General features: G+C 49.1%; 38 protein-coding genes, 2 tRNA genes and 2 pseudogenes (1 of these 42 running past the window's edge). 18 read left to right on the forward strand and 24 right to left on the reverse strand.

What is annotated here, in order from left to right:
- Nucleotides 1-244: 244 nt before the first annotated feature.
- The 7 genes from hemG to HMPREF9999_RS00265 form a co-directional block, all read right to left on the reverse strand.
- Nucleotides 245-1,756: a protoporphyrinogen oxidase gene (hemG, locus tag HMPREF9999_RS00235; RefSeq protein WP_157049566.1), complete on the reverse strand. Its 1,512-nt coding sequence runs from the start codon at nt 1,754-1,756 to the stop codon at nt 245-247.
- A gap of 17 nt (nt 1,757-1,773) precedes the next feature.
- Entirely contained in the window at nt 1,774-3,942 is a 2,169-nt protein-coding gene (locus HMPREF9999_RS00240) for a TonB-dependent receptor (RefSeq protein WP_198144601.1), read from the reverse strand.
- 188 nt (nt 3,943-4,130) lie between these two features.
- Entirely contained in the window at nt 4,131-5,465 is a 1,335-nt protein-coding gene (locus tag HMPREF9999_RS00245) for an ABC transporter permease (RefSeq protein WP_009436215.1), read from the reverse strand.
- A gap of 173 nt (nt 5,466-5,638) precedes the next feature.
- Entirely contained in the window at nt 5,639-6,790 is a 1,152-nt protein-coding gene (locus HMPREF9999_RS00250; protein ID WP_009436216.1) for an ABC transporter permease, read from the reverse strand.
- Nucleotides 6,791-6,905: 115 nt separating this feature from the next.
- Nucleotides 6,906-7,286 (reverse strand): four helix bundle protein, encoded by a 381-nt coding sequence (locus tag HMPREF9999_RS00255; protein ID WP_009436218.1) that lies wholly within the window; start codon nt 7,284-7,286, stop codon nt 6,906-6,908.
- A gap of 107 nt (nt 7,287-7,393) precedes the next feature.
- Entirely contained in the window at nt 7,394-8,392 is a 999-nt protein-coding gene (locus tag HMPREF9999_RS00260; RefSeq protein WP_410488772.1) for an HlyD family secretion protein, read from the reverse strand.
- A 111-nt stretch (nt 8,393-8,503) separates the two neighbouring features.
- Nucleotides 8,504-10,042, reverse strand: a complete 1,539-nt coding sequence (locus HMPREF9999_RS00265) for a TolC family protein (protein ID WP_009436220.1) — start codon at nt 10,040-10,042, stop codon at nt 8,504-8,506.
- A gap of 913 nt (nt 10,043-10,955) precedes the next feature.
- Between HMPREF9999_RS00265 and HMPREF9999_RS00270 the strand changes: the two genes are divergently transcribed.
- The 9 genes from HMPREF9999_RS00270 to HMPREF9999_RS00310 all read left to right on the forward strand — a co-directional run bounded on the left by HMPREF9999_RS00270 (nt 10,956) and on the right by HMPREF9999_RS00310 (nt 26,324).
- On the forward strand, nt 10,956-14,072 hold the full coding sequence (locus HMPREF9999_RS00270) for a glycosyl hydrolase family 95 catalytic domain-containing protein (RefSeq protein WP_009436221.1): 3,117 nt from the start codon (nt 10,956-10,958) through the stop codon (nt 14,070-14,072).
- A gap of 233 nt (nt 14,073-14,305) precedes the next feature.
- On the forward strand, nt 14,306-17,443 hold the full coding sequence (locus tag HMPREF9999_RS00275; protein ID WP_009436222.1) for a glycosyl hydrolase family 95 catalytic domain-containing protein: 3,138 nt from the start codon (nt 14,306-14,308) through the stop codon (nt 17,441-17,443).
- Nucleotides 17,444-17,569: 126 nt separating this feature from the next.
- Entirely contained in the window at nt 17,570-19,429 is a 1,860-nt protein-coding gene (locus HMPREF9999_RS09770) for a glycoside hydrolase family 16 protein (protein ID WP_052316439.1), read from the forward strand.
- Nucleotides 19,430-19,739: 310 nt separating this feature from the next.
- A tRNA-Gln gene (locus HMPREF9999_RS00285) sits at nt 19,740-19,811 on the forward strand.
- A 190-nt stretch (nt 19,812-20,001) separates the two neighbouring features.
- Nucleotides 20,002-20,820 (forward strand): DnaJ domain-containing protein, encoded by an 819-nt coding sequence (locus HMPREF9999_RS10860; protein WP_009436225.1) that lies wholly within the window; start codon nt 20,002-20,004, stop codon nt 20,818-20,820.
- Nucleotides 20,821-21,197: 377 nt separating this feature from the next.
- On the forward strand, nt 21,198-21,758 hold the full coding sequence (locus tag HMPREF9999_RS00295; RefSeq protein ID WP_009436227.1) for a hypothetical protein: 561 nt from the start codon (nt 21,198-21,200) through the stop codon (nt 21,756-21,758).
- Between the two features lie 4 nt (nt 21,759-21,762).
- Nucleotides 21,763-22,584, forward strand: a complete 822-nt coding sequence (locus HMPREF9999_RS00300) for an HmuY family protein (protein WP_009436228.1) — start codon at nt 21,763-21,765, stop codon at nt 22,582-22,584.
- A 15-nt stretch (nt 22,585-22,599) separates the two neighbouring features.
- Nucleotides 22,600-24,552, forward strand: coding sequence for a TonB-dependent receptor plug domain-containing protein (locus tag HMPREF9999_RS00305; protein ID WP_009436229.1), 1,953 nt, complete (start codon nt 22,600-22,602; stop codon nt 24,550-24,552).
- Between the two features lie 608 nt (nt 24,553-25,160).
- A complete protein-coding gene (locus HMPREF9999_RS00310) occupies nt 25,161-26,324 on the forward strand; it encodes an MFS transporter (protein ID WP_009436231.1) in 1,164 nt (387 codons plus the stop codon).
- A gap of 115 nt (nt 26,325-26,439) precedes the next feature.
- Here HMPREF9999_RS00310 and rfbB read toward each other — a convergent pair whose 3' ends face one another.
- The 10 genes from rfbB to HMPREF9999_RS00370 form a co-directional block, all read right to left on the reverse strand.
- Nucleotides 26,440-27,531, reverse strand: a complete 1,092-nt coding sequence (rfbB, locus tag HMPREF9999_RS00315; RefSeq protein WP_009436232.1) for a dTDP-glucose 4,6-dehydratase — start codon at nt 27,529-27,531, stop codon at nt 26,440-26,442.
- A gap of 42 nt (nt 27,532-27,573) precedes the next feature.
- Entirely contained in the window at nt 27,574-28,506 is a 933-nt protein-coding gene (gene rfbD / locus HMPREF9999_RS00320) for a dTDP-4-dehydrorhamnose reductase (protein ID WP_009436233.1), read from the reverse strand.
- A 491-nt stretch (nt 28,507-28,997) separates the two neighbouring features.
- Nucleotides 28,998-29,537 (reverse strand): threonine/serine exporter family protein, encoded by a 540-nt coding sequence (locus tag HMPREF9999_RS00330; RefSeq protein ID WP_009436235.1) that lies wholly within the window; start codon nt 29,535-29,537, stop codon nt 28,998-29,000.
- Between the two features lie 95 nt (nt 29,538-29,632).
- Entirely contained in the window at nt 29,633-30,475 is an 843-nt protein-coding gene (locus HMPREF9999_RS00335; protein ID WP_009436236.1) for a threonine/serine exporter ThrE family protein, read from the reverse strand.
- A gap of 135 nt (nt 30,476-30,610) precedes the next feature.
- The gene (locus tag HMPREF9999_RS00340; RefSeq protein ID WP_009436237.1) at nt 30,611-30,832 is read right to left on the reverse strand and encodes a hypothetical protein; all 222 of its coding nucleotides are present in this window, start codon (nt 30,830-30,832) and stop codon (nt 30,611-30,613) included.
- Nucleotides 30,833-31,083: 251 nt separating this feature from the next.
- Nucleotides 31,084-31,159: transfer RNA gene (locus HMPREF9999_RS00350), tRNA-Lys, on the reverse strand.
- A gap of 294 nt (nt 31,160-31,453) precedes the next feature.
- The gene (locus HMPREF9999_RS00355; protein ID WP_044062762.1) at nt 31,454-32,539 is read right to left on the reverse strand and encodes a trypsin-like peptidase domain-containing protein; all 1,086 of its coding nucleotides are present in this window, start codon (nt 32,537-32,539) and stop codon (nt 31,454-31,456) included.
- A gap of 97 nt (nt 32,540-32,636) precedes the next feature.
- Entirely contained in the window at nt 32,637-33,857 is a 1,221-nt protein-coding gene (ribD, locus tag HMPREF9999_RS00360; protein WP_009436241.1) for a bifunctional diaminohydroxyphosphoribosylaminopyrimidine deaminase/5-amino-6-(5-phosphoribosylamino)uracil reductase RibD, read from the reverse strand.
- An 86-nt stretch (nt 33,858-33,943) separates the two neighbouring features.
- On the reverse strand, nt 33,944-35,440 hold the full coding sequence (cysS, locus tag HMPREF9999_RS00365) for a cysteine--tRNA ligase (RefSeq protein ID WP_044062763.1): 1,497 nt from the start codon (nt 35,438-35,440) through the stop codon (nt 33,944-33,946).
- A gap of 159 nt (nt 35,441-35,599) precedes the next feature.
- Nucleotides 35,600-36,976: a sialidase family protein gene (locus HMPREF9999_RS00370; protein WP_052316440.1), complete on the reverse strand. Its 1,377-nt coding sequence runs from the start codon at nt 36,974-36,976 to the stop codon at nt 35,600-35,602.
- 749 nt (nt 36,977-37,725) lie between these two features.
- Between HMPREF9999_RS00370 and HMPREF9999_RS00375 the strand changes: the two genes are divergently transcribed.
- The 4 genes and pseudogenes from HMPREF9999_RS00375 to HMPREF9999_RS00390 all read left to right on the forward strand — a co-directional run bounded on the left by HMPREF9999_RS00375 (nt 37,726) and on the right by HMPREF9999_RS00390 (nt 42,666).
- Nucleotides 37,726-38,667, forward strand: coding sequence for a hypothetical protein (locus HMPREF9999_RS00375; protein WP_009436247.1), 942 nt, complete (start codon nt 37,726-37,728; stop codon nt 38,665-38,667).
- Nucleotides 38,668-39,076: 409 nt separating this feature from the next.
- Nucleotides 39,077-40,333 carry a uracil-xanthine permease family protein gene (locus HMPREF9999_RS00380; RefSeq protein WP_009436248.1) on the forward strand — a complete coding sequence of 419 codons (1,257 nt, stop codon included), beginning with the start codon at nt 39,077-39,079 and terminating at the stop codon, nt 40,331-40,333.
- A gap of 63 nt (nt 40,334-40,396) precedes the next feature.
- Nucleotides 40,397-41,116 (forward strand): DUF5020 family protein, encoded by a 720-nt coding sequence (locus tag HMPREF9999_RS00385; protein WP_009436249.1) that lies wholly within the window; start codon nt 40,397-40,399, stop codon nt 41,114-41,116.
- Nucleotides 41,117-41,341: 225 nt separating this feature from the next.
- Nucleotides 41,342-42,666, forward strand: a pseudogene (locus tag HMPREF9999_RS00390) (NCS2 family permease).
- A gap of 499 nt (nt 42,667-43,165) precedes the next feature.
- On the opposite strand, the gene HMPREF9999_RS10115 reads toward HMPREF9999_RS00390, so the two are convergent.
- From HMPREF9999_RS10115 to HMPREF9999_RS00405, 3 genes are all read right to left on the reverse strand, one after another.
- Nucleotides 43,166-43,618: a hypothetical protein gene (locus HMPREF9999_RS10115; RefSeq protein WP_009436253.1), complete on the reverse strand. Its 453-nt coding sequence runs from the start codon at nt 43,616-43,618 to the stop codon at nt 43,166-43,168.
- A 115-nt stretch (nt 43,619-43,733) separates the two neighbouring features.
- Nucleotides 43,734-44,573 carry a S1 RNA-binding domain-containing protein gene (locus HMPREF9999_RS00400; protein ID WP_009436254.1) on the reverse strand — a complete coding sequence of 280 codons (840 nt, stop codon included), beginning with the start codon at nt 44,571-44,573 and terminating at the stop codon, nt 43,734-43,736.
- A gap of 12 nt (nt 44,574-44,585) precedes the next feature.
- A complete protein-coding gene (locus HMPREF9999_RS00405) occupies nt 44,586-45,380 on the reverse strand; it encodes an ABC transporter ATP-binding protein (RefSeq protein ID WP_009436255.1) in 795 nt (264 codons plus the stop codon).
- Nucleotides 45,381-45,617: 237 nt separating this feature from the next.
- On the opposite strand from HMPREF9999_RS00405, the gene HMPREF9999_RS00410 reads away from it, so the two are divergent.
- Nucleotides 45,618-46,109 carry a 3'-5' exonuclease gene (locus HMPREF9999_RS00410; RefSeq protein ID WP_009436256.1) on the forward strand — a complete coding sequence of 164 codons (492 nt, stop codon included), beginning with the start codon at nt 45,618-45,620 and terminating at the stop codon, nt 46,107-46,109.
- A 243-nt stretch (nt 46,110-46,352) separates the two neighbouring features.
- Here HMPREF9999_RS00410 and HMPREF9999_RS00415 read toward each other — a convergent pair whose 3' ends face one another.
- Both HMPREF9999_RS00415 and HMPREF9999_RS00420 read right to left on the reverse strand, forming a co-directional pair.
- Nucleotides 46,353-46,778, reverse strand: coding sequence for a Fur family transcriptional regulator (locus tag HMPREF9999_RS00415; RefSeq protein ID WP_009436258.1), 426 nt, complete (start codon nt 46,776-46,778; stop codon nt 46,353-46,355).
- Between the two features lie 201 nt (nt 46,779-46,979).
- On the reverse strand, nt 46,980-49,001 hold the full coding sequence (locus tag HMPREF9999_RS00420; RefSeq protein ID WP_009436259.1) for a cation:proton antiporter: 2,022 nt from the start codon (nt 48,999-49,001) through the stop codon (nt 46,980-46,982).
- Between the two features lie 274 nt (nt 49,002-49,275).
- Between HMPREF9999_RS00420 and HMPREF9999_RS00425 the strand changes: the two genes are divergently transcribed.
- The 3 genes from HMPREF9999_RS00425 to HMPREF9999_RS00445 all read left to right on the forward strand — a co-directional run bounded on the left by HMPREF9999_RS00425 (nt 49,276) and on the right by HMPREF9999_RS00445 (nt 55,105).
- The gene (locus HMPREF9999_RS00425) at nt 49,276-50,298 is read left to right on the forward strand and encodes an aspartate-semialdehyde dehydrogenase (protein ID WP_009436262.1); all 1,023 of its coding nucleotides are present in this window, start codon (nt 49,276-49,278) and stop codon (nt 50,296-50,298) included.
- Between the two features lie 468 nt (nt 50,299-50,766).
- Nucleotides 50,767-51,861 carry an OmpA family protein gene (locus tag HMPREF9999_RS00430; protein ID WP_009436263.1) on the forward strand — a complete coding sequence of 365 codons (1,095 nt, stop codon included), beginning with the start codon at nt 50,767-50,769 and terminating at the stop codon, nt 51,859-51,861.
- A gap of 2,761 nt (nt 51,862-54,622) precedes the next feature.
- Nucleotides 54,623-55,105: an arginine repressor gene (locus HMPREF9999_RS00445; protein ID WP_009436271.1), complete on the forward strand. Its 483-nt coding sequence runs from the start codon at nt 54,623-54,625 to the stop codon at nt 55,103-55,105.
- Between the two features lie 221 nt (nt 55,106-55,326).
- On the opposite strand, the pseudogene HMPREF9999_RS00450 reads toward HMPREF9999_RS00445, so the two are convergent.
- A pseudogene (locus tag HMPREF9999_RS00450) lies at nt 55,327-56,583 on the reverse strand (malic enzyme-like NAD(P)-binding protein); the annotation flags it as partial.
- Nucleotides 56,584-57,196: 613 nt separating this feature from the next.
- Here HMPREF9999_RS00450 and HMPREF9999_RS00460 point away from each other — a divergent pair.
- Nucleotides 57,197-57,367 carry a DUF362 domain-containing protein gene (locus HMPREF9999_RS00460; RefSeq protein ID WP_009436274.1) on the forward strand — a complete coding sequence of 57 codons (171 nt, stop codon included), beginning with the start codon at nt 57,197-57,199 and terminating at the stop codon, nt 57,365-57,367.
- Between the two features lie 149 nt (nt 57,368-57,516).
- Here the strand turns inward: HMPREF9999_RS00460 and HMPREF9999_RS00465 are convergent, their stop codons facing one another.
- A protein-coding gene (locus HMPREF9999_RS00465; RefSeq protein ID WP_009436275.1) for a putative transporter crosses the window boundary here: on the reverse strand, nt 57,517-57,671 show its 3' portion. It continues 1,606 nt past the right edge of the window; only the last 155 of its 1,761 coding nucleotides appear in the window; its start codon lies off the right edge, out of view; its stop codon occupies nt 57,517-57,519.

The raw sequence follows: 57,671 nt of genomic DNA on the forward strand, positions 1-57,671 counted from the left end.
TTCGAACTCACGGTAAACAATCTGCTCAACAATCCAATGAAATCTGTTCAGGATCTAATGACCGATTTGGGCTAAAAACACAAGCACTTGGAGGCAAGTCACAAGTGGGGAGATGAGCAACACGTTGTGCCGTGAGGCACTGTATTTCTCAAAGATAGGATATTCCTCAAGAGTGATGTTCCTCAAGGTTGGAATTCCTCAAAGAAAGCATTTCTCAATATTGGTATTCCTCAAGGCTGGCACACTAAAGTCCGCAAGCCTGTTTGATGCGGTCGCTCATACCGATGCCGTCACGCAGATTTCCTGCGAGGGTGAGCGTTGGATATTGCGATTGGATGGCAGCAATGGCTGCAAATCGCTCTACTGACGAAGCCTCATATTGAGGAATGGCGCGTGGATGGCGGAAGATGCGCACCAAGTCGGGCTGTAAATCGCGGGGCAATCCCAACATCGTTTGGAGTTCACTCAATACAGTTTCGGTGATGGCCTCATCGCTGGCTTCCACCCATTCGGGATGGCGCACACCACCCATGAAGACGGAGAACAATGCTCCACCCTCGGGAGCGCGATGCGAAAAGCACGAAGAGGGAAAGAGAATGCCCATCACCTTTCGCCCGGCAGTGGAAGGCACCAACCCACCGAAAGCTTGAAACGAACGACCTTGCACATCCTTAAATCCGACAGCCACTTGCACCACTGGTGCATAAGTGAGTGTAGACACGTCTTTCAGCAACGATGATTCCACAAAAGGAAGGAGTTGTGGCAGCGCATAGGCAGGACAAGTGGTGATGACGCGTTGCGCACGACAAACAAAATTGTTTTTTGCCGTTTGCTTTTCTTTTTCATCAGACAAATGTTCACCGCAAGCCGTAGAAAGTTCAGAAACATCCAACATCGCGTCTTCTGTTGTAGTCACCACACCGCGAAGTTCCCAACCGTCTTTGCCTTCTGGGCGCAACACGGCAGAGGTGACGCCAAGATAGATGCGTTCGCGTCCGATGCCGTCAGCCAACTGCTCGATGAGACGTTCCATTCCACCCTCGCACGACCACACTTCTTTGGTGGCAAGACGGTCTCGTTCGGTTTTGGGCGTGCGCATCTTCTGTATTGCTCCACGAATGAAACTGCCGTAGGTTTGTTCTAAGGCATACAATTTGGGCAACGCAAAACGAGTGACCAATTTGTCGGGATTGCCGGCATAAACTCCAGAAACAAAAGGATCAACAAAATTGCGGAAATAGGAATTTCCCAATCTGCGACGACTGATTTCGCCCACCGTTTCGTCAGGATTTACACCGCGCTGGCGAAAGGGTTCTGCCAAAAGTCGGAACTTGTCGTAGAGGGTCACCAAAGGTGTGGTGAGTCCGCTCCACAATCCGTGGGGCATCTCCACAAAATTCCGTTGGTACCAAATCCATCGTGCGTGCGCCTCTTTGCGCGCTTTGAGCAAAGTGGATTTATCGAGAAGTTCAAACAGTTCTGCCACCTCAGGATGATTCAACGCACTCGTAGAAGGACCACTCTCAAAGGTGAAATCTCCCTCGTGATAGGTGTGAATCTGTCCACCAATGCGATTTTCTCTTTCCACCACTGCCACATCCACTCCCTTTTGTCGGAGCATAAAGGCAGTGACAAGCCCCGTGAGCCCTCCACCCACCACCACAACTTCGTGGCAGTGAGAAGAGAGGGCAAGGCCTTGCGAGTTTTCGACACGAAGTTGCGTGTCGGGAGCCTGGTTTTGCGAAAATGGTGCCATAGCGCACAGACTATCCATTAAAACTGATAATTAAGTGTGCAACCGAAAGTGAGCGGACGCCCAGCCTGTGCATAATTGGCACCAAATTTGAAGCCATAGACCACATATTTTGTAGAAGTCAAGTTCTTTCCCCAAAGTTCAACTCCCAAGTTTTTCCATTCCATACGCACTTTAGCATCGAGCAGCGCATAGAAATGTTGCTGAGCTTCATTGTCTTCGTGCCAATAGATGCGACCGAGGGCAGTAGTTCCGACAGAGAAAGTGAGTCGGTCCATCAAATTCAACGGTTTTTCCACGGTGTAATCTCCCATGGCAGAAAGCGTATGTCGAGGAGTGAGAGGGACAATATGATGGGCATAATCCACCACCTTGACAGGTTTACCCGCTGCACCGACAGTTTCTTGTTTATATTCAATGAAGCGCGCATAGTTATAGCCATAAGCAGCACGCAACACTAAGCCTTTGATCGGAGAGGTGCGCACAGAAGCTTCCCAACCTTTGCTGTCAGAATGTCCAGCATTGTGCAAGATATTACCCACTCCAGGCACCGTGAGTGCAACTTGCTGATCGCGCCAATCGGTGTAGTAGAGGGAGATTTGTCCTTCCGTAGCCCAAAATGGCAGATGGAAATGTGTTCCCACTTCATAGCTCCAGTTGGTTTCGGGCAAGAAGGTGCGCTCTGTCTCATAGCGGAAGGTTTGGTTGAATCCGCCAGCCTTGTATCCGCGCGCTACTTGCGCATAGAAATCGGCAGCCGCCCAACGATATTGCACTGCAAATTTAGGCGTGAGTTGAGAGAAATGCAATTTACTTACCCAATTTTGGTTGCCATTGGGCAAAGGCTTGCGAGTGGAAAGAGACGATTTCTCATTCTTACAGTCATCGGTGGCTTGTTCAAAATCGTAGCGCAAAGCAGCTGTCAATGAAAGTCCGCGCCACACATTGTAACTAGACTGATGATAGAAGGCAAAGGTCTGTGTGGACAAGAGATAATCTGTCACAAATCTTAAATCTGCGCCTTGCTTTGTTTTGGGCGAAGGCATATTATTCGCCACATCAATATTGTTTTTCACCCATTGTGACATACCAAAGAGACCAAACATCCACTGATAGCGCGAGTTCGTATTAGATTTCAGTGAAAACTCCTGACTCACCAAATTTTGAAGAGTGCGATAATCCACCTCCGTATAGGGTTTTGGTGTGAAATCTTGGTCAATGGTTTGATGGTCTTTCAGATATTGATAAGACGTTTGGCTATTGAAGTCGAAACCTTTGCCCACATATTGCCAGCGCAGACCGTTGGTGTTGAGCAAACGCTCATAGCCTGAGGGATGATTGTAGTTTACCTCATTCACATGTTGGGTGTTTTTGTCCCACACACCGTAAGGGTAACCTCCTTGGTCAGTGTAGTCGACCATAGAGTTGAGGCGCATCGTCCAACGATCATTGGCACGCCACTCCACACCCACACGCGCATAGCGTTCTTTGAGCGCATCGGCATCTTGGTTTGTGTATTTGTTTTTGAAATATCCATCGCGATTGTGCGCACCAGCAGACAGAGAAACACCCCAACGGTTGTTGAAAGTGGTTTGGGTGGACAAGTTGGCTGAAAAATCTTTGAAATTGCCGTAGCCCAGGCGCAGGCGCGTGCCAGTGCGGTCGAAAGGCGAGAAAGTTTTCACATTCACAATGCCTCCAATGGCATTGCGACCATAGAGTGCGCCTTGTGCACCACGCAACACTTCTACGCTACGCACATCCTCGAGGAGAAAGTCGAAGGCTGCTCCCTCAAAGTGGGGCACACCATCTACATAAAAACCTGCTGTGGGTGCTTTGGCTTTTGCTCCTATGCCACGAATGTAGAGCGGAGAGTTCTGTTTGCTCCCGTAATCGGGCATATAGAAGTTGGGCACTACGGCAGTGAGGTCTTTGAGCGTGCGGAGTTGATGGTTATTCATCAGTGAAGATTCCACTTTCACACCAAGTTGAGGCGCAAGGTCTTTTTGATTGCGCTTCATTTCTTGAATTTGTGCTGTGGGAAGCACCACTTCGTGTAGAGCATCGGGGGCAACGTTGTGTGCAATGGCAGCACTGGGCATTGAGTCTGTGGGAAGTGTGGTTTTGTCTGTCCCTTGAGTTGTGGAAAGGCTGAGCAATGTGCTGCAGCAAAGGAGAGAAGTGAGCACTGTTGTTATCGTTTTTATTTTTGGCTGCAAAGGTACGTCATTCTCACCAACCATAAAACCCTAAATTATGAGGATATTTCACCCCAAAAAGAGAAAGGAGATGTTGCAAAATTCGTTTTTGCAGCATCTCCATTGGGTCGATTGCTATCGTGCAGTTCGTTATTGAGAAGACAACTTCCGGTCGTCTTTCATTTCCTTGTTCGGAAATTTTTCAAGCTCATTTTCCGCAGTTCGTTGCGCCATGTCACCCACCATGCTATGAGAGTGTAACCTCCAGCTATGCACCAAAGATGAAGCCATTCGCAAGCTACATCGGACAAACTCGCGCCCATCGAAGAAAGACGCACAAAACCATTGATAGCAGGTGTGGAAGGAATCACAGCCCCCATCGTTTTCCAATACCATGACATGGCACTTGCGGGCCAACTCACCCCACTCAAAAACAACATCGGCACGGAAGTAAAGACGATGATCAGGATGATACTCTCGCGCTGATGAGCAAGGGCACTGAGCGAAATGCCAAACATCACCGCAGCCAACAGATAAGGCAACACAAACAATGCCAAATCACTAAACTCTACCAACTGGGGAAAGTCGAACAATCTTGGCACTACTCCTAAAACGAAGGCAGAAACAGGAATATAAATAGACAGATAGGCGGTACTTCTACCAAGAAGGCTTTTCAAAGCACGCCGTGGGGCATGACGACGACGGGGATGACGAGGATGAAACCATCGACGTTTCACCTCAGTAGCTTCCCCTCTTGCCACAGCTGCCTCGGCTTCTATGCGTTGGCGGTTCACTTCTTCACGATGCTTAGCATCGGAGGCTTCGAGGATGGCTGCCGCTTCAAGTGTCAAATCGTTCGTGGCAGGAAATCCATGCGTGCGCTCCATGCGCTCACGGCGCGTACCAGCTTCCATGCCAATACCAAGAATGAGAGTTTGCTGCAAGATGAGCACCAACACAGCAGGGAGCAAGAAGGTGGCAAATCCACTTTGAGGATTGTACAACGCCACGTGTTCGTAAGTCAAGGGCGCAGTGGTGATTTCTTCCTGTCGCTGCGTAGCGCCAGGGGTCTGCGTCACCTTGATGCGCGCATTGGTCTGCAGTGCCACATCTGTGGTAGTGGCCAGCACCGCTTTATAGTAGAGCATACCGCTCATGTCGCAGTAGACTTGTACGCGCACAGGCGTTCCGCGCTGAAGATCGCGATTCATCTGACTGGGCAGGGAGACCACACCATAAGCTTTGCGTTGGCGCACGAGACTTTGGGCTTCTGCCAGCGAATTAGCTTGAGCCACCACCTCCACATCGGGAGCGGCATCGAGCCTTCTCACAAAGTCGCGCGAAAGACTACTATGGTCGCCATCGACTACCACCACTGGCACATCGCGCACCACTTCTTCATTATAAATAAAAGCGTAGAGTATAGGATAAATCGCTGGGACAACGAGCAGGAAGATAATCAATCCTCCATCGGTAAATATGTCGCGCAGAGTGTTGCGAAAGGATTTATGCATATAGATAGGGTTAGAGAGGGCATCCTCTCTGGTTCGGAACTATTCGTTTTCTCCATTTCAGTTTGCCTAAACAGAAATGAAGGGTTGCAGCAAGTCTGACGCCTCCCTTTTCCACCTCGAGAGTGCTACAACTCGCAAGCGTGATGCGGAGCAGGAATCAGCGACTGAGTGCACTAAGGCACGTATTGAATCTTCGTGACAATCGTCTTGAATCTCGCAGAGAAGAGCAAGGGCAAGAGCGCAAATCCGATGAGTGCTCCCCAAAATGGCCAAGCATTAGAGAGTGGCCACCCATCGAGGGCGCAATTCACATAGAGTAGATAGTAGTGTCTCAGAGGGAAGAGGTAGCTCACCCCATGAAGCATGGGATGCATCGCCATGGCGGGGAATGACATACCACAAATGCTAAATGAGAGGACACCCCATAGTGAGGCAAAACTCAGTCCGAAGCGTGGATTGGGCAATGCACAAATCATCAACACTCCCATGCCTTGCGAGGCAAAGACAAAAAGGCTTAACAAGCCGACCATGGTGAGCCAACCACACTGGCAGGGAAAATGAAGATAGCCATAGAGATAGGCTCCCAAAGCCCATGCCACGGGGAGGAACAACGCAGCTTGCGCCGCGAGTTTGCCCAATAGTGCTTTCCACGCCACGCCACGAGTGTGTACCAACATGGCTCGCCCATGTGCTTCTTTGATTTCTTGTCCGATAGAATACACCGTGACGAAGAAAATCATCAGTGAGAGCATCCCAGGAATAAGGATGTTCGACAGATATACGTTGTAGTTGAGCGAGGGATTCCCGATAGGGTGAGCATCCACCGCCACAGGTTGGAGAAAAGCCATCGCCTGATCGTTGGTAGCTCCTTTGGCGATGAGCACCGAACGCGTAGCAGCTCCTGAAGCCAGTTCGCTCATGGTGCGCATATCTTTATAGAGCAACGACCCTGCCATGAGGAAGGTGTTGTTGGTATAAAATGAAACCTTGGGTTGTTCCTGTCGGAGGAGCTTTTCGGTAGTGCCTTTGGGAAGATAGTAGAAGGCGTAGATTTCTCCTCTTTGCATGGCATGTCGCGCTTCCGTCACGTTGGCAAATCGATTGGCGATACGCGTGTTTTGGAAGGCATCAAGATTGCGTGCGATGTTGCGCGTAGTGGAGGTGTTGTCTTGATCCACGATTCCCACCGGCATTTCTGTGGGCAGTCCTTCTCCCATGAGCGAGGTAAGCATCACCGCACTCACCAAGGGCACGATAAAGATGCAAAAGAGATAAATGGGACGAGAGAGCAGTCGTCGCCATTCGCGGAGAATAACTTTGAACATATTAGACGTTAGACTTTAGACGTTAGACATTAGAGCCAACGAAAAGTAGAAATACTAGATGTTAGACTTTTAGACGTTAGAAATTATTGGAAGTTGACTATCGCGTGGCCACACTCTATGGTTGATGCTTTACATCTTGCTGTAGAGTAGATTTGATTAAACCACTAAGCATTCGACCTACTTCTTGAGTCTGTAGGAAGGTGGATTGCAACTCCTGCTGTGGAATGTAACCGATAAGCTGGCACAACTCAAGCTGTGTTTCGAGTTCTGCTCGAGAGCCTTGGGCAATATAGAAAAAATGAGCCATATCTTTAACTGAACACCGGGCATTCCCTTCAGCTATATTAGAAGGAATAGAAATAGCAGCGCGCCGCATTTGGTCTGAAAGTCCATAGTTCTCTTCTTTAGGAAGTTTACGCACTAAATCATAAACAGCAACAACTAACCGCATGGCCTTTTGCCAAACAAGCAGTTCTCTATGGTTTTTGCCAATCATTGTGCTATTTTCTAATTGCAAAAGAAGTTTCTTATCTTAATTATTTAAGACTTAATCTTAGAACTCTTACATCAAAAGGCTACTCCGCAACATCTAACGTCTAACTTCTAACGTCTAGTGTCTAAAACCACCGTCATTCCTGGACGGAAATCTTTGATTTGGCTCACGGGCACAGCCTTTACCGCAAAGGTTTTGAGGTCATAGCCACCCATAGCCTTCGTGGCACGCCACACAGCATACGAACCGACATCCTTGAGATTGGTGACACGTAAGCGCACCTCTTGGTTGTTCAAGGATGGCACAAAGGCCGTAACCACAGAGTCTTTCTTAAAACCTTGGAGTTGATCTTCGCGGACATTGAAATTTACCCACATCTTGTCCATCAAAGCCACAGACATGATGGGAGCTCCTGAACCTACTAGTTCGCCAACACTGGGGTAGATGTTGGTCACTTCACCATCGAGTTGGGCCACGAGCACCATTTCTTTTTGGTAGCTCTTCACCTCACTAATGGCACCACTCGCGCGATGCACTAGCGCAGCTGCCGCTTGTTTGTCTTCGATTTGTGCGCCATTCTTAGCCATATCATATTGCGATTTGGCAGCACGCTCCGTAGCGATAGCTGCATCTCGCTGAGCAGTCATCTCGTCGAGCTTTTGAGCTGTCGCCACCCCTTCGTCAAAAAGGCGTTTCACACGCGCATAACTCTTCTCCATCACCTCACGGCCTGCCACCGCTTTCTGCCACATCTCGTAGGCACCACGAATCTGCTCCTCGCGCGCACCCTTATCGGCCTTGCGACTCTGGGCAGCGGCGGCAGCTTCTGCCGATTTAGCTTGTACCAACTTGGCATCTACTTCGGGAGCTTCGAGCAGAGCGAGAGTGTCGCCAGCATGAACGAACTGCCCTTCTTCAACGAGAATGTGCGCCACACGGGCAGGAACTTTGCTCGACACACGATATTCTGTGACGTCGGCTTGACCTTGAATCACGTCTTTTTCGGGACGGAAAGCGAAATATCCGCATACTGCGGTAACTGCAATGACAGCCACGATGAGAATGATGGCTGGGATATAGTTAGGAGCTTGTTTTTTCATGAGAACAATGCTTATCTTTAGACGTTAGAGGATCACAGACCCTTTTTAGAATCTAGATATTATACGTTAGATGTTAGAGAATAGAAACCAACGGAAGTGGACTTTAGACCGTAGAAATTCTTAGTCTGCTATTGCCTTTCGGAGAGCAGACTGGGCCAGACGAAGGTCAATTTGCGCATCCACCACGTCTGTTTTAGCTGCCATCCACGCAGTTTGTGCAGCAAGGAGGTCAGAAGTTGTGATGACTCCCTCGTCAAATCCCACGCGTGCCATGCGGAGATTCTCTTCCGCCTTGGAGAGATTGCGCTGAGAGAGCGAGAGTTTCTTTTGCGATTCGTTCAGCACCAGATGACTTTGGGTCACTTGCAAAGCTATCTTCTCCTGAGCTTCCTGAGCTTTCAGAGCAGTCATAGCTACATCGGCCTTGGCAGCGCGCACCTTATGTTTGCCTTCACCCCATTCCCACAAAGGAACTTTGAGCATCACGCCTACACTCCACGTGCCCTTAAACTTCTTTTCAAATCCATTGAAGGCACTGGGATAGGTCATGCCATATCCCCCTGTCAAAGCTAGCGTAGGTAAGAAAGCTGCACGGTCTATTTTCACCTTCTCTTCGTATATTTTTTGTCCGAGTGCCAACTGTTTCAGTTCTGGACGCTGTGTCATGGCCGTTGCCACTGCCTCTTCGGTGGTAAGTTGCTCTTTCGTGGTGAAATCCACCATCGACATCGACTCCATGTCGCTCAACATTAACTGGCTATTCAGTGGCAAACCGCAAATTTGGGCTAGAAGCATACGCGAGAGGGTCTCCCCATCTTCCACGCGCAAGAGAGTGATGTCAGCCTTGTTCAGTTCCACCGCCACAGCAAGAGCATTGGCTTTCGTGGCTACTCCCTCCTGCACCATCTTCTCCACATCGGCATTAAGACGGCGCAAAAGGTCGCGATATTCCACCGCTAGTTGTCGCTTGTAGTGCAAACTCACCACTTGCCAGTAGGCTTTATCCACATCATAAATCAACTCCTGCTCAGCCTGACGCACCTTCTCTCCAGCAAGTTGGGAGGAATAGCCTGTCAAGCGGTCGTAAGCACGGATTTTTCCACCCATATATATAGGTTGAGTGAACATCACTGCTCCCACAGCCACATTGCGCGTGTCGGGAGTGAGTTTGTCGGCAAGATTACTACCCATCGCATTCAAGCCAGCCTCCGCTTTCTTCCCTGCCGCCATTCCCTTTTGCAACAAGGGGAAGAGGTCGGGATGTTTAGCAAGAAATCCTTGTGCAGCCTGCATAAACTCTGGCGTAATCCCTTGCATGAGCTGCGTGCCTAGGGTGGAAAGGCTCGCCTGCTGGTCGGTAGAAAGAAGCGAAAGGCTATTGCCCGTATGAAAATAGGCACCCACAGCCGACACCTTGGGCAAATAGTTGGTGCGAGCCACGCGGTGTTCTTCCTCGGCCTTGGTCACAGCCATCTGTGCCACCTGTAGGGTTTTGTTGTGCTTCAGAGCCAAGGCACGATAGTCTTCGAGCGTGCGTGGCGCAGCAGTCATGGTCTGAGTGGCGGTCTGGTGCATCGGAGTCCCTTCCTGTGCCCATCCGCTCACAGGCATCGCCAATATGGATAGCCACGCTGCAAAATATAGGGTTTGTTTCTTCATACTTTATCTGTTATACTATACGTGGTGGACATCCTTCTATCCCGCTTTCTGCCTCAGCACATCGGAAAAAAATTCTTTGAATTCCCGACATATTGCACAATCTCCGTTGCAAGCTAGAAAATCCTTACAATGTTGATATTCTAAGCTAGGCTAGAAAATAGAGAAAACAGCAATAAATCATGATTTTCAGCTTATTTACACAGCCTTATCGCGACTCATCATCGGGAAGAATCATCCCATATCGTAGACGAGATGTCCTCATTTTTCACACTGCAAAGTTACATATTCGTGACTATCCACCCAAATAAATACGACATATTGCACAACTACCAAGTATAATTGCCGTGATTTTGCACAACGATTAGAACTTTCCTGCGATTTTTGCCCTATTAGCCCTTTAAATTTTCTGGGAAGAAATCCCACAGAGGCTAACTCTCTAAAAGATAAATGCGCGAGAAAGGAAAACGGAATTGCAGGGCAGAGAATAAAACTCGGAGAGCTGTCCTAATAAAAGGAGAGCTGTCCTAATAAAACTCAGAGTCATTCAAAATAATCTCGGAGTTATTCAGAAAAATCTCCGAGAGATTCTTAAAAAAGTCGGAGAGTTTTTCTAAACTCTTGGAGTTTTCTTCCTCGACGCTCCTAGATTTTTTGAGGAAAACTACTTCAAAATTTGGTCATTCACCGAAAACATGATAAATTTGCTACGCAAAGTTAGCAGAATAGACTTTAGATTTCTCTCCCCTATGTAGGGAATTAGACGTTAAACGTCTAATTACTAAAGACTAAAGGAGGGTCTTGCTTCATAACTATTGTCGCAATTTTATACAGTTATGCGCTGTTATTAGAAGTTGTAAGGCTAAAGTCCAAATCATCATTACCTTGATACATCTATAACCCTCTCTTTAACCTCATGAAAAGATTCTACGCGCTGTTTGCATTGTGCTGTGTATGGGCAGTAAATGCCTTGGCACAACTCGCCCCTGAGTTTTCTACTGTGGAGAAACCTCACTATTTTCGCATTCAATTCACCCGAGGCAATGTCTATCTCTCGGACGAAGGCAACGGAAAACTGCTGAAATCTCAAGAAGCTTTGCCACTCGACGGACAGAAATTTCAGTTTATTGGCACCCAAGACAACTGCGTGCTGCGCTCTGCACTCGGACACTATGTGACCATGCAGCAAGGCACTGCCCCCGATGGTCGTTCTGGACAATTCTTTGCAGCTACCACCGATGCAACAAAAGCCGTGAACTTTGCTTTCAAGATGCAGGGCAAGGGCTACGAACTCGCCAATCTGGCAGTGGCCAACAATAATTTCATGAATCTTTTTGGAGGCGGCGGTGCTGGTCGCGTGCTGGGCATGTGGCAGTTTGGCGACGTGGGCAATGCTTTTATCCTCAAACCAGGCGACGGAAAGGTGACCATGCCCGACCGCTATACGGGCTATCACAATGTGGTGCGCGGCATGGGCGAATACCCCCTCGCAGGAGTGAGCACTTTTGCACCCAAAAATCCCCTCACCCTTTGGTATCCCTCGCCTGCCAACGCGGGTCCCAACCCTTGGATGGAGTATAGTTTGCCCATCGGCAACGGACAGTTGGGCGCGTGTATCTTTGGTGGCGTGAAAACTGACGAAATCCAATTCAATGAAAAAACGCTTTGGTGGGGCACTCCTAAGGACATGCAACGCCAAAATGGCGATGGTCCTGTATCTGGTTTCGGATGCTACCTCAACTTTGGCGGACTTTTCGTGCAAAATCTCAATGCGAATCTCTCGCAAGTCAAAGACTATGTGCGCTATCTCGACATCCAGACGGCTGTGGCTGGCGTGAAATTCACAGACGAAGCTGGCACACAATACACTCGCCGTTATCTTTCGTCACAACCCGATGGAGTGATTGCCGCACTCTACGAAGCGAACGGCAAAAACAAGCTCGACCTTCAGTTCACACTCATCTCGGGCGATACGCTCAAAACGAAGAAAACGGAGTACACAGCCGACGGTTCGGGCTGGTTTGCAGGCAAATTGCCTACCATCTTCCACAACGCCCGCTTCAAAGTGGTGCCTGTGGGCGGTACACTCACAGCCACAGCAGATGGTATCGTGGTGAAAGGTGCTGAAAAAGTGATGGTGATCCTCGCTGGAGGCACTTCGTTTGCCCCCACCCTCCCCGAGCGCACCAAAGGCACTGCCGATGATCTCAACGCACGCATCACAGCATTGGTGGACAACGCTGCGAAGAAGTCTTTTGAAGCTATCGAAGCTGCCAACATCGCCGACCACCAATCTTATATGAGTCGTGTGGCATTCCACCTCGAAGGTGCGGCTTCTCAGCGCAACACCAAGGACTTGGTGGACTATTATAGTGCTGCGCCTAACAATCGCAACACGGCAGATGGTTTGTTCCTCGAACAACTCTATTTCAACTTTGGTCGCTACCTGAGCATATCTTCTAGCCGCGGATCTATGCCTGTGCCTAACAACTTGCAAGGCATTTGGAACAACCGCCACGATGCTCCTTGGAACTCTGACGTGCACAACAATATCAATGTGCAAATGAACTATTGGCCCGCAGAGCCAACCAATCTCTCTGACTGCCACATGCCTTTCCTCAACTATATCATCAACAATTCTCAAAGCGAAGGATGGCAACGCGCAGCTCGTGAGTTCAACAAAATCAACGGAAAGTCCAACAAGGGTTGGACAGTCTTCACTGAGTCTAACATCTTTGGTGGCATGTCCACTTGGAGCAGCAACTACTGCGTGGCCAACGCTTGGTTGGTCTATCACCTCTGGCAGCACTATCGTTACACGCTTGACCAGGACTTCCTCCGTCGCGCTTGGCCTGCCATTTGGGGTAGCGCAGAGTTCTGGATTCATCGTCTGAAGAAAGCCAATGATGGCACGTATGAAGCTCCCAACGAATGGTCACCAGAATATGGTCCCAAACAAGATGGTGTGGCTCATGCTCAACAGTTGATTACCGAAAACCTGCAAATCGCTCACGATGTCGTGGAGATTTTGGGTGCGAAAAACGTGGGCATCTCTGATGAAGACCTCAAGCTCCTCAACGATCGTCTGACTCACCTCGACAAGGGTCTGCGCATCGAGAAATATCGCAACGACTGGGCACAACGTGAAGCCAGAGAACGCGGCATTTCCAAGGACACCCCCCTCTTGAAAGAATGGAAATATAGCGACTATCGCGCTGGTGGTGACGTAAACCACCGCCACCTTTCTCACCTCATGTGCCTCTATCCCTTCAGCCAAGTGCAAGAAGGCGACCAAGGTTTCTATGAAGCAGCGAAAAACTCTCTCGCACTCCGTGGTGATGATGCCACAGGATGGTCCATGGGATGGAAGACCAACCTCTGGGCTCGTGCAAAGGATGGCAACCACGCTCGTCGCATTCTCAGCAACGCACTGAAACACGCGCAAGCCACTCACGTGGTAATGTCGGGCGGTGGCGTATATTACAACCTTTGGGACGCACATCCTAGCTTCCAAATCGATGGTAACTTCGGTGTGACTGCAGGTGTTGCGGAGATGTTGCTCCAAAGTCAGAATGATGTATTGGAGATTCTCCCTGCTCTCCCCTCTGATTGGACCGCAGGTTCCATCACCGGTTTGAAAGCCGTGGGTAACTTCACCGTCGACATGACTTGGAATGCTGGTAAACCCACGATGGTGAACATCACTTCTCACAAGGGCACTGCGCTTCGCGTGAAGGGTGCAGAACTCGCTAAGGTGAGTGTGATGCTCAATGGCAAAGAGGTGCAACCTCAACTTGCTGCTGGCATCGATGCGAAACAGCAGGTTTACGAAATCCCTGGCGTGAAAGCAGGCGACAAAGTGGTGATTAACTACACCAAGCCTACCGCCATTGCTGGAATTCGTGCAAAGCAAGAAGCTAACCTAGGCTCAGCTGCCATGGCTACTGCCCGTGTTTATGACCTCTCTGGCCGATTGGCGGATGCTGCCTCACATGGCGTGCTCATCACACAAGGCAAGAAAACGATTAAATAAGCGTTTGTATTTAGACGTTAGACGTTAGTATTTAGACGTTAGATGGGAGAAATTAGCCCTTAGCAACTAAAGTACAGATGCTAGAAGGCTAGATTTCCCAAAAGATAAACGTACTCATTAGCGACCTAGATGTCATACGTGACAATAAATAGCGTGGGACGTTTGAAACTAGATAGTAGACATCGGAATACATCGCGTATTCCGATGCCTCTTTTCCAAGATACATCACAGCAATGAACAAGATACTTTCCCTCCTTGCACTAGCAGCCACTGGTTCTAGCGCGATGGCCCAAAGCCCAGTGCCCACTTTTACGGCACAAGATAAGCTCGATGCGGCTTCCTATTACCACATTCGCTTCAAAAATGGTAGCGTGGAACTTGTGGACAAAGGCGTTAATGCTAAAATTTCTACCGACTATGGCAATGATGCTTCGGCACAACTCTTTGCCCTCATCGGCACACGTCAGCACTTCGTGCTCCGTAGTAAGAATGGTAACTACATAGGATTCCAAGGAGATCGCTTGACCAGCGTGAAGGAAGCTACGCAAGCCCTGCAACTCACCTTGCTCAATAGCCCCGTGTTTGGTGAAGGGTATTATGTGATTTCACGCGTGGACGACCAAAAGAATTCCTTCAATCCTCATGGCGGAACAGGAGTGGGCAAACAAATTGGCTTCTGGGAAAATGCAGATGCCAACAATTCGCTCTACTTCCCCTTACCCGAAGATGTGCCTACTCCCACTTATTCGGCCTATCGCGACAAGTTTACGAAAAACGAATACGCATATAAAGGCAACAACTCCTTCCGCCCCGAACGTCCCCTCACACTTTGGTACACCAAACCTGCGATGGGGGTAAGCAATCCATGGATGGAGTATTCCCTCCCCTTGGGCAATGGTCATCTCGGTGCCAGCCTTTTCGGCGGAATTCAGGTGGATCAAATCCAACTGAATGAGAAGACCATCTGGACAGGTACGCCCACTGACATGGGACACTATGGAGGATATCGTAACCTCGGTGGTATCTTCGTCCACGACCTTAGCGGCAACTTCGACAAGACTACGAAGAAGGCCAACGGCTATTCTCGATTCCTCGACATCGAACGCGGCATTGGTGGTGTAGATTTCTCCGACAGCCAAGGCACTAAATACGAACGTCGCTACTTTTCTTCTGCCCCCGATGACGTGGTGGCTGCCCACTACAAGGCCACGGGTGACAACAAACTTCACCTTCGCTTTGCCTTGGTAGCAGGAGAAGAAATCAATGCTTCCGACCCCAGCTACGACAAAAACGGAGAAGCCTTCTTTGCAGGCAAGCTCCCCACGGTATATTATAACGCACGTATGAAGGTTGTGCCCACTGGAGGTACGATGACAGTGACAAAGGAAGGCATAGAAGTGAAAGATGCCACGGAAGTCAAGGTGATTTTCTCCGCTGCTTCTACTTTCGACAGCAATGTTCCTTCGCGCTCTTCAGGCGATGCCACCACAATGGCTACCAAAGTACAAGATATCGTGACCAAGGCGGCTGCCAAATCTTGGGCGGAACTAGAGAGTGCTCATGTAGCCGACTTTGAAAGCTACATGGGACGTGTGAAACTTAACCTTGACGATGCAGTTTCTCGCAAACATACGGAGTCACTCATCGGATTTTACAACACCAACACTCGCAACAGAGACTCTAAGGAAGGGCTCTTCCTCGAACAACTCTACTTCAACTATGGTCGCTACCTCATGATTTCTTCCAGCCGTGGTGCGATCAATGTTCCCTCCAATCTGCAGGGTATCTGGAACGATAAGGCCAATGCGCCTTGGAACTCCGACATCCACACGAACATCAACGTGCAGATGAACTACTGGCCCGCAGAAACGACAAACCTCTCCGACTGCCACCTCCCCTTCCTCAACTATATTCTCGACAACTACAAGGAGAAGGGTTGGCAAAATGCCGCTCGTTGGGGACAAGATGGGCAGAAAGTGGGCTGGACTGTCTTCACCGAGAGCAACATCTTCGGAGGTATGAGCCAATTCCGAACAAACTACAAGGAAGTAAATGCTTGGTATTGCACCCACCTTTGGGATCACTATCGCTTTACCCGCGATGAAGCCTTCCTCCGCAAGGCATTTCCTGCCATTTGGCAGAGTGCGCAGTTCTGGATGGAGCGTATGATTCAAGACAAAGTGAAAAAAGACGGTACTTTTGTTGCTCCCAACGAATACTCTCCTGAACAAGACAATCACCCCACAGAAGACGGCACGGCACACGCACAGCAGTTGATCACCGCCAATCTCCAAATCGCCCAAGAGGCCATCAACATTTTGGGTGCAGAAAGCCTAGGTCTCTCCGCTGCTGACGTAGCACAGCTCAAAAAATACGTAGAAAAGACCGACAAGGGCCTACATATCGAAGAGTATAAGGGAGATTGGGGCAACTGGGCCACGAATCTCGGTATCAACAAAGGCACTAAGCTCCTCAAAGAATGGAAGTACGCTTCATATAGCGTGTCAGGCGACAAGGGACACCGCCACATGAGCCACCTCATGTGCCTCTATCCCCTCAACCAAGTGGAGCGTGGCGACGATTACTTCCAACCTGCGGTCAATGCTCTCGCCCTTCGTGGTGATGAAGCTACCGGTTGGTCCATGGGCTGGAAGGTGAATCTCTGGGCGCGCGCCAAAGATGGTGACCACGCTCGCCGTATTCTCAACAATGCCCTCAAGCACTCCACGGCCTACAACACCGACCAATATCGCGGAGGTATCTATTATAATCTCTATGACTCCCACGCGCCTTTCCAGATCGACGGCAACTTTGGCGTATGTGCGGGAATAGCAGAGATGCTCCTCCAAAGTCAAAACGACGTCATCGAACTTCTCCCCGCGCTTCCTCGTGCTTGGAAGAATGGAAGTATCACTGGTCTGAAAGCCGTGGGCAACTTCACAGTCGATGTGGCGTGGAAAAACCTCCTTCCCTCCGAAGTGAAGATTGTGAGTCACAAAGGTCAGCCCATGCGAGTCAAGGTTTCTGGCAACACGCAAAAGCCAGGTCAGGAGATCGATCCCTATAAGTTCGACCTCACCTTGGTGAAAGTCCTCGTCAATGGCCTTGGAGCCAAGGTGATTCCCGTAGAAACCAAAGATAAGAAGCACCCCACCTTCGAGATCAAAGCCTTGGTAGGCGATCAAATCATGGACGTTCCAGCAGGAGCCACCGTGACCATCGATTTCTCAGCTCCAGCTGTGCCCACAGGCATCGGAGTCGTGGCCAAAAAGGATGCTAAAAAAAAACAAGTGTTCAGCCTCGACGGTCGTCACGCCTCAGCCAATAGCCACGGCATCTTCGTGGTAGATGGACAAAAGGTGATTCGATAACCTCTACATTTCGCCACCCACGTGGCAAGTTGTCCCCTTTCATGCTCCGAGTGTTCCAAGATGTCATCATCTCCGAGCCTCGGAGCATTTGTCTTTCTCTGTAAAATAAAGATAACAATCAAGCCTATGCTTTTCCACTACTCCCCACTCCTCCTCGCCTTGGCCGCAAGTTCGCTCACAGCCTCGGCGGAGACCACAGACCAATATGCGGTGAATTTCGACAAAACTCAGACCATCACTTACAATGGTCGCCAACTCCGCAACGTCAGTCTGCAATCCTCCGATGGCCACCAGTCACACGCAGTGGGTACTCGTCTTGTCTACAACGATTTGACGGCAAACTCTTTCACAGCTCTCCCTGGCGATGTCGTGAAAATCAGTCTTGACTATCAGACCGGTGCGACTCCCTGGATGCACTCCTACGTCTATGTCGATCTCAACAAAGACGGAAAGTTTGCAGCAGACGAACTTCTCAGCTATTCCTACAGCAAGGGGAAGAACTCCCTTGGGCAAAGCATTGCCAACGGAGCTGCAGGTGCAGGCAACTCTCTCCAACCTCCCACCTTCCAGTTGGCGAAGGATCTTGCCGAAGGGCAGTATCGTATGCGCGTAAAAGTGGACTGGGACAACGTCGATCCCGCAGGTGCGAAAGGCGAAGACGGCACAGTCACGGGCAAAAATGGCATCGTCACCAACGGAGGTGCGATAGCCGACTTCACCCTCCACGTACATGCCACCGCATTTCCCCCAATGGCACTCTATCTCGACACCAGACACGCCAACATCTATGCCGAACGCGGTGCCCTCCCCATCCAGCCTCAACGCGGAAAAACTCTCACGCTCCGCATCGTGCCTGTGGAGAACACCTACGAACCCTCGCAGTTGGCGGTGAGATATGGCAAGAACCCCTATGCCCAACAAACTATCAATGGTGAAATCCAATGGAAAGAACAGCCTCTTAAGCCCAACGAAAAAGGCCTCGTGACCCTGCCTGCGGAGATGATGAACGGCAAAGTGCGAGTTATCGCTCACTACCAAGCCACTAAAAACTCCAAATACCTCCCCATCTTCTCCGATGAGTTTGAGGGCGAAGACCACAGCGAGCCCAACACAAAGGTATGGTCGCGCACACCACGCCGGGGCGCTACGTGGAGCCGCTTTTGTTCTAATGACACCGCTGTAGTTTACCTCCGCGATGGTGAGTTGGTTTGCCGCGCCATGGCCACGCCTCAACGCCTCAAAGGCACAGAACCCAAGGAATTCATCTCAGGCGGAATCAAGAGCGAAGGCAAGTTTTCCTTCCTATATGGCCGTGCCGAAGCACGTCTCTTCACAAAACCTCACTCAGGTAACTTCCCCGCATTTTGGATGATGCCACAAGACGGCAGCGCAGGTTGGCCTAACGCTGGAGAAATCGACATTTGGGAGCAAATCAACATGGAGAGTATTTCCTACCACACCCTACACTCTCACTGGACCTTCACTCTCAAGCACAAGGGAGACCCCACCTCTGCAGTGCAAGGTCGCAACATCGACTACAGTCGCTACCACACTTTCGCTGTAGAGTGGACACCCACCCTCATTTCATGGTATGTGGATGGCGAATTCGTGGGAAGTGCACCCAAGAGTAAAGACAGCAATGCTTTGGCCAACGGACAATGGCCCTACACCAAGCCTTTCTATCTGATTCTTAATCAGAGTGTAGGCGATGGAAGTTGGGCTTCTGCTCCCGACCCTAACTTTGTCTACGAAACCCGCTTCGACTGGGTGCGTGTGTATCAAACCGTGGAACAGAATCCCTTGCTCACGGGCATCGAGCGCAATGAGCTTTCTCCCCTCGCCCCCTCGCAAAATGCCGAAGGATATGCCGACAACACAGCCTCTCGCTGGCACGATCTCAGCGGTCGACGTGTCCAGAACTCTTCTTCAGCTCACGGAGTAGTCGTTAGTGCAGAAGGCAAAAAGGCTATTCTCTCCACACGATAACCACTCCCTTCTCTGCCCGCTCACCACACATTGCGGCAGAGATGCCGACAAAGCTCTCCCTAGACTTTGAGCATCGCTTCCTATGGAAAAACAGGATTCTCTTAGCCGAGAGAGAAACACTCAGAGAGTTGTAAAAACATCTCCGAGACATTCTCAAAAAAGTCGGAGAGTTTCCCAAAAAACTCCGAGATATTTTGGACAAAGTCCGAGTTTTTTATAGAAAAATTCCGAGAAACCTTTGTCAGTCTCGGAGAAGTCAGTAAATTTGCAGGCGTAATCGAGAGGGCATCTCGGTTGCGCCTACAATGTTTGGGGTATGGTGTAATTGGCAACACTGCAGATTCTGGTCCTGCCTTTCCTGGTTCGAGTCCGGGTACCCCAACTACTTTCATAATTTTTCAGTTGAAATGCGGCAATGAGACTCGTCTTATTGCCGCATTTTTTGGAATATACAGCCAGTTCTCTCCTTGCAGGACAACGCACCGTCCCGCGATTAGCAGGCATTGTCCCACAATGGAGTTTGTCAATAGCTCAACACAAATACAACTAACGCAACAATTTACACTATAAGTATGAATTACGGTCTCATCATTGGCGGCCTTTTGGGCTTCATCATCTCAGGAGGCAACCTCTACTTCGCGGTTTTCGGAGCTGCCTTAGGCTATTTCTTCAGTCGCTCCTTGCGCATGTTTTCTGGAAGTAAACCACGCCCCTACATCATAGACCCAGGCAACGCCTACTCCCAGGTGTTTCGCGAACGCGACTATCTTGCTCCTCACGACTTTTTCTCCTCGCTCATGGTGCTTACTGCCTATGTGGTTGATGCAGATGGGCGCATTATGCACAGCGAAATGGAACACGTGCGCACCTTTCTTCGCAACAACTTTGGCGAACGTGGGTTGCGCGAGGGGGAAGCTTTGCTGCAACAACTCTTCCAGCACCAACGTGAACTCCGCGACCAACAAGGGCAGGAAGCCTACAACCAACTCGTCCAACAGAGTTGTGTGTTCATCCGCAACCAAATGACGCTAGAAGGTTGTCTGCAACTCGTAGATTTCCTCATCGACATCGCTCGTGCTGACGGCAAAGTGATTGAAATCGAAGTGGAAGCCGTGCGCTATGTGGCACAACTCTTGGGACTTACCGCCAATCAATTTGAAAGTTTGCTCCACATGGGCGAGGATTCTCTCGAATCGGCCTATGCCGTATTGGAGATTTCCCCTAATGCCACAGACGAAGAAGTGAAGCACGCCTACAAACGTCTGGCTCTTCAGCACCACCCTGACCGTGTGGCTTCGCTTGGAGAGGATGTTCGCAAGGCAGCAGAGCGTAAGTTTCAGGAAATTGGCGAAGCTAAAGACAGAATCTACAAAGCGCGTGGCCTGAAGTGATAGAAGTTGGACGTTAGATGTTTGACTTTAGACCTTAGAGATTAGACTTTAGACGTTAGCAGTTAGACGTCTGAAAGTAGACATTAGAGAGTAGGGCATGAAATCCTTGCTACCCATAGCGCAATCATAAAGTCTTATCTAAGATATTAAGCACGACGACATTCGCCCCTCAAACGTCTAAAGTCTAACTTCTAACGTCTAATTTCTAGAATCCTCATAAATAAGTATTGCATTGAAGCCAAGAAGTTTGTAACTTTGCCCCCATCTTTCGGACAAAGTGTAGACATCAGGCTCGGCTTTGGGCATCCCCTCTAGAAAACCTCCCAACAGCCAGCAATACACCTCCATGATTTTTCATCTCTATATATAGAAACACAATGAACATCAAGTCAATTTTTGCCATGGCATTCATGGCTACTGCCCTTGTAGGCACAGCTTTCTCTTTCGTTGCATGCGAAGATGACGAAAAACAAGAAGTAGTTCTCGGTGGAGAAGAGGACGGCACTTTCACCGCCAACCTTGACATTGCTGCAGGTGTAGGACCAAAGGCCATCAAACTGGCTACAGTGAAAGGACAAAAGGTCGTTGTCCTCACACTCAAGTCCTACCAACCTCTCCTCACCATCTCTGGTTACGAAACTGATCTCCCCGAAGGTGCACCCTACAAGCACATTGGCCAGCAACAATACCAACTTCGCAACGTGAAGTCTACGAAACTTGCTGATGGTACACTCCAACTCTCTGGCGAAGAAGAAGTAACGATGAAGCTCCGCATGGTAATGGGCAACCAAACTGCTGCGAATGTTCCTTTCACTGAATACAAGACCAAGGTGAAGACTCAAGGCACATTGAAGAACGGTAAGCTCAATCTCACCACCACCTTCCGTCCTGGCCACATGCCTATGGACATCGTCTACACCTACACTGGCCAACGCTAAACCCATGCTTGCCACATTTGCACAAGCATTGTCCCATCGTGGACTATGCGCGACTCGTGGCCATGGACGATTTCTCCTCAGTGTGCTTCTCCTCGTGGGAAGTGCACTGAGTTTTTCGTCCTGCAACGGGCTTTTTGATGGCATCTACGATCATCCCTCTGCCGATTCATCGGAGCATAATATGGGATTCGTAGCCTATGATGCTACCACGCATCGAGGACGTATCTTGGTGGATGTGGGGAGTTATCAACACTGGACGTATCTCGACCTGCCCAGCCGCACTACTGCAAAGATGGAGGTTCCCTCAAAGCTCACTGGAGAGTGGGATGAGAAATCGGCCATCAGCTATCAGCATGTCACGTGGCCGTCTACCTATCGCACCGATAATATCATCAAGACCGACCCAATGCCTAGTCCCAAAAACTGGTCGTTTGCCTTTCATCACTACGACGTAGCAACTAACCATGGGGCAGCAATGGCCACACAATATCGTTCTCTCGATGAACTTCCTCGCGAAGGGGCAGCGCGCGAATCGCTTTTGTCACAGACTTTCTCGCCCGATGTGTGGACCACTCATCAGAGTTACTATGACCTCACAGGGATTTATCAGTACTACATCGGGTATCAACATGCAGAGCTGAACCCTGTGCTCTCCACCTGGATGGACATGAACGTGATGAACCCTCCTCCTCGCTACACCCTCTCTGGCCTCGTCTATCTGCTCCGCTTGCAAGATGGGTCGGTGGCTGCCCTACATTTCCCCTCGCACATCAATGTTGCGGGACAAAAAGGCTTTGTCACGGTCGATTATATTTGGCCATTTTAGCTCAAAAACTTTAATATGTCAGTTGCTTCTCTCATAGCTCTTGCCCTCACTTCTGCTTCTGTGCCGCAGACCTCTCCCACCGACTCCACGCTCTCTACGGCCGTGGTGACAGGCACTCGCACCCCCAAGCTCTGGGCTGAGACCCCTGTGCCGACTTTCGTCATCGGGCGCAACGACATTCTCCGAAGTGATGCCACGAATCTCCGAGAGCTCCTCACGCACGAACTGCCCAACGTGGAGTTTTCTTACACGCCTTCAGGACACATCAACCTGAATTTTGGCGGATTTAGCGGACAAGGGTTGCTCTTCTTGGTCAACGGCGAGCGCATGGCTGGAGAGACCATGGACAATGTGGACTACTCGCGCATCAATCTCTCGGACGTGGAGCGCATCGAAATCGTACGCGGTGCCTCCTCGGCTCTGTATGGAAGTGCTGCCATTGGGGGAGTGGTAAACATCATCACACGACAACGTCTCAAATCCTCGCGCAACAGTGAGGCTAGTGTGCGATGGGGACGTCACGACAACCGACGTCTCGACTTGAACCTCGGGCACAATCTGGGACGATTCACCCATCTTTTCAACATGCAGCACCAAGCGCAGTCGGGCTATGCCCTACACAATCCCGACGATGTGGCTCTCTTCACCACCTACGCGCTCAATCGTGTGCCAGGACATCGCGTGTGGCAATGGAAAGATCGCTGGATTTGGTCGCCCACCTCGAACTTCCGACTCTCGGCTCGCGCAGGCTATTTCTTCCGAGAGCAAGAACAAGACGCCACTCTAGCCAACCGCTATCGAGACTTTGTGGGAGGCGTGAAAGCCGAATGGAGTGTGTCGCCACAAACTCGCGTGGAACTGGCCTACCACTTTGACCAGTACGACAAATCTGACCTCATTCAAGCCAGCCACCTCGACATCCGCGACTACAGCAACGTGCAACACACCACACGCGCCCTTGTTTCTCACGACTTCGCCCATCTCCTGCCCTCCGACCATGGCTTCACGCTCACAGCAGGCGGAGACTATCTGCGAGACTATCTGATGAGCTATCAGTTTGAAGGCCAATCACGGGTGCAACACTCGGCCGATGCTTTCGTGCAAGCCGACTGGACACTCTCTCCCCATTGGGAAATCTTGGGAGCAGTGCGCTATGATCACTTTTCCCAAGGCCAACACGAGCACCTCACCTCCAAAGTGTCGGCACGCTATCGCCAAGGGGCATTCACCTATCGCGCTGGATATGGGCAGGGATTTCGCGCTCCATCGCTCAAAGAGCTCTATATGCACTACCCCATCAACGGACTTTTTGTGCTGCGGGGCAATGAAAACCTCCGTCCTGAACGCAGTGACAACTTCCATGCCTCGGTCGATTGGCATCGACATCACTGCTTGCTCACGGCTGCTTTCGGCTACAACCTCGTGCGCCAACGCATCACCACCGCACCACCTAGCCAAGAACGCGAAGCTAGCTCGGGACTACCCTACATAGATTACATCAATCTACCTCGACTTCATGCCTTCTCGGCACAACTCTCGGCACAAAACAGTTGGACACTTCGGAAAGGCACAGTCGGACTGCGCCTCAACTATGCCTTCACTCACGAGGAAGCGCAACAAGGCAACTCACTCACGCCCTATCTTCCAGCACGCCCGCACGCCATCACAGCCAGAATCTCCTACGATCTTCCGTGGCGCATCGACAACGCTTGGGGCATCCAGCTTAGCGGTCGCTGGCTGTCGAGCATCCACTCGGAGGAGTACACCGCCAGCACTGGCGCGATGCACGATGTTCACTATCCTGCTTACGCCCTGCTCCGACTAGCCACCACGCTCTCTCTGAATCATGCCTGGCAATTGTCGCTTGCAGCCGACAACGTCTTGAACTATCGCCCACGCATCTACTTTTACAATGCGCCCACCACCGACGGCATTGATGTGCAAGTAGGAGCGACCTATCGATTCTAACATTCCTCCTTTAATCAATCTCTTTGCATCGTGCTAAGTTCAGCCTTGACTGCCGCCGCATGTTCAGAGTCCCTGCAAACATTATCCCAGAATCTGGAAAAGTTCAGACTTGACTGCCGTCGCATTATGCTAAATCCCTGCTAGGATAATTCAAAAATCCTACTGAAGAATCCCCCATATCTGGAGCAGTTATCCCACTTTTTGCCTTAGCCTTGGCTTCCTTGTTGTATCATTTTTGCAACAGAGAGCCAAGGCTAAGGCTGTTTTTAGGCCAGAAAATAGTAATTTTCGTTCAAAGAGTGCCACATTTATTACATGAACCATTTGTGTTATCCTTTGAAACGAATGTGTTATTCACCAATCTCTACCAACATGTACATTTGCAGTATCGAAATTACACAAACATCCCTCACAGAAACTTTCCTCGCGCCACCGACCTAGATTATTCTACGGTCGGAAGATGCGCCCCCCTGCAACGACAAACCTCCGTTGCCCTCATCACTTCCTTACGCTGCTCTAGCGATTTTCCACCATGACCCTCTTGTGTAGTTTCGGTGCCTACCTATCTTTTCCTCTTCTCCCTACCTTATCTGTAAACCATCAGCCTTATGCCCAAGCAATCTTCTCTCACGCTCATTCCCGTGATGCTGGCATTCTTTGCCATGGGATTCGTAGATTTGGTGGGTATTGCCTCCAATTATGTCAAGGCAAGCCTACACCTCACCAACACTGAGGCCAACGTCTTCCCCTCCCTTGTCTTTTTTTGGTTTCTCATCTTTGCCGTTCCCACTGGAATCTTGATGAATAAGATAGGGCGTAAGCGCACTGTGCTCCTCTCTCTCCTAGTCACGGCCGTATCTCTCGCCTTGCCCATCTTCGGCGAAAGCTATGGTCTCATGCTGCTTGCCTTCTCTCTGCTCGGCATAGGCAATGCGCTGATGCAAACCTCCCTCAATCCGCTCATCGCAGGCATGATTCAAGGCGACAAACTGGCTTCTACGCTCACCTTTGGCCAATTTGTCAAGGCCATTGCCTCATTTATGGCTCCCTACATCGCCATGTGGGGCGCACAAGCTGCGATGCCTACGTTTGGACTCGGCTGGCGTGTGCTCTTTCCAGTCTATATGGTTATCGCCATCGCCACCATTTTCTTGCTCGGCTCCACTCACATTGAGGAACAACCCGCAGCGCGTGCCAGCAGCTTAGGAGCTTGTCTGAGTCTGCTCAAACATCCCATTGTGCTACTCTCCTTCATCGGCATCATGTGTCACGTAGGTATTGATGTGGGCACCAACACAACTGCCCCTAAAATCCTTATGGAGCGTTTGAACATCGGACTGGAAGAAGCGGGCTTTGCCACAAGTCTCTATTTTATCTTCCGCACCATAGGTTGTCTCACGGGATCTTACTTCCTGCGTGTCCTATCGCACCGTCTGTTCTTCGGCATTTCGGTCGTGATGATGGCACTTTCCATGCTGGGACTTTGGTGGGGACAGTCCACACTCGTGTTGTATGTGGCCATAGCTTTGGTGGGATATGGCAACTCTAACATCTTCTCGCTCGTATTCTCCCAAGCTCTATTGTCTGAACCCGAGAGGCAGAATGAAGTGTCGGGTTTGATGATCATGGGCTTGTTTGGTGGCACGATATTTCCCCTTCTCATGGGCTTTGCTTCCGATGCTATCGGCCAGATTGGAGCCATTGCCGTGATGGCTGTTGGCGTGGGCTACCTCTTCTTCTACCTGCCTACGATAAAAGCCCAGCGCGCATAATCATTACATCTTCACACAAAACGCCCCTTGCTCTGTGCATGAGCAAGGGGCGTTTTGGCTATTTTTGTCGGCCCAATAGCCATGCGCCACAAGGACGATGGCTAAACAACCAAGACTATCGCTGAGTGTACATCTGTTCGTAGTATTTTTCATACTCGCCCGAAGTGATGTTGTCCATCCACTCCTCGTTATCGAGATACCAACGCACGGTCTTTTCGATGCCTTCTTCAAATTGGAGCGAGGGTTCCCAGCCGAGTTCTTCCTTCAACTTCGTAGAGTCGATGGCATATCTCAAATCGTGGCCAGCGCGGTCGGTGACATAGGTGATGAGATCCAGGTCTTCGCCTTCAGCACGTCCGAGCAGACGATCCACCGTACGCACCACGAGGCGCACGATGTCGATGTTTTTCCACTCATTGAAGCCACCGATGTTGTACGTTTCATTGACAGCACCTTTGTGGAAAATCAAGTCGATGGCGCGCGCATGGTCAATGACATAGAGCCAGTCGCGGACGTTCTCTCCCTTGCCATAGACAGGAAGGGGACGACGATGGCGAATATTATTGATCATCAAAGGAATCAGCTTCTCGGGAAACTGATTAGGGCCATAATTATTTGAACAGTTGGTCACCAACGTGGGCATGCCGTAGGTGTCGTGAAAGGCGCGCACGAAGTGATCACTCGAAGCCTTCGATGCCGAATAGGGAGAGTGCGGATTGTAGGGCGTAGTTTCCACGAAGAAATCATCGCCATAAGGTGCTTCTCCTTCGGGCTTAGTGATGTCGAGTGCGCCATACACCTCGTCGGTAGAGATGTGATAGAAGCGTTTGCCCTCGTAGCGTTCGGGCAGACTTTCCCAATAGTCGCGCGCAGCCTGCAAGAGAGAGAGCGTACCCATCACATTGGTGCGTGCAAAGCAGAGGGGATCTTTGATAGATCTGTCCACGTGACTCTCTGCAGCAAGGTGGATAATACCAGTGATTTGGTGACGTTCCAAGAGCGCACGCACGGTGGGGAAATCGCAAATATCGGCTTTCTCAAACACATAGTTGGGAGCTTGCTCCACATCCTTGAGATTGGCGAGGTTGCCAGCGTAGGTTAAGAGATCGAGACAGACGATTTTTGCCTCGGGATATTTGTTGACAAAGAGACGAACGACGTGGTTACCGATAAAACCAGCACCACCGGTGATGAGGATATTGGGCATTGTAGATTGTATGCTTTAATAGGTTTGTAGAAAGACGTAGCCCTATGCTCCAAATACTTCGTGGAGGCTATCGAGCCAGTGCGGAATCTCTAGTCCAAAAGTGGCTTTGATCTTAGACTTATCGAGCACACTATAGGCAGGACGCTTGACAGGCGAAGGGAATTCATCGGAATGGCAGGGCAACACCTTGCACGTGCTTTCAGGACACATGCGAAGGAGGGCCATGGCAAAATCATACCACGAGCAGGCACCTTCGTTGGAATAGTGATACACTCCCTTATGCTCAGATTTCAACCCCTCATGGTCGATGATGTGCATCAAAGCCGCCGCCAAATCGCGTGCAGAGGTGGGTGTGCCCACTTGGTCAAACACCACCTTTATTTCGGGACGACTGTCGAGCAGACTGAAGATTGTCTTGGGAAAATTCTTGCCAGGCGTGCTGTACAACCAAGCGGTGCGCACAATGATATGCTGGCATCCAGAGGCAATGATGGAGTCTTCGCCCAAAAGCTTCGTACGGCCATAGATGCCAGTGGGCGTTCCCTTCTGACTCTCGGAGCAAGGCGTGTTGTAAGGCTCAGCTCCAAACACATAGTCTGTGGAGATGTGCACCAACCACGCATTTCTTTTGGCCGCTGTCTGAGCCATGTGCGCCACTGCCTGATGGTTGAGCGCATCGGCTAGAGCTTCGTTGGTCTCTGCCGCATCGACGTTGGTGAAGGCTGCACAGTTGATGATGATTTCTCCTTGCACAGCTTCCATGGCTTGAGCAAACGCCTCAGCATCTGTGATGTCTAGGCGATAGATGGGGAGAGCTTCTGTGGAGACTTCGGGGTGCGTGTCGAGAGTGGTGGAAGTGATTTCCGCAGCTCCTTGCACATCGGTGAAGAAGAAACGATGTTGTGGATAGTGGGGAGCCAGAACTTGCAACTCATGACCGAGTTGTCCAGCTGCACCAGTGACGAGAATGTTCATGCGTGGAATGTTTGGGAGAAGACCTTGGGCTAGACGAGTGGTTGCTTTTGCAGTTGCTGTCCACTCTTGCCTAAGTCTTTCGTAGCAGATAGGGCAAAGTTAGCGATTTCCATGGAAACAGACAAGTCAGTCCATAGAGTTTCACATTGATGAAATAGGCTGTTTTTTTCGATAAGTCGGAGAGTTGTCCTAAAAAACTCGGAGAGTTTCAAAAAAGTCTCGGAGTTTTTTAGAAAAATCTCGGAGAACTTTTGGAAAAAGTCGGAGATTTTCTGAGAACTCTCGGAGATTTTGATCGCTTCCCTCGGAAAAGAAAGGGATTTGGCCTCAAAGGGCAAAGAAAAACAGCGCACTACGGCCATGTAAAACCGTGGTGCGCTGGGGATGTGTCAAGGACGAAAATACTACTATCAGCTAGCTTCAAAGTAGCAATCTAGCCGACAAGAGGAAAGATTAGCCCAACTAGAAGAGGAAGTTTGTACAACCTACAACTACTTTGCTGCTGAACGACGGAGGAGAAGCTGGTTGCGCATTTGGCGAAGCAGCACTCTACCGTGATTGCGGAAGGCAAAGAGAGGGATGGTCACACCTACGACCATGGCCATGATGGTGAGGGTACAAGTGATCCAGTTGAAGTTGAAGAGGGCGAAATAGTGATTGAACAAGTCGTCATCGGCCTTGTGTGCCAACAGTTCTACGAGCGACTGGATGCTGCCATAGGCGAACTTACCAGGCACCATGGGGAGGAGAGCTGGGAAAGACAAGGTTTCGGCAGGCGACTTGATTTTGGTGGAAAGGGGAATGGACACGCAGCCGATGACAAGTCCAGCTACGCCGGCAGCCATGGCGATGTGCCAATCGGCAAAGTCCATGAGGAGGAAACGAGTGATGTGGCCGAGTGCGGCAAGAAGGGCACAACCCCAGAAGGTGGAACGAGTGGGATTGCTGATGCTTGCAAATCCGATGCAAGCAATGGCGGCAAAAACACCGTCATTGACGATATCGTAGGTGAGATCTAAAAAGTTTACCATGGGAAGTATGGGATATTCGTGGAAGAATGACTGGGCTTTAGATGGCAGAAGTAGAAGTAGGTTTTTCTACTTGTGGCGGACGTCTAAGCTCTTCATCAAATCATGCGGATGTCAAAAAGGAGAAGGGCGATAACCAATCCCAAGGAGAGGCTCACGGTGATCATCATGGCGTGCACAAAACGGCTCCATGCTGAGAGGTAATGTCCATAGATGAGGTCATTGACAAAGTTGCAGAAGGGCACACCTGGCACAAGGAAGAGTACACTAGTGCCGAGCGCAGTCACAGGAGTGTCGGTGAGTGTGAAGTTTTCTAAGCCATAATGGGAGAAATCCACCAGTCCCACGCAGGAAACTACGGCGGCTACGACACCTGCTACGACGGTGACGGCGCGATAGTCGATTTTCCAGGCCTGGAGTCGCTGTTTGACGAAGAATCCACAGAGAGTTGCGAAAAACACAATGCCAATAGCGGGCCAGTCTCCCTTAAACAAACGGCAGAAAGCGGCATTGGCAGCGGCAGCAAGGAGGAGTACGATCCAGCCATTGAGACGGGGAATCTTTTTTATCTCTTGCAACTTCTCGTTGGCCTCAGAGAGTGTCACTTCTTCGGTGAAGACTTGGTCGGAAAGTCGGCTCAATCGGGTGATGGTGTCGAAGTTGATGCCGGCATGCGCCAAGGGGGAGATGCAGGTGTAGGAGTGTTCGCCCTCTTTGTCCCATAGGGTGAAGAGGACATTGGCAGGCATGATGGTGAAGATGGCTTCTACGTCCCATGCTTCGGCCATTTGCTTGACTTTGCGCTGGATGCGCATGGTGGTGGCTCCGCTAGAAAGGAGCGTACTTGCGTAGTCGCAGAAGAATTTGGCGATGTTTTTGAGCTGATTGTGCACTTCGTGGTCTGTGATCACGGTAGTGTCTACAGGAACATTCGAATTCATTGATGATGAAATTGGATTTGCAAAACAGAACCTCGCCCCGTCATCTCCCGATGTCGTGGTGCGTTGTGCCATGATAGTTTAGGTTGTGGCATGGCGAGGTGCGAGAAAAGCAGTGCTACTTAAGTAGGTTGGCACTTAGGCCTTAGGAGTATTATCCTCTAAAAATGCGCGGTCGTGGTCCACCATGTTTGACTCTTTGGGCTTGCCAGGCTTCATGGTGGTGTGATTCTTCTGACTCTTGAAGAAGCGATAGACCATGGGCATACAATAAAGCAGGAGAGTGAAGAGGATGACGCCCAAGATGACGTAGGGAGCTGCCTCGTGATTGTTGATTTTTAGTCCTTCGAGGATAGGCATAAAATAGAATTTATAAAGGATATATAAGGGGAAAATGCGCAGAAAGGCGCATTTATTCGTCGTTCATCAAGCCATACTTTTTAAGAGAAATGACCGAATTATGGTGCAAAGGTACGTATTTTTCACGAATTATGGGGGAGATGGTTGTGATTTTGTGAAGATAGAGCAAGAGGGCATTGGGAATATTGGGCAACAAAAAATGGAGAAGTTCTGAGGAACTTCTCCATTCATTTTGAATGCTTAGCATTGAGTGGTGATCCGCTTGGGACTCGAACCCAAGACCCATACATTAAAAGTGTATTGCTCTACCAACTGAGCTAGCGGATCCCGGCAAACTTTGCTCGAAAATCTTTAGGTTGTTTCGGCCTCTTTCGAGGTTTCTCAACACTTCCTTGCTGTTTGCGAGTGCAAAGATAGGCACTTTTTCTGATTTGACCAAAGTTTTTGTCGGAAATATGCAATTAAAGGCGGAAATGTCTCGCGGTTAGCATCTAAATATCTGGTAGTTGGGATCTAAAATACAAGACCAACGAGACAAGACGACAAAAGGATAGATCACTTGTCTCTTCACTAAGCATTAGAGGCTATGGGAAGATTTCCGCTTTTCATCTATTTCTCTATCTACCACATCAGTTGGCGGAGGTAGCGAACTGGGACACCATAGTTGAAACTCTGGGTGCCACTCACGCCCGCAAAGTTGATGGCCACGAGCTCTCCCTTAGCATTGAACACAGGAGAGCCACTTGAACCTGGCAACGTGGGAATGCTGTAGAGCAACTTCTCAGAAGACGATTGACTCACATAGCCTTTGTTGAACTGCGCTTGGATGCCTTCTTTCGTCACTGCGAGTTGTGGCCCGAGGTTGTAGCTGAGCATGAAGATCTGCTCGTTTTTGTCATTGCCAAACTTCTGAGCTATTTTCTCTCCAAAGGTATAGTGCGTGAGGGGATCTTTGGAGGGAATGGTGAATATATAGCTACCTTGTGGGGTGATCTGGCTTTTGAGCTGAATCACTGCTAGGTCATGCTCAGCATCCGTGCGGAGGACAGTGCAAGGCATGAAGGAGTTTTTGCCTGTGGGCATGGCATGATTCAACACCACACCTACTTCGTTGTGATAGACCAAGCGGAGACTCTTGAGATTGATGTCGAGCAGTCGGCTCACATTCTTCTCTAGGTTTGCCTTTTCTTTGCGAAGATAGTCCAAGCGTTCTCGAAGTTCCATCAGTTCTGTGTCGTCGCCATAGAAATACTCAATGGCGTTTTCAGCCTCTTCTTCAGACTGACTGACCTCTTGATAGCTTTCAACATAGCTCAACAATATGGCAGAAATGCGCTGACGTAAGGCTTCACTCACGGCTTCTTTCTTGTTTTCTCCATTCACCACGTGATTGTTGGTCACGATTTTCCCATCTCGGCTCACGAAAAAGCCAGTGCCGTAGCCTTCCGTTGGCTTGATTTCGCTCAAATCGTCGGTGAGATTGTCTAGATCATCGGCCTCATCGAAGGAGGTGAAGTAGAGTGACTCCATGCCTGGGATACGAATTTCGTAGTAAGCTCGGTTTTGCACCATCACCACGCCCGAAGCGCAGGTAGTTTGTAGCTCTTTCTCGCTCATGTTGCCGCAGGAAGAGAGTGCAAAAATGCCTAACAGACACGCAAAGAAGGGAATGACGAGGCGCGAAAGAGGAAAAGTGAGATGTGACATATTTGCTGTTTCTAGAAAAGAGATGAAAGATAGTGAGGGGATGTCTGAAGTGCGCTATGAAACTGATGATCGACAACGCCAAATGCTGGGTGCGAGATTAGAAATCAACATAGTTTTTTGCCAAAACGGGGCTAATCCAGTGGCGATAGGTGCGACCGAAATGTTCTTCCACTTGGGGAGTGAAAGCACGGGGCATGGAAGGTGCTGGCACCCCCTCGCCGATGCGCTGCGGACAAACCTCTTCCCAGGCCTCATCCCAGAGGTCGCGCTCTATGAAACTTTGGAGCGTGGCTTGTCCCCCTTCGACAAAGAGCGACTGCACTCCATCGCGGCGCAAGCCTTCAAGCAAGGAGTCGATGTCGGCATAGGCTTGAAATCCGGCAGAAAGCGCACGTTCGTCCACACCACCTAGGACACAGCAGAGCGGCGATGCGCCTGGCCAGCAACGCACATTGAGTTGTGGGGCATCGAGTTGGAAAGTCTTGCGCCCCACTAGGATAGCTTGGTGCGTGGCTCGGAAGTGATGCACGCGCAGTAGGGACGATGGGGAAGAAAGTCGGAGCGGTGCTGCGGACACTTCGCCATTTTCGTCCAGACTCCGCGAGCGGTCGATGAAACCATCGGAGGTGGCAGCCCATTTGAGGGTGATGAAGGGGCGGCGCAGCACGTTTTGGCAGAAGAATTTGCGATTAAGATAGATGCACTCTTCGCGAAGCACGCCCACCGTTACGTCAACTCCCGCTTCTTGTAGCATGGTGATGCCACGTCCACTGACTTTGCGGAAGGGATCTTCCGAACCGATGACACAACGTTTCACCCCGTTTTTAATGATCAAGGCAGAACATGGCGGCGTGCGACCATAGTGTGCGCAAGGTTCTAGAGTGACGTAGATGGTACTCTCGGAGAGGAGTGGACGATCTTCGGGACGAACGGAGCGAAAGGCGTGGACTTCGGCATGACCTTCGCCAGGTCGCACGTGGTATCCTTCGCCTAGGATGCGAGCTTCTTCACCTGTGCCGTGGACAATCACGGCTCCTACCATAGGATTGGGCGCAGTGGTGAGTTCACCTTGTCGGGCTAGTTGGAGACAACGTCGCATCCAGCGTTCATCTTCTGCCTGCGTGGCGCGAGAAACTCCGTTTGCAGAGCTAAAAGTTCCGTTTGCAGAGCAAGAAGTTCCCTTGGCTGGGCTTGAAGCTCCGTTTGCAGAGCTAGAAACTCCATTTACAGAGCTGGAAAGTTCAAGTGCCGCACAGGTTTCACCGACACCCGCACAAGAATCTCCGTAATCAGCGGAGGTATGTGGTAAATCTGACATGAGGTTCTGGGATTTATTCAAACTCAGAGGGCTGGAAAATTCAGAGCACTCCAAAGAATCGGAGTGCTCCAGAGCTAAAATATAGCTTATCGTTCGAGTTTCCAGGTGGCACCGTCCTTGGTGTCCTTCACAGCAAAGCCGAGGGCTGCGAGTTGGTCGCGAATCTGGTCGCTTGTAGCCCAATCTTTGTTGGCCTTTGCCTTAGCGCGCACTTCAAGAAGTAGGTCGATGGCGGAAGAGAATGCGGCTTCGCGGGCTGCATTTCCGCCTTCTTCTGCAGTGAGTCCAAGGATGTCGAAGCAGAATGTGTGGAACACCTCACGGAGTGCCGCAAGGGTTTCGGCAGCAATCGCCATTTTTCCATCCGCCAATGAGTTGATGGTGCGGCAAGCCTCAAAGAGATAGGAAATCACGATGGGGCTATTGAGGTCATCGTCCATGGCATCATAGCAACGCTGGCGCAAATCTGCCACCCACTCCGCAGTCACCACCTCGCCCTTAGGCGTTTCGCCTTCCGCCACGGGAGTGATACGATCGAAAGCACGGAGAGCATCCATCAAACGCTCGAGTCCCTTTTGCGAAGCTAGGAGAGCATCGTTGCTAAAGTCGAGTGTAGAGCGATAGTGTGCCTGCAGGATGAAGAAACGGATGGTCATCGGCGAGAAAGGCTGGGAGAGAAGCTCATGACTGCCCGTGAAAAACTCATCGAGCGTGATGAAATTGTTGTAGCTCTTACCCATTTTCTTGCCGGCAATGGTGATCATGTTGTTGTGCATCCAATAGTGCACCATGGCATGTCCTTGCGAGGCTTGAGATTGTGCGATTTCACACTCATGGTGTGGGAACATCAAGTCCATACCTCCACCGTGAATGTCAAATTCTTCGCCAAGATATTTGCGCCCCATGGCTGTGCACTCGCAGTGCCAGCCAGGAAATCCATCGCCCCATGGAGAGGGCCAACGCATGATATGAGCTGGGCTGGCTTTCTTCCAAAGTGCAAAATCCACTTGGTGGCGTTTTTCGCCCACACCATCGAGTTCGCGACTAGCATCACGCACTTCCTCGAGATTACGGCCGGAGAGAATGCCATATTTATAGTCTTCGTTGTACTTCACCACGTCGAAATAGACCGAACCATTGCTTTCGTAGGCATAGCCAGCGGCAAGGATCTGCTTCACCAGTTCGATTTGCTCGATGATGTGTCCCGTGGCATGAGGCTCGATAGAGGGAGGAAGCACATTGAGTTGTGCCATGGCAGCATTAAAACGATTGGTGTAATACTGGGCTACCTCCATGGGTTCGAGCTGATCTAATCGAGCTTTCTTGGCAATCTTGTCTTCACCCTCGTCGGCATCGTGCTCTAAATGCCCCACATCGGTGATGTTACGGACATAGCGCACGGCATATCCCATGTGTTTGAGGTAACGGAAGAGGAGGTCGAAGGTAATGGCAGGGCGCGCGTGTCCGAGGTGGGCATCGCCATAGACGGTGGGACCACACACATACATGCCTACTCGGCCTTCGTGAATGGGTTTGAAGACTTCTTTAGTGCGAGAGAGGGTGTTGTAGATTTGGAGAGCCATGAACTTGATGCTTATCTTATGGGTCAAAGCAAAGGTACAATCAGATTGCACCTTTGCTCAGTGTTCAGAGTGTTGTGGCACGACCAGACAAAAGACTACAAGTAGCCTGCTTGCAGTGCCAAGTATTTAAGGGAAGAAGTGGAAAACCGGTGTCAGGAATTAGCGATTTACCAGCCTTTTCTTATTCGCTTTTTTAGTGGAAATGGGAGCAAACTTGCCGCCCGTGATTTGTTCCAAGGTGAGAGGTCGGTACATATTGGTGTAGCTCAAGCCTCTGCCATAAGTTTCTTCCTCATAGAAAAAGGCTATGCGGCCATCTTGCTGCTGCACCATGGTGCTGTAGGCACTGAGATGGGTGGACACTTGGAAAGGTCCGCTCCAGTTTTGAGCAAAACCCTTGGCAGTGTTGTATTCACTCTCCGATGAGAGCGCTTTGTAATAGACACCTACGTTGGCGCGTCCAGGACCGAGGGGCACAGACTGCAGAGCGAGGGGCACTTTCTTGCCCGTGGCGCGCTCCACCGCTGGGACGATAAGGATTTCACCATTGGTGCTATTTTCCCGAGCCTTCACGCCTCCTGCCACTTCGGCCGAATGCACAGCAACATTTTCCCAAGTGCCTGTGGCGTTCTTGTGCGACATGTAGTGAAACACATTGAAGAATCGGCCACCATAAGCGCGGCTAGAGAGCACCACATCGCCATTGGGGAGTTCTTCCACCTTAGGTTCGTCACCTTTTGGCGCAGGCGAGGTGTGAATGCTTCCGAGCGCGTGCCATGTGCGTCCGAAGTCATCTGAATAAACCACACGGTTGCCACCAGGACGTGCGCAGAGTGCGGCATAGAGGCGATAGTATTTGCCCACCTTGATGCGACTGCTCTGACAGATGCGGCCACTTCCGAAGAAGAGAGAAGCCACAGGGCCGAGCTGACTTTGGTCGAACAACCCATAAACAGCCTCTGTGATTTCGGCAGGGTGCGACCAAGTGCGCCCGCCATCGGTGCTGTGGAGCACTGCCACGCGGTTGGGATTCTGGCGAGTCGTAGTGCCATGGCCGTACACGGTGTTGCCCGTGACACAAACCACCACAACTTCGTTGCTCTTGCGGTCGGCTACGATGGCAGCATCGCCATAGCCGCACTTGCGACTACCAGTGACTCCATCGCCTTGTGCCAAGACATACTGTGGCGACCACGTATGTCCGTTGTCGTTCGACAGACGATAGCGCAAGTCTACCCGACCAAAACCGATGTCACCTCCGCAGGGACGATAGTCACTCACGGCGATGAGCGTGCCTTTTGGCGTAACCGCGATGGCAGGAATGCGATAAGGCACCATGTCTGCCAAAGTTGGGAAGAGCGGTTGTTCGAAGGCCGTGTAGGCGTTTGCCACTTCTGGCGCATAACGTAAGGAGGTGTCGGCAGGATTGTTCAAGCCGAAGGCGGCAACGTGGCTTTTGTCGAAGGGAGCCAAGGTTTGCGCGCCAGCGGACAACGTAGCCAGCAGACAGAGTGTGGTCAGAGAGAGTGACTTCATATAGGAGATGTATGAAATGATGTTGCGAAATAGAACGTCGGACAGCAGAAGAAGTGGAGTGGTCTTTTTGAGGTCGAATCCCACCTCTTCAGAGCTTTTTGGGCGAATCTGGGAGGAGTGAACAAAAAAAGTCGGACTTTTTCAAAAAACTCTCGGAGATTTTTCAGAAAATGTCGGAGATTTTCCAAAAAAACTCGGAGTTTTTTAGTGCAACTCTCGGACTTTTTTGTTGCCAACTGCAGTAAAAAAGCTTGTATCCTTAGGAAGCAGCCGACGGATTGGCCATTCTTTCAGGCCTCAGACGGGCGTTGCCCGATGCCGACTCCCCGCATACCAACGCTTAACATTCACAGCAAAAATACTATTTTTTGACGAAGCAGGCAAATATCCCCCTATCATTTCACATTTCGGAGGAGAAAAGAGGGAATAATCCACATCTATAAAATCATCGTTTCAAAGAAAGCTAGCCGACTCACTGGACATCTCAACATAAGCAACGCAAAAGCTCCCGACCTCTTTGGAAAGTTCTGCCAACTTCTTGGAAAAAGATAACGATTCTAGACGTTATAGCTCCACAATCTAAAGATTTTGTTGTATTTTTGTGGCAGCAGTTTTCTAATACCAGACTGCCTCAGGCATAAAATGTTATGCCTGACTTCTCTTCCTTCCTTAAGCCTGCAGAAAAGGAGGGAGAGAAAAATTAACTCTGCGGAACACCTTATTTATATTAACGTATAATCTAACCTCAGATGAAAGGTATTCTTTCCTTCTTTCTCGTACTTTTTCTCATGCCGCTCGGCCACGGCATGATGATTCTCATGGAGCACTACTTGCCCCCTACCCCACTCCATTTCGCAGCCTTTGCCATGGGTTTTGTGGGTCTGCTAATGGCTGTGCGCGGTGTCTTTGCAGAAGGCGACACTCGCCAAACGATTTTCGGACTCATCGGAGCATTGCTCTTCTGGACTGGCTGGGTGGAGTTTCTCCTCTTGTATTATGCCCAACGATTTGGAGCACACCCAGAACTGGCGCACGGAGTGGTGAGCACCACTACCACCTATGTCGAAGGTGTGTCTTCGACGGTGATGCACATCAATGGAAAACTGGTGCATGACCTCCGTGAACCTTGGGTGAAAGATTTGGTGCTCACTCGCCCAGAATACTTGATTATGCCCAGTAGCTTCGGTTTTTGGGCGATGTTCATGTTGATTTATGTGTTTAGCATCCGAAGTGGCTGCGATTTCCTCAATTGGATTCAAAAACATCTCTTTAGTCGGAACAAAAACAAGATGGTGTTCCGCCCGATGACTCGCCATGTCTCCATCGTGACGTTCATGGAATTCAATCTCATCATGTGGAGTTGCTATCTCCTGCTCATGTTTTGCTACGATCCTGTCTTTTTGGGCGACCATCATCCCGTGAGTTTAGCCATCGGTCTCGGTTGCGCTGTGGGCGGTGTCTATATGTTGCGCCGTTTGGTGCGGATTCGCGAATGGGGTCGTGCGCTTCGTTTCGCCATTGCCACGGTGATTGTGATCTGGACGCCCGTAGAAATTCTGGGACGAATGAATGTTTTCAACGAAATTTGGGTGGATCCGCTTCATCACATCGTAGAGATGTCGCTCATCTTGTTGTCGTTTGTGGCCCTTTCTGCGGCTCTGGTCATCAACTGGTGGAGAAAACGCAACTGACCTCCTATTTTTTGATACTAATATTCCTCTTTTCATCAAGTGCAACACGGCTCGTTTTGGCGCGCGTGTTGCACTTTTCTACGCCTTATCCCTAAGCTTTCTCTTTTCATTTTCGCAATTGACCGCCAGGAAGCCCTTTTGACGTTTCTTCTTCTCCATTTAGATATATCTTGATTCCTGGGAGTCTTTTTTGGTCTTCATTGGCACAAATCCGAGAGAATCGGCATCTCAAGTTATCAAATTAAGGACTACCTTCTTTTCAAATGTGAATAATTCTAGTAAAACAAGCCTATCTACGAAGATTTTCACTGGGAGTGGCTTGTTTCATCTTTTATGGACAGACAAAAAGGTGTATTTTTGCAGCCGAAAACCAATAACGATTTATTCGTCATTAACAAAGACACGTTACATGTCCAACACAACTCCACTTCTCACCCCTACGCGCAAAGTGATTGCAGGTATGCAATTCCTCTTTGTCGCTTTCGGTGCCACCGTACTCGTGCCTCTGCTCGTGGGTCTTGATCCTTCGACGGCTCTATTCTCGGCAGGCGTTGGTACGCTCATTTTCCACCTCGTCACTAAAGGCAAAGTTCCTATTTTTCTCGGTAGTAGCTTTGCCTTTATTGCGCCCATCGTAAGTGCTACGAAGATCTACGGATTGCAAGGCGCACTCTTCGGACTTCTTGGCGTGGGATTCGTCTATTTTGCCATGTCGGCACTCATTCGTGCCTTCGGCACTAAGTTTATTTCTCGCCTTTTTCCTCCAGTAGTCATCGGCCCTATCATCATGCTCATCGGCCTTTCTCTCGCTCCTGCAGCGGTGAACATGGCGAAGACCAACTGGCTTTTGGCACTTATCGCCTTGGCCACGGCTATCGTGGTGACACTCTATGCGAAAGGCATGGTGAAACTCATTCCCATTTTCCTCGGCATCCTCGTGGGCTATGTGGCAGACCTCCTGCTCGCTGGCGTAGGCCTCAGCGATGGTGTGGACTTCAAGCCCATTGCTGATGCAGCTTGGTTTGCTTTGCCTCAAATCCACTGGCCTGAAAGCTTCTCTTGGGAGCCTATTCTCTTCATGATTCCCGTAGCCATCGCGCCTGTGATTGAACATATCGGCGACGTTTACGTGGTAAACAATGTGGTGGGTAAGAACTTCGTGAAAGACCCTGGCCTTCATCGCACCATGCTCGGCGATGGTTTGGCCTGTGTGTTTGCCGCTCTCGTGGGTGGCCCTCCTGTGACCACTTATTCAGAAGTGACTGGTGCTATGTCACTCACCAAGATTACCGCTCCTGTGGTGTTCCGCATTGCTGCTGTCACGGGTATCGTGTTCTCGCTCATCGGTAAGGTGAGTGCCTTGCTTCGCAGCATCGACCAAGCCATCCTCGGTGGTATCATGCTCTTGCTCTTTGGCACCATCGCTGGTGCGGGTATCTCTAGCATGCTCCACAGCAAAGTGAACCTAGCTTCTTCACGCAACGTGGTAATTATCTCTGTCACTCTCACCACTGGCATTGGAGGTGCAGCCCTCTCTTGGGGTAGTTTTTCTCTCGCGGGTATCGGTCTCTCAGCTGTCATTGCGGTGATTCTCAACCTCGTTCTCCCCGAACGCGAAGAAGACCGTATAGAGACTCCCGAACCTGAACACAACAAGGTGGACTAAACACTCCGACACCACCAGCCTTCCCTGATAAATATCCACGATAATTTTATACCTATTATTGATATGATCCGTAAATTTTTCCTTCTCGCGGCTTTCCTCCTCACTGCAGGTATCGCTGCTCAGGCTCAAAACGTCCAACTCCACTACGACTTTGGCCGTCGCATGTATGATGAGCAAAACGTTCCTGGTGCAGAACGTCCTAATCTGACCACGACTGTTGAGATGTTCCGCCCTGACAAATGGGGTAACACTTTCTTCTTTGTGGATATGAACTATCGCACTGAGGGCGTTACTTTGGCCTACTGGGAAATCTCTCGCGAATTCAAGCTCGGCAACTCTCCCTTCCTCGCTCACGTAGAGTACAATGGTGGCTTGAGCAATAAGTTCACGTTCAACAATGCATACCTAGCTGGTATCACCTATGCTTGGAACCGCAAGGACTATCAAGGTGGCTTCACTGTTACTCCTATGTTCAAGTACTTAGACAAGAAGACCAACCCTGCTTCTTGGCAGCTCACTGGAACTTGGTACTACAACTTTGCAGGCGGCCTCCTAACCACTAGCGGTTTTGCTGACCTCTGGAGCGATCGCAGCTTCGTAGATGGCAAGAACAACCTCGTGTTCATCACCGAACCTCAGCTTTGGCTCAACCTTAACAAGGTGAAAGGTGTAGACCCCAACTTCAACCTCAGCGTAGGTACTGAGTGGGAAATCAGTCACAATTTCGCTATTAGCGACAAACTCACGGTGAACCCCACGCTTGCTGTGAAGTGGACTTTCTAATCTCTGAAAGATAAGTCTAGCTTCCCTTTCTCACTTCCTTATTTTTTATACTCTTCATCATCAGCATTCCTGCTCTGCTCCCATGAGTCAATCAGGAATGCTGCTGATTTTCTCTCCTTCTCATTGGCTAGATTGATTCGGATAGGGTTCATCCCTTTTCAAGCACTACCTTGCTAGCCAATGGCACTTTTGATTATTCATTCACTCATCAACCATACATCTCGTATGCAATTCCTTTATCGTCTCGTGGGCTTCGATCCCACCAAGTACAATCTCCGCACGGAGTTGATGGCAGGTCTCACCACCTTCCTCACCATGGGCTACATTCTTGCCGTTAACCCCGACATTCTCTCTGCTACTGGCATGGACAAGGGCGCAGTATTCACCGCAACTGCACTGGCTTCTGCCATCGGCACACTGCTCATCGCCTTTATGGCAAAGTTGCCCTTCGCACAAGCTCCTGGCATGGGTATCAATGCCTTCTTCGCATTCACTCTTTGCCTCACCATGGGCTACACATGGCAACAATCACTTGCCGCTGTTTTCATTGAAGGTATCATATTTATTGTCCTCACCGCTTTTAATGTGCGCGAGCGTATTGTGAATTGCATCCCCAAGAGTCTGCGTTTCGCCATCTCCGCTGGTATTGGCTTCTTCATTGCCTTCGTAGGTTTGAAGAACTCTGGCGTTATCGTGGCTAACGAAGCCACTTTCGTGTCACTCGGTCACTTCAATGCTACTTCTTCTGTGGCTTGTTTGGGCATCATCCTCAGTGCTGTGCTCATGAAACTCCGTGTGCGTGGTGCACTTTTCTATAGCATCATCATCTCACGCTGATTGGCATTCCCTTGGGCGTGACAAGTCTTGGCGAAAGTTTCACTCCCGTGTCTATGCCTCAGTCCATCGCTCCCACGTTCTTGCAAATGGACTTCTCTAAAGTGCTAAGTGGTGACATGATTCTTACCATCCTCGTGCTCGTATTCATCGACATCTTCAACACCATCGGCACACTCATCGGTGCTGCAGCTAACACTGAAATGATGGACGAAGCTGGCAACGTGAAGAACATCAAGGGCGCAATGATGGCAGATGCCGTAGCTACTAGCGTAGGTGCTATGTGCGGCACTTCTACCGTAACGACTTTCGTAGAAAGTTCTGCGGGTATCGCTGAAGGCGGTCGCACAGGTATGACTGCTCTCTCCACTGCTTTCTTCTTCTTCCTCGCACTCTTCCTCTCTCCGCTCTTCTTGCTCATCCCCTCTGCTGCCACTACTGGCGCACTCGTATTGGTAGGTGTGTTGATGTTGAGCTCGATTAAGGACGTGGATCTTATGGATATCTCCGAGGCTCTTCCTAGCTTCATCACGGTGCTTACCATGGTGCTCACCTACAACATCGCAGAAGGTATGGCACTCGGCCTCATCAGCTACACCCTCGTTAAGGTGTTTACAGGTCGTTTCAACCAAGTGTCTATCACCCTCTACATCGTATCTGGTTTGCTTATCGCACGCTATGTGCTTCAAGCGCTCAACGTATCGGCTGGTATCTAAGCACAGTGCTTCAACATCTCCACTGTGACCTTCGATAGCTCGGTTTAGTCGAAAAACACAAGTAGAAGACTAAATAGAAGAATTTAGAGAATAAAGCTCCTTTTCTCAAGCAAGAGTGGAGATGCTCTCACGACTATTTCCTCATCTATACTAAGCTGGGATTGCCCTTGATGGACAATCCCAGCTTTTTGTTACCCTTGCGGAATAGAATATGCCTACACTTAGACGAAGCATAAAGCATCTTTCTGCATACCTTGTCAAACTATTGGAGCACGATTCCTTCTCCCGCTAAAACTTTTTTCAATCATTTTTTCCTGCACGCCCATGACTCACCTTATGAACATCCCTTAGTGAGAAGTAAATATGCCCAAAAAGGCAATGATAGATTTGGGTGTTTCTCCCTTTACTGGCAATAGCTTAGCACAACAATGCTCGTTTCTTAGACTAAGATAGCCATGAGAAACGAGCATACAAGAAAAAACGATTCGTGATGAAGGGCCTAAGCTCCCAACAAAGCAGCACCAGCTCCGATCATCAAAAAGATAAGCAGCAGTATCACTCCTAACAAAGAAAGCACAAAGCCTGCAATCGCCAGACCTCGTGGGCTTTTCAACATCCCTATAATAGAGAGGATCAAACCTAAAGGCCAAAGGATAATACACAGGAAATTGACGAAAGGAATGAAGCCCAAGACCATATTGACCAGAGTAACCACAAATCCAGCCGTACCTATGCCATTGCTTCGGCGTGGTTGAGGATAGGGAACACCATAAGGTGGAGGGGCAGGCGCACCATAAGGAGTTTGAGCGGCAAACTGCGGTTGTTGGGGAGTCCCAAAATAAGGCTGTCCGCCATTAGGCTGCGATGATTGAGAATGAGCATCGCTATTCTGCACAGAAGCTGTAGAAGAATTTGCAGTCTCCTGCGCAATCTCTTTGTCGAGTTCAGACATAATAAAGACTAAGTTTACAAAATTACAGACACAAACATAGCGATTTCTCACTACACTTGGCCTTTTTCGTTCATTTCTCTCTGCAAATAAGAGCCTATCTTATAGGATAAGCCTTTTAACTCTTACGAATACCGCCCTCTTCGAGTACGATTTTCTTTTCGCGATAGAGTGTACCCACTGCGCGCTTGAAGGTCTTTTTGGACACCCCAAAACGAGCGGAGATGTCGTCGGACGAAGATTCGTCAGTGAAAGGCAGGAAACCCTCTGGGGCAGCTTGGAGTTCTTCGTAGAGCACTTCAGCAAAGTCACGAAAACGACTCTTGCCCAAGCGCTGCAACGACACATCAATGCGACCATCGGGACGGACATTTACCACAGTTCCACGCAGGCGATCGCCCGTCTTAGGCTCTGGGGCGAAGAGTTGGTCGTTGTAGACAAGCCCCGCATGGCAATTGTCTACGATGACCTTAAGACCTAATTCCGTGCGCTGCCAAACGAGAAGGTCTACTTCCTCACCACGGTGATAATAATGTTCGCGAGCAGGACGAAGATGCTTGTCAATTTTGGCCGTAGCCATGAGGCGACCAGTCTCTTCGTCGATGTCAACAAAGACAATGTAGCTTTCTCCCACCTCCATGGTGCGCTTTTGCTGACGGAATGGCACAAAGAGGTCTTTCATCACTCCCCAATTCAGGAACGCACCATGCTCATTCACCCACGCAACTTCCAAGTAGGCAAAATCTCCCACCATAGCTAGTGGCTGCTCTGTGGTGGCAACGAGCCGCTCCGACTGGTCGAGATAGACAAAAAGTTCGAGCGTGTCGCCCGGTCGCATGGACTTCGTCACATAAGCTTTGGGGACTAGGATCTCACCTACTTCACCACCATCCACATAAGCACCATGGTCGGTGAATCGGGTGATGGTAAGGGGGTTAAATTGTCCGATATTGATCATAAAAAGATGGGATTATTCAGCAAGGTTTTGGGGATAGTCTGACATAGGGACAGTAAGATGCAGCACAGCGGTTGCTTCCGCATCTGTTGTAGCATGGTTATCTTCGTCCGCCTCTAAGGATGCTGCACCAGTCTGCTGCACTTCTGTGGTGGCATCATCAGAGATTCTGCCATCGACCATGTGAATGCAGCGGTCGCACTGCTGTGCAAAAGCCTCATCGTGAGTGACAATGACAAAGGTCTGTCCGAGGTCACGCCGTAGTTGGAAGAAGAGTTCCTGCAATTCTGCACGATTTTTGGAGTCGAGTGATCCCGTGGGCTCGTCGGCAAAAATGATGTCAGGCTCATTCATCAAGGCACGCGCTGCAGCTACACGCTGTTTTTCACCTCCAGAGAGTGCCGCAGGTTTATGCTCTGCTCGATCTTCCAATCCCATATAAGCCAAGAGTTCGGCGGCACGTTGGCGAGCATCACGCTTAGAAGTCCCTGCTATGAGGGCAGGCATCATGACATTTTCAAGCGCGGTAAACTCTGGGAGGAGCTGATGAAACTGAAATATAAAACCTATGTGGGCATTTCGGAAATGTGACAAGGCAGATGACGACAGACGAGTCACATCGGTGTTGGCAATAGTCAGTGTGCCTTCATTGGGACGATCGAGCGTGCCCATGATTTGTAGGAGCGTAGTCTTACCCGCTCCCGAAGGACCAACGATACTCACCATCTCGCCTTGTTGTATGTCGAGATCTATACCTTTGAGCACTTCGAGAGTGCCAAAGGATTTATGGATATTTCTAAGAGAAATCATGTGCAGTGTCAGCTTTCAAAACCTTTTTAGTCTATTGATATTACTGCGAATTTACTCATTTCTCGGGAGGTGGTCGCATTTTAGTTCATTTTTCTTGAGCATGCTAGAGTTTTTCGAGGGCTAGACTCAGAAATATGGGGCATGCTTAATGTAATTACCTCTGAACTTTCTACCTTTGCGGTAACATTTAAGTTAGCAGTGACATAAACATATCCATCCTAATCCAGAGATCATCCTATGCAAGATTTTGTGGCCATCGACTTTGAAACAGCAAATAGTGAGCGAAGCAGTGTTTGCTCTGTGGGTATCGTGGTGGTGCGCGAGGGAGAAATTGTCCAAAAGCAATATGCTTTGATTCAGCCCGAACCGAATTATTACAACTTTCATAATACACGCGTACATGGGTTGTCGGCTAAAGACACAGAAAACGCAGCAGTGTTCAGCAGAGTATGGGAAGATATTGCGCCACTCATAGGCGATCTCCCCTTGGTAGCGCACAATAGTGCCTTTGACGAGAGTTGTTTGAAAGCCGTTTTTCGGGTATATCAGATGGATTATCCAGATTATCCCTTCTTCGATACCTTGAAAATGGCGCGCAAAGCTCTTCCCAAGCTAGAAAACCACCAGCTCCACACAGTTGCTGCGGAGTGTGGCTATGATTTGACGCAACATCACCACGCTTTGGCCGATGCCGAGGCTTGCGCTTGGATAGCTCTGCAATTAGGATAACGGACTATATCTAAAGTATATCACCAACATCGAGGATGGAATCCGATAAGAAATCCTCAATACGACAAAAGATGGAGCCAAATGGTTCCATCTTTTGTCGCTTCCTTGTCACAAGGATTAAGGAGAAAAAACTATTATTGGATTCTATCTCAGAACAATATGAGTTCGCGCGCTCGCATTGTCAGCTGTAGCACAGACACATCTTGTTGAAAGATTCCTCTACTGCTCTCTATATCCATGCTTTTAAGTATCTTGTTTTGCCAAGCAGTCGGGACAAACTCCCCGATAGTACAAATCAGCAGTTTCGATAGCGAACCCCTGTGGTGCGGTGGGAGGAGCAGCCAAAAGTTCAGAGGGAGACTCAATATTGAAGATACGTCCACACTGATGGCAAAGGAAGTGAGCATGCGGCTCAGTGACCCCATCGAAATTAGCATTTTTGCCATCAATGGTGAGCATGCGCACCACCCCATGCTCCATGAGCAGGCGGAGGGTGTTGTAAACAGTAGTTTTAGAAAGCGTAGGGATGTGATCCACCAAGGCTTGATAAATCTCGTCTACGGTGGGATGTCCCATTTGTTGCAGTAGATATTGCATCACAGCCACGCGTTGCACGGAGGCTTTCACGCCGTGTGCCGTGAGATAGTCGTAGACCTCTTTTTCTTGCATGGGGAGGGTATGTTATGTCTTAGGCAAAATTACTAATTCCTTTTGGGCGGAGCAAGCATCGCAAACGATTTTTTTGAATGGCAGCCAGAGGCCTTCAAAAGATATTACCTATGTGATGACCACTCAGTTGGCGTCACAAAACCGCAAGACTCAGTCTTTTTGATTCCTTATTATCTTTGGGTAAGTCCTGTTGTCAATGCCCTACTGGCGAACATCAATTCGTGGAAGTACAATCATCCAGCTGCGCATAGAGAAATAGCGTTCCAGCTGCATGGGAAGTTGGTCGAGATAGCGATGATGAGAGGGCATGCCTCGGCGTGCTGAGATAAACACAGCAAGATGATCGGAGCGCAATCGAGAAGCCAAGGGGAGGAGGTCGTCCCACGAAGTAAAGTCGTGATATTCCACCTCTGGCTTTTGTTTCGACGACTCCCAAATCTGTCGCAAAGCCTGCATAGTTTCGGGTGCACCATAAGCCGAGATGCGACAAGACAACTGCACGGACAGTGTGGCTAATCGGGCTGCCCAATGACGAAAACCAGGGTCGTATTCACCACGACGAGGCACTACGATGTGCATACGTCGCAGAGAGTGGATGGGCACCAACGGACGATAGACCATGATTTGCTGAGAGGCGGCATCGAAAAGGTCAGTAGCAAACTTGCCGAAGAAGGTGGCAGAAATAGATTTCTTTTGGTGAAGCCCTATGAGAATGTCCGTAGCCTCGTGCTCTCCAGCCGTGTGTACGATGCCCGTCACGGCATTTACTGACCGGCGGCAATGAGTTTGCATGCGCACCCCCACCGTAGCTGCCATCTTTGCAGCGTAGTCTAAGCCTTGTTGTGCTGTAGCTCGCTCTTCTGTATCGTCGGAAAGCACTACACTCACAGCTGTAAGTTGAGAAGTAGCCGAGGCACTACGTAACATCAATGCCATATTGGTCATCGGAATCACCATACGCGGATTAGCCAAAGCCACGACGAGGGAATCTTTCTCTTCTCGCTCTGCTGAAGCGGACAGCGTAGCTCCCGAAAGCATCAGGCGACGTGCAGCACGCTCGGTGAGGGCGGAAGCGATAATGCACGACCCAAGAATGAGCATCATGGCAGCTCCCACCACATCTTCGTTGAGGAGGTGTGATCCATCGGGCAATATGATTTCATACCCCACCATAGCAATGGCTAGCGCCGAAGCTGCACGCGCAGTACTCAAGCCTCCTACCATACTTCGTTCTATGGCTGAAAATTGCAAGGCACGCCCCACGAGTTGCGCTGCGAGCAGTTTACCAGCAGTTCCGATGAGAATCATGGCTAAAGCCATTGCTGCAATGTTCCATCCAGAAAGGAGGGTGTGGAGATTGATAATCATGCCCACACCTATCAGGAAGTAGGGGATAAAGAGTGCATTTCCAACAAATACTATTCGCTGCATCAAAGGGCCTACCGCAGGAATCTCCCTGTTTAACACAAGTCCTACGAGAAAGGCTCCAAGAATTCCTTCCATGCCCGCCCATTCCATAAGACCTGCTCCTAAGAAGACCAAGACCAGCACAAAGACATATTGCACCACCCCTTCATCGAAACGGCGGAAAAACCAGCGTGCTACCCACGGCATGGCTAAGAACAACCCTACAGTGACCAAGACCACACGCCCAAGAAGATACCAGATATTAAACTCTCCTCCATCGGGCTTATACATTCCCACAGCCACAGCTAGCACCACCAAGGTAAGCACGTTAGTAAGGATGGTTCCTCCCACAGCCATTCCCACTGAGCGATGACGCGCCAAGCCCCACCTCATCACTAAGGGATAGGTGAGTAAGGTATGCCCCGAATACATCGCAGCTACCAATATGGCAGCTGGAAGAGATAGGCCTAGTCCCCAGCGATTGACCAAGAAACCTAAGCCCATGGGGAGGGCAAAAGATATGGTTCCAAAAGCTAGAGCCCCCCAACGATAACGCTGCACATCGGTAAGGTTCATGCCCAGTGAAGCCAGAAACATGATGTAGTAAATCCCCACTTTACCGAAGATTTCAAAAGAGGCATCCCGAGAAAGCAGATACACGCCGTGTGGCCCTACCAGCATACCCGCCACAATAAGGCCAACGATAGACGGAATTTTGAGACGTTCCAGCACCATCGGGGTGAAAAGAATCAAGCCCAAGACGATGAGCACAATCCAAGTAGGGTTGGTTACGAGAGGTTCTGTGGGAAGGAACATAGAAGGATGGTGTAGAGATTTGGCATATTCACTGTAAAGAATGCAAGATTATACGTTGCAAACTATACATTTTCCAGCAAAGGAACAAAAAAAATGGCAAACTAAGCAGGTATTTCAAAGATAAATTGATACTTTTGCAGCATAAATAATGAATCTTCATGGGGGAAGGTATATCTATTGTATGAGGTTACTCATTATATATATAGGAAGGTACTCATATTATATATAGGTGTCTTCTGACCAACCTCCCTCCTTTTCATCCATATCTCTGACAATGAAAGTAGCCATCGTGGGCGCCAGTGGTGCCGTAGGCCAAGAATTTTTGCGCACATTGGCCGAGCGCAATTTTCCTATCGACGAACTTCGCCTCTTCGGTTCGAAGCGCAGTGCAGGAACTTCCTACAATTTTTGTGGGAAAGAAATTGTGGTGCGCGAACTCCGCCACGATACGGATGATTTCAAAGGCATTGACATCGCATTTACCAGTGCTGGCGCAGGCACTTCTAAGGAATTTGCTGCCGATATCACCAAATATGGTGCTATAATGATTGACAACTCTAGTGCTTTCCGCATGGACAATGACGTGCCGCTCGTGGTGCCTGAATGCAATGCGACCGATGCACTCGAACGTCCTCGCGGCATCATTGCCAATCCTAACTGCACCACCATCATGATGGTCGTGGCACTACAAGCCATTGAACGCCTGAGTCACATCCGTCGCGTACACGTTTCGAGCTACCAGTCGGCTTCTGGTGCTGGACAAGCTGCCATGGATGAACTCATGGAGCAACAGAAGGCACTAGCCAATGGGGAAAAGCCTCATGTAGAAAAGTTTGCTTACCAACTGGCCTACAACGTGATTCCGCAAATCGACCAATTCTGCGACAACGGCTATACGAAGGAGGAGATGAAGATGTACAATGAGACCCGCAAGATCATGCACAGCGACATCGAAGTAAGTGCCACCTGTGTACGCGTCCCCACGATGCGCAACCACGCAGAGTCCATTTGGTTAGAAACAGAAAGCCCCATCACTTTGGAAGCTGCTCGTGAAGCTATCGCAAATGGCGAAGGTCTGGTGCTCCTCGACAATCCTGCAGAGCGACAATATCCCATGCCCCTGCTTCTGGAAAGCTGCGACGAGGTCTATGTAGGCCGCATTCGCAAAGACTTGGCCCATCCCAATGGCTTGACACTTTGGTTGGTGAGCGATCAAATCAAGAAGGGAGCAGCCCTCAATGCCGTGCAAATCGCTGAGTGGTTGGTCAAAAATGACCCTTCTCTCGCAGGTAAATAGCCATTTACAACACTTTATGCAAGAATAAATAGGAAAAATCGTGGTACTTTACTACGATTTTTTCGGCTTTAACGTACAAAATCACCCTATTATTGCCCTCAAACGCGTTTTTTTCTGTAAAAACATTGGGCTATATAGCAAAAACTACTACCTTTGCAAGCACAAGACAAGGATATAACAGGTGAAAATCTCTTGATATTCTCTGAATTGAACGTTTTCTCAAGCCCAACAAGTAGTGTCAAAGATGGAGTCCCGATTTGACCTGACACAGCTGAGGATAGTTTTCTTCTGAAGAATTCAAGTCACCATCGGTTGCATGCACTTGGAAGTCCTTGTTCAACGACACGTCAATCTCCTTTTAGGCATCTCCCATAGCCACATTCATAGTTTTAGCAGGGCATAGCGGTTGCCTGTCTTCAGTGTCTCTCCATTAGCATTATCAGAACAACAAACTCAAAAATAGATATTATGCAATTCAAGTCTATCCTCGTAGCTGCCCTTGCTGCTTTTTCGCTCAGCGCAGCCGCTCAAGACGCTCCTAAAGAGAAGTTCCATCCTCACTGGACCCTTGGTCTTCAAGGTGGTGTAGGCTACTCTCATGGCGCGCACAAGAAGTTGGGTGACGTTATCACTCCCGCTGCTGGTTTCCACTTCGGCTACCAGTTCACCCCTGTCTTCAATCTCCGTGCACACGCAAGTGGCTGGGAAGGTAAGAATGGTTGGGACTATGACCACACTCCTCAAACTTACAAGTGGAACTACGTGACTGCTGGTCTCGATGGTATGTTCAACCTCTCTAACCTCTTCGCAGGTTACAACCCCAACCGTTGCGTTTCTCTTAACGCTTTCGTTGGTGTAGGTTACATCCACGGCTTCGACAACAAGGAAGCTCTCGATGCTAAGCGTCTTTCTCCCGATGAACTCCTCCTCGTTTGGAACAGCAACACACTCAACCTTCCTACTGGTCGCTTCGGTGCTAACGTAGACTTCCGTCTTAGCAAGCGCGTAAGCTTCAACGTTGAAGGTCTCGTGTCTGTGACTGACGACAAGTTCAACTCTAAGGATGGTAAAAACGTAGACTGGCAAATGAACCTCTTCGGTGGTTTCACCTTCCGTCTTGGCAAGCTCTCTACTGTAGTTCCTGTACCTGTAGTTCCTGCTCCTGTACAACCTGTTGAAGAACCTGTTGAAGTGCCAGCTCCTGCACCTGCTCCCGCACCTGCTCCTGCTCCTGTTAAGGCAGAACCTCTCACTCGCAACGTATTCTTCCTCATCAACTCAGCTAAGGTTCGCCAATCTGAAATGGTGAAGGTACAAGAAGTTGTAGACTTCCTCAACGCTAATCCTAGCGCTAAGGTAGCTATCACTGGTTACGCTGACAAGGACACTGGTAACAAGACCATCAACACTCGCCTTTCTAAGCAACGTGCTAACGCTGTGTTCAACGAACTCGTGAAGAAGAACATCCCTGCAAACCGCATCATCAAGGATGCTAAGGGTGACACTGTTCAACCTTTCAGCGTCAACGAAGAAAACCGTGTGGTTATCTGCATCGCTGAATAATCTTTTCTGAAACTGATTTTTCAGAGTTTCTCATAATGAGTCGCTCTCAATCGCAAGATTGAGAGCGACTTTTTTATTTTCTCCACCATGAAGGAGTGCATACCTTAAGAGAACAGCTTTGGGAAACTCGGGATTAGCTTCTGACACCTACTTATTGATGCTACTAATGACACTAATTTTCTCATCGCCTTCTCTACAATTTATACCTTGGTTCTCTAAAGAGATGCTCTCAAAACTAGCATAAAATCACTATTTCTGCATAAGACACAGCTCACTCATAGGCTTAGCCTCCACAGTCATTCTCTAACTCATGCACCCCCCACGCAAGCCCCCCTCGTCACTATCCGTTCGCGTGAGATCGGTCGCCCCCTCTGTTTGCCATTTTCTCCCAACAGCCTGTGCCATACGCTACTATGATGTCAGCAACGTAGCTGCGCCACGCGAAATTCTCGCACGCATCGAGATCTGAGATAGGTCGGGGGCCCTCTTTCCCTGCGCCATGGGTCATCCCATCCCCCTTGCTATAGCCTATAACGCCGTTTCTCCATAGCACGCCTCACATCTTCCCATAAAGTTGTTCAACCTCTCCTGCGTCGTGTATGGAGTTATCTCTTTCCCTCATGGGAAAACCTCCCAGGTCTCCACCAGAATATTTATCATCAATTCTCACACTTAGCCCTTTCTTTCGCTGGATTCCCTCAACACTCTCGACCTCCTGCCCCAAGAGCCCCTTGAGAGGTGGATAGAGCTGCGACATTGCTCCTGTTAGCACCTGTGTTTGGCTGGCGAGGGCACAAACATGTGTCTTGGCCTTTTGCAGGCAGCGGTCAGTGCTTCGTCGCGTGCCATCTGCTTTGAGCAGAAAGATGTGAGAACAGCACCATGGTAGCGGAACCGCGTGGGACGATTATATCCGCAAATACAGAGCTAAAGACCAGCCACAAGCGGCAAGAATAATATAAAAAAAGGAGAGTGTAGAGAAAATGTCGGAGATATTCTAAAAAATCTCCGAGTTTTTTCGGAAAATCTCCGAGAAAATTTGAAAGTTCTCCGAGAGTTCCTTTCTAACTAAAGCATTTTTCCTTTCCAAATGAGGAAGATGGCAATAAAAGAGTCAAAATACACAGCACTACGCCCTGTGGGGAGATGTAGACTGCGCGTGACTAGCGCACGAATCTTTGGGCTGCACTTGGGCATCATAAGGGGGAGACTCACTCTTGCCGATCTTTCACGCGCAAGTTGTCGATTTGCGTGCAATCAAAGACAACAATTCGTGGTGGAAATGAAACTAACGGCTCAGAAACTCAGTCTTTCGGTCACGATACACTAAGAGAGGAGAAAAGGTAAAGCACTACTGTTATGCTTTTGCTCCATCCGCAACGCGAACACGTGGCAGAGATTGCCTAGAAAAAGCAGTGGCAATGCTGCCCCCTTGCGATGTGGGCGTAGAGTTCTCGATGTGTCGGAATAAAGCGAACTCTAAGTTAGAGAACAGCTAAAGCACTAGCATAGAGGATTCTAGTATACTCATTCTGCAAGGCTTGCACATCCCATATTCTTTATTCGAATTTATTTAAATAAGTTCGCAAGATATACATCCTTTATACAAAAAAGTGGAGAAAATATCTATCAAGGAACAACAAACAAAGTACATTTTTTCACAAAAAACTAATTTAGACTACTTTTAAAGTCTCAAACAGACAACTGATAACTTCGGTATAGCTTCATAGTTTTCCTGCAAATAGCATAAGATTGTCGCATTTTACTGAAAAAGTCTCGAACAAGCCTGCTTATATCGCAAAAGACGTGTTCTTTCTAACTTAAAACAACACTACTCGTTTCCATGAACTCCGTTTGAAATTGCGCATAAAAAAAGAACTAAGTCCAATAAAGATAGCCTATTTTCGGTAATATTATTACGCTAAAAAGAGGTGAATAATCCCTAAATTCAGAGAGAAAGAAGAAAAATACAATCATGCATAAAATAATTGCTGATATATTTGGTCGTTTCACTAATAGTGCGTATATTTGCAATGTCAATAAGACAAAAGGGGATTTAGCTTACAAGCGATCCTCTCCTAAATTCGAGATAGTTTTTTCATCTCTATATAAGTTCTGTGAGGGAATGTTTCGTCGAGAGACGGGTCATTCCCATTTTTTTCGCTATAACTAGACGATTTATAGGCTATAAAAGAAAGTAGACTCGCAATAATGTGAGGAGACACAAAGTGCATCTTCGCTAATATCCACCTCTTTTCAAGAATAATCGCAGCAATCTTCCACATAGGTCTCCCATACATCTCTAAAAGCGCGAACAAATATTATCCACTTCTTAGCTCTGAATTCAAGAATTAGAGCGACATTTTCTTCTTACGAAGAATTTAACTACCCACCTCCACCATTGTCATTAGGACAAAAGACACATCACTCCATGGCTTTCGGTTTGGAATTTCATCCTCAACATCTCCTCTTCTTAATATTGAAGGAATAAGACCACCAATGTATATCCCATTTCTCTCTGATAAGTTGAATCATCTATCCCCAAAATGATGAAAGATAGAAGAAACTTGCGAAAACAGAGAAGAAACAAGAAGAAGACTTGTTCACCAAAACAGAAGGTTTAGGGTATTTTTTTCACATATGAGTCTCAAAACAGGGGGGGTGAACAATGACCAAGACATTTTTTTAATAGAAAAATGCGTACATAAACGGATTATTTACTATCTTTGTCGCAGCAAGCTGAAGTTATAAGAAAAAACGCATGAAACCAAGACACGAAAGAATAGAGGTGCTGCGCCTAATTTTGGCCAATACTGAGATAGGAAGCCAAGAAGCATTGCTCAAAGAACTAGAAGCAGAAGGATATAAGGTGACACAGGCCACACTCTCCCGTGATTTGCAGAAGTTAAAAGCCGCAAAAGTGGCTAGCATTGGCGGTTATCGCTATATTCTGCCCGATAATCCTCTGTATAGACGCAAGATTTCTGTGGAAGCTCCAGATTTCTTGAGAAACACGGGCTTTCTAGGCCTCGAATTCTCAGGCAATATTGTCGTGATGCACACTAGGCCCGGCTACGCGGCAGGCATCACTACAGAAATTGATGCGCAAAAACTCAATAGTATTTGCGGCACCTTGGCAGGTGACGACACAATTTTAGCCATCGTTCGTGAAGGAGCTTCACGACAACAGGTTATAGATGATTTATCTTTGGTACTCCCCGCTGTGAAAAACATCATACTATAGGTTTTCTAGAATCAGCAACTTATATGATGAAGTACTAATTTTCTCTTTTCAACATACAACAATCCCCTTCCACTAGGCTTTAGACCTTATGGAAGGGGATTGTTGTTGGAGGCTCTCTTCATGTACTTCTGCGAAAAAGAAGAAGAGACCTTGATTACTACAGGGATATCCTCTACTTAGTAGAGAGCATTATTCCTCTACTATTAGTGGATTCGAGCGGCAAGCTGAGCACGATATGCTTCCCAATCTGTGATAGGTTTGCGAGCGACACCACTTTCAACGGCGGCTTTAGCCACCGCGCAAGAAACTTCAACCACAAGACGTGAATCTACGGGCTTGGGAATGAAATAGTCTGCCCCAAACTCGAGATGATCTACACCATAAGCCTCCTTAACTGAGGCAGGAACTTCTTGGCGAGCAAGTTCTGCAATGGCACGCACTGCAGCTTGCTTCATGGGTTCGTTGATGGCTGAAGAGGCTGTGTCAAGAGCTCCACGGAAAATGTAGGGGAAGCCTAAGACATTGTTGATTTGGTTAGGATAGTCAGTACGGCCAGTGGACATGATGACATCAGGACGTGCTTCACGAGCATCATCATATGAAATCTCAGGAACTGGGTTGGCAAGTGCGAAAATGATGGGACGTTCTGCCATGGTGCGCACCATATCTTGAGAGAGAACATTGCCCTTAGACAAACCTACGAAGACATCTGCACCTTGAACAGCTTCTGCAAGGGTGCGCACATCAGTGCGCTGTGTGGCAAACTCACGCTTTTGCGCATTGATGTCAGTGCGATCAGCGGAGATAACTCCTTTAGAATCAAGCATAATAAGGTTGCTAGGCTTAAGTCCAAAGGCGATATAGAGGCGTGCACAGCTAATAGCGGCTGCACCTGCTCCATTCATCACTAGCTTCACATCCTCGATGCGCTTACCCGCTACTTCACAGGCATTGAGAAGGCCTGCACAAGAGATGATGGCTGTGCCGTGTTGGTCGTCATGCATCACGGGAATGTCGAGTTCTTCTTTCAGACGAGTCTCGATTTCAAAACACTCAGGGGCTTTGATATCTTCAAGGTTGATACCCCCGAATGTGGGAGCAATGGCTTTTACCACTTGGATGAAACGCTCAGGATCTTTCTCGTCAACCTCAATATCAAAAGCATCTACGCCAGCATAAATTTTGAAGAGGAGGCTCTTGCCTTCCATCACTGGTTTGCCTGCTACAGCACCTATATCGCCTAAGCCCAAGACGGCTGTACCATTAGAGATAACGGCTACTAGATTTCCTTTATTAGTATAGCGATAGGCATCGTCATTGTTCTTTTGAATCTCTAAACAGGGTTCTGCTACGCCCGGTGAATAGGCAAGAGAAAGGTCTGTTTGAGTGGCATGGGGTTTTGTAGGAACAACTTCAATTTTACCGGGACGCCCTTGTTCGTGGTAAGCCAGGGCTGCTTCTTTCGTGATTTTTGCCATAATCGTATGGTATATGTTATGATTTTAATAGGATAAATTCCGTGGATGCTGTCTGATAGTTTGGAGGTTTACTATAAATCTGATACTAAAAATAGTTGATGCAAGGCCCTTATAGGGAGCTATTTCCCATTACGATGGATTGCATGCGGATTCCTAACAAGAATATGCACACGGATATTAGGGCAAAGATACAATTTTCTCTGCAAACTACGTGCCTTTTGCTCTTTTTCTTGCCTGATGACTTGATGATTGCCATGATAGGTGGGAATTTACAAGGTGGTAGCTCCGTTTACGTTAAAGAAGCTCTGAATGCAGCTATGAAATTTAGGCTAGAAAAGTAATTACAGTAGAAGAATTATCTCTAAAAATGGCTTATTATCGGAAGGTGATGCGTAGAAAAAGCGTAAACGACAGGTCTGTTTGGTCAAAAAGATGGCTAGATGCTTGGGAAGCACAACGGAAATAGGTATCTTTGCCGTAGATTCATGTATTATCCTTAGTGATTCCTGTCGAGATGACAGCAAATAGTAAGGGCTGGCTTTGGCTGGGCATGGGTCTATGACAGACATACATAACATAACAAACATTTATTCATTCATTAAATTCTTACACAATGGCTTACATTATTAATGATGATTGCATTGCATGTGGCACTTGCATCGACGAATGCCCAACTGCATCTATCACTGAAGGTGAAATCTACGTTATCTCTCCCGAAACTTGCATTGACTGTGGTGCTTGCGCTGACGTTTGCCCCACTGGTGTAATTGCTCCTGCGGAGTAGTCATTTTAGAAAACTGAACTTTCTCGGACGAGAATACTGAGTGCTGACTCTCAGTGACTCATTCTTCTTGCGAAATCAGTTTTACTTTTCAAAAAAATCCCCACCATCGTTAGCACGATAGTGGGGATTTTCTTTGGCGGGGACCGTCCTTAGCTGAGGAAGAACAACAGAATGAGTTGTGCAACAAGGATACGTAAGAACATTGCGGGGAGATATACGGTGCTGTAACCTACTGCGGGTGCATTGTTACCGGCAGTCGTATTGGCAAAAGCCAAGGCAGGTGGATCGGTGTTGGCACCTGCTA

Source organism: Alloprevotella sp. oral taxon 473 str. F0040 (assembly GCF_000318095.2).
Taxonomy (GTDB): domain Bacteria; phylum Bacteroidota; class Bacteroidia; order Bacteroidales; family Bacteroidaceae; genus Alloprevotella.

Bases quoted from the DNA above. Each gene is read 5' to 3' on its own strand.
- hemG (WP_157049566.1), bottom strand. From the start codon at position 1,756: ATGGCACCATTTTCGCAAAACCAGGCTCCCGACACGCAACTTCGTGTC.
- HMPREF9999_RS00245 (WP_009436215.1), bottom strand. From the start codon at position 5,465: ATGCATAAATCCTTTCGCAACACTCTGCGCGACATATTTACCGATGGA.
- HMPREF9999_RS00250 (WP_009436216.1), bottom strand. From the start codon at position 6,790: ATGTTCAAAGTTATTCTCCGCGAATGGCGACGACTGCTCTCTCGTCCC.
- HMPREF9999_RS00255 (WP_009436218.1), bottom strand. From the start codon at position 7,286: ATGATTGGCAAAAACCATAGAGAACTGCTTGTTTGGCAAAAGGCCATG.
- HMPREF9999_RS00265 (WP_009436220.1), bottom strand. From the start codon at position 10,042: ATGAAGAAACAAACCCTATATTTTGCAGCGTGGCTATCCATATTGGCG.
- HMPREF9999_RS00270 (WP_009436221.1), top strand. From the start codon at position 10,956: ATGAAAAGATTCTACGCGCTGTTTGCATTGTGCTGTGTATGGGCAGTA.
- HMPREF9999_RS00275 (WP_009436222.1), top strand. From the start codon at position 14,306: ATGAACAAGATACTTTCCCTCCTTGCACTAGCAGCCACTGGTTCTAGC.
- HMPREF9999_RS09770 (WP_052316439.1), top strand. From the start codon at position 17,570: ATGCTTTTCCACTACTCCCCACTCCTCCTCGCCTTGGCCGCAAGTTCG.
- HMPREF9999_RS10860 (WP_009436225.1), top strand. From the start codon at position 20,002: ATGAATTACGGTCTCATCATTGGCGGCCTTTTGGGCTTCATCATCTCA.
- HMPREF9999_RS00295 (WP_009436227.1), top strand. From the start codon at position 21,198: ATGAACATCAAGTCAATTTTTGCCATGGCATTCATGGCTACTGCCCTT.
- HMPREF9999_RS00300 (WP_009436228.1), top strand. From the start codon at position 21,763: ATGCTTGCCACATTTGCACAAGCATTGTCCCATCGTGGACTATGCGCG.
- HMPREF9999_RS00305 (WP_009436229.1), top strand. From the start codon at position 22,600: ATGTCAGTTGCTTCTCTCATAGCTCTTGCCCTCACTTCTGCTTCTGTG.
- HMPREF9999_RS00310 (WP_009436231.1), top strand. From the start codon at position 25,161: ATGCCCAAGCAATCTTCTCTCACGCTCATTCCCGTGATGCTGGCATTC.
- rfbB (WP_009436232.1), bottom strand. From the start codon at position 27,531: ATGCCCAATATCCTCATCACCGGTGGTGCTGGTTTTATCGGTAACCAC.
- rfbD (WP_009436233.1), bottom strand. From the start codon at position 28,506: ATGAACATTCTCGTCACTGGTGCAGCTGGACAACTCGGTCATGAGTTG.
- HMPREF9999_RS00330 (WP_009436235.1), bottom strand. From the start codon at position 29,537: ATGGTAAACTTTTTAGATCTCACCTACGATATCGTCAATGACGGTGTT.
- HMPREF9999_RS00335 (WP_009436236.1), bottom strand. From the start codon at position 30,475: ATGAATTCGAATGTTCCTGTAGACACTACCGTGATCACAGACCACGAA.
- HMPREF9999_RS00340 (WP_009436237.1), bottom strand. From the start codon at position 30,832: ATGCCTATCCTCGAAGGACTAAAAATCAACAATCACGAGGCAGCTCCC.
- HMPREF9999_RS00355 (WP_044062762.1), bottom strand. From the start codon at position 32,539: ATGTCACATCTCACTTTTCCTCTTTCGCGCCTCGTCATTCCCTTCTTT.
- ribD (WP_009436241.1), bottom strand. From the start codon at position 33,857: ATGTCAGATTTACCACATACCTCCGCTGATTACGGAGATTCTTGTGCG.
- cysS (WP_044062763.1), bottom strand. From the start codon at position 35,440: ATGGCTCTCCAAATCTACAACACCCTCTCTCGCACTAAAGAAGTCTTC.
- HMPREF9999_RS00370 (WP_052316440.1), bottom strand. From the start codon at position 36,976: ATGAAGTCACTCTCTCTGACCACACTCTGTCTGCTGGCTACGTTGTCC.
- HMPREF9999_RS00375 (WP_009436247.1), top strand. From the start codon at position 37,726: ATGAAAGGTATTCTTTCCTTCTTTCTCGTACTTTTTCTCATGCCGCTC.
- HMPREF9999_RS00380 (WP_009436248.1), top strand. From the start codon at position 39,077: ATGTCCAACACAACTCCACTTCTCACCCCTACGCGCAAAGTGATTGCA.
- HMPREF9999_RS00385 (WP_009436249.1), top strand. From the start codon at position 40,397: ATGATCCGTAAATTTTTCCTTCTCGCGGCTTTCCTCCTCACTGCAGGT.
- HMPREF9999_RS10115 (WP_009436253.1), bottom strand. From the start codon at position 43,618: ATGTCTGAACTCGACAAAGAGATTGCGCAGGAGACTGCAAATTCTTCT.
- HMPREF9999_RS00400 (WP_009436254.1), bottom strand. From the start codon at position 44,573: ATGATCAATATCGGACAATTTAACCCCCTTACCATCACCCGATTCACC.
- HMPREF9999_RS00405 (WP_009436255.1), bottom strand. From the start codon at position 45,380: ATGATTTCTCTTAGAAATATCCATAAATCCTTTGGCACTCTCGAAGTG.
- HMPREF9999_RS00410 (WP_009436256.1), top strand. From the start codon at position 45,618: ATGCAAGATTTTGTGGCCATCGACTTTGAAACAGCAAATAGTGAGCGA.
- HMPREF9999_RS00415 (WP_009436258.1), bottom strand. From the start codon at position 46,778: ATGCAAGAAAAAGAGGTCTACGACTATCTCACGGCACACGGCGTGAAA.
- HMPREF9999_RS00420 (WP_009436259.1), bottom strand. From the start codon at position 49,001: ATGTTCCTTCCCACAGAACCTCTCGTAACCAACCCTACTTGGATTGTG.
- HMPREF9999_RS00425 (WP_009436262.1), top strand. From the start codon at position 49,276: ATGAAAGTAGCCATCGTGGGCGCCAGTGGTGCCGTAGGCCAAGAATTT.
- HMPREF9999_RS00430 (WP_009436263.1), top strand. From the start codon at position 50,767: ATGCAATTCAAGTCTATCCTCGTAGCTGCCCTTGCTGCTTTTTCGCTC.
- HMPREF9999_RS00445 (WP_009436271.1), top strand. From the start codon at position 54,623: ATGAAACCAAGACACGAAAGAATAGAGGTGCTGCGCCTAATTTTGGCC.
- HMPREF9999_RS00460 (WP_009436274.1), top strand. From the start codon at position 57,197: ATGGCTTACATTATTAATGATGATTGCATTGCATGTGGCACTTGCATC.